Raw genomic sequence first — 52,691 nt, forward strand, 5'->3', positions numbered from 1 at the left:
AGACGTAGCGGCCGAAGCGCGTGGTGTTGAGCACCAGCGTGGCGATCGCCGCGAAGATGATGAAGACGATGGTCGCAACCGGCACGGTGTTGTCGAACAGGCGCTCGCCAAGCACCGCGAATACCGGCGGCGCCAGGCCTGGGCCGTCGCCATAGGAGATGTTGATGTACTGATTGCCGGAAACGACCAGCGCGAGCCCCCGCGCCGCCTGCAGGCCGGCGAGCGTGACGATGAAGGGCTCGAGCCGGAAGCGCGTGGAGATCGTGCCCTGGATGATGCCGAAGACGGTGCCCATGACGAGCACGGCCAGGATGGTGGCGATGAGGCCGAAGCCGCCGGAGATCATCATGGTGGCGGTGACGACGGCGGAGAGGCCAAGCACCGCGCCCACCGACAGGTCGATGCCGGCGGTGATGATGACGAAGGTCATGCCGATGGCGATGATGCCGGTCTCCGACACGGCGCGCACGATGTTGGCGATATTGTCGGGGTTGAGGAACAGTATCTCGCCGTGACGCCGCGGCGAGAAGATGACGCCGCCGATCGCCACCAGCACCAGGCCGATCAAGCTCTGGAAGCGCACGATGATCGCCAGCGGGTCGACGCGGTGCTTTTGCGCCCCGGGCGCCGCCGGGCTTGAAGCTGCCGGGTTGGCCGCCACCGAAATCTTCTGGTCCGACATCAGGCCTCCCTGCCATTTGCCGCGGCAAGCACGGTGTGCTCGTCGATGCCGCCGTTGAATTCCGCCACATTGCGACCCCGGCGCAGCACCACGATCCGGTCGCAAAGCCCGATCAGCTCCGGCATCTCGCTGGAGGCGACCAGTATGCCCAGCCCCTGCGCCGCAAGGGCTCTCAGCCGCGCGTAGATCTCGCCCTTGGCGCCGACATCGACGCCGCGCGTCGGCTCGTCGAGCAGCAGGAGCCGCGGGTTGCCGAGGATTTCCTTGGCCAGCACAACCTTCTGCTGGTTGCCGCCGGACAGCGCGCCGACGGCGATGTCCGGATTCTTCGGGCGGATGTCGAACTGGCCGAAGGACTGCCGCACGGCCTCAGCCTGGCGGCGTGGCGACATCAGGCCGGCCGGCGAGATGCGGCGGATCACCGACATCACCAGGTTGAGGCCGACCGCCATCCTCAGCATCAGGCCGCTGCCGCGCCGGTCGTCGGTGACGAAGGCGATGCCCGCCTTGCGCGCCGCATTGATGGATTCGAGTTTTACCGGCCGGCCGTCGACTGCGATCTCGCCCTGCCAGCGGCCGGCAAGGCCGGTGCCGTAGAGCGCGGACAGCAGCTCGGTGCGCCCCGCCCCCATGATGCCGGCCAGCCCGACGATCTCGCCTTCCCTGACCTCGAGCGAGATGCCGCTCGGCGGTTGCCAGCCGGCGCTTTCGCGGGCGAGCCTGAAGCTGGCGTTCTTCAAGCTGAGCAGCGTCTTGCCGGCGCTCTTCGCGCGTTCGGGATAAAGCTCGTCCAGCGGCCGCCCGACCAGGAGGCGGACCAGCTCGGCCTGCGGCGCGTGCGGCTCGGTGATACCGGCGACCCGGCCGTCGCGCATCACCGTCACCCTGTCGGCGATACCGGGCACTTCCTCCAGCCGGTGCGAGATATAGACGATGCCGACACCGGTCGCGGCGAGCTTCCTCATGATGTCGAACAGGCGTTCGACCTCGCCGACGGTGAGAGCGGCAGTCGGCTCGTCCATGATGAGCACGCGCGAGGCATAGGACAGCGCCTTGACGATCGCCACCACCTGGCGCTGGCCGATCGATAGGTCAGCGACGAGGCGCGCGGGGTCGATGGCGAGCTCGATCGCCTCCAGCCGCTGCTTGGCCTCGCGACGCATCGCCGGCACGTCGAGCATGCCGCCAGGCCGCATAAGCTCGCGGCCGAGGAAGAGGTTTGCCGCGACATCGAGCGACGGCACGAGGTCGAGTTCCTGGAAAATGGTCGCGATGCCGGCGGCCTGCGCCTCGCGCGGATTGTTGAAGGTGACCAGCTTGCCGTCGATGCGGATCTCGCCCTCGTCCGGCATGTAGACGCCGGACAAAAGGTTCATCAGCGTCGACTTGCCGGCGCCGTTCTCGCCGAGCAGCGCATGGATCTCGCCGGCCTTCAAATCGAAATCGACGCCGCGCAGCGCCTGGACGCCGCCAAAGCGTTTTACCGCACCGGTGACGGAAAGCAGCGGCGCGCTCATGCCGGCCTCGTGTGGGGCGGCCTCGCGCAGGATTGGCGCGCCTGCAGCGTTGCCTCGAGCCGCACCGCGCGCGGCGCCGCGTCGCTCGATGCGATGCGCTCGCTGAGCAACGCCGCCGCCTGCCTGCCGATCTCGGTGCAGGGCTGCTCGACCAGCGTCAGCCTGGGCTCGAAACAGTCGGCCCATTCGAAATCGTCGAAGCCGACCAGCGAGAGGTCGCGCGGGATCGAAAGACCCTTCTCGCGGATGGCACGGACTGCCCCGATCGTCGTCATGTTGTTGCCGGTGACCAATGCGGTGGGCGGCGCGGGCAGCGACAGGATCGCATGCGTCGATGCCGTGGCGCTCGCCGTGTCGACATTCTCCGGCGAGACATAGTGCGGCAGGCACTCAAGTCCATTGGCGGCGAGCGAGGCACGGAAGGCGTCGACACGCTCGCGCGTGGTGGCGAGCCCCGGCTGGCCGGCGATGTAGCCGATGCGCTTGTGGCCGAAGGAGGCGACATGATCGATCAGCGCCCGCATCGCCGTCTCGTTCTCGACGCCGATCTGGTCGAATCGGTCGTCGGCGAAGCGGTCGATGAGCACGCAGGGCAGCTTCTTTTCGGCGAGATAGGCGATCGCGCGTTCCGGCGAGCCGGACGGCGCCAGGATGACGCCGTCGACGCGGCGCTGGTGGAAGGCGCGTACCACCTGAAGCTCGCGGTCCGGGTCTTCCTGCGTGTCGGACAGGAACACCATCAGGCCGAGGCGCGCGCATTCGGCTTCGACCGCGCAGATGATGTCGGTGAAATAGGGGTTGGAGATCGCCGAGATGGCGAGACCGACGCTGTTGGTCGACGCGACCTTCAGCGAGCGCGCCAGTTCGTTGGGCTGGTAGCCCATGGCGGCGATGGCGTCGTTGATGAGTTGCGCTTTCTCGGGCGAGACGAAGCGCGTGCGGTTGACCACATGCGAGACGGTCGAAACCGAGACGCCGGCGCGGCGCGCGACCTCAGCCATTGTCGGCATTGCGGCTCGAACGGAGTGCCCGCAAGCGCCCCTCCCCTGGATTGCGTTTCCCGTCCGCTCTGCGGCGGATCTGACGGAACCATAGTGCCATCGAAACGTTTGCGCAATCGATTCGATAGCAGGTTGTGAAAATCTTTTGGAAGCAGCGAAGAGAGCCTGCTTCGGGCGCCGATGCTTCAATTGTCGAGGCCGGCACTATCTTTCGATCGCCTTCCGGCGGGGATAATACGAAAGGCCAGAGCAATCTCGTCCGCCGCGCCGATCCTCCCCTCTACGGCCGCGCATGCGCCTGTCTCAAGCGCGGTGCCGGGCAACGGCAGGCTCAGTTGCCGTCGGCGACTGTCTTTATCCAGTTCATATACGGAAAGACCCTGGCATAGACGCCGTATTTCTTGGCAAGGCCGCAGCCATCTCCCCAACTGGAAAGCCCGACCAGGTAGGGTCCCTGCGGGGTTTCAACCACTGCCGGCCCGCCGCTGTCTCCGAGACAGGCGTCGCTACCGCCATTTACGTTTCCAGCGCAAAACATCGACGCCTTCACCTGCCCGTTAAGAGCGTCGGGGGCGTTGCAGACATCCGTCGTCTGCGTCGGCACGGACGCCTCGCGCAGATCGTCGCTCTTGGACGTCCTCCTGTCCGGATCGGTCACGCCCCATCCGCTGATCGTCAGGAACGTCCGGTCGAGCAGCGCATCCGGCATGTCGGCGACCGGAAGCGATCCCGACAAGCCATTGTCATCGACCTTGAGGACCGCCAGGTCGTTCTCCTTGGTCGCCGCATCGTACAACGGGCTGACGACCGACTTCGAAACAGCGTGCCGCGTGCCGCCGGCGGACAGTTTTGCCGTCCCGCCGAGCACGAAGATCGGATGATCCTTCGCCTGCAAAATGCAATGGGCGGCGGTCAGGACAATCGATGGCGAGAGGGAGACGCCGCCGCAAAACTGGGCGGCGAAATTGTTTGGGATCTCCGCATAGCCGATCGCCACTTGCCAGGCGAAAAACCCGGTTCGGGTGACAACCTGGCCTTCGATAATCTTCTTGTCGTCGCCGAACTTGCCGCTGCGCCAGGCCGCCTCGCTTTCTTCGAAAGTCATCTGGGCCCGCGCATTGGAGGACGAGACGAGCGATGCGCACTGCACGATGAAAAAAACCGCGAAAAGGCAGCGCCATCCTCTCATCGTCGCCCCGCCGCGATTTCCTTAAGCTTCTTCATGACGTCGATGATGTTCTGGCCGTTCCTGTAACGGATCAGGTAGTCCAGAACGGTATCCCTGTCCGAACTGGTCGATATCGACGCCCAAAGATCGTCCGCCTCCTTCAGGATGGTTGGCGTGAGGGTGATGTAAATCACTCCGATCATACCATCCTCCTCCACGGGAATGTTCCCAATATGGTGCAGATCGTCGTCGTTACGCACCCCAAGGAAATCATTGAAGATGGGACGCCCCGGCCTGCCGAAATTCTTCAACAGCGCGGCTGTGTAGGGGCTGTTTCTGTCGGTCGGCCGAACCGATTGATCCACCGACTGACCGTTGCGATTGGCGTAGCCGGTCAGGTATTCGGCGCGCTCGGCATACATCGACAGCTCCGGTTGCGGAACGCCGACGGCGTCCGAAAGCGACTTCGAGGAGGAGATCGAGGCCGTCTCGGATCCACGCAGAAAATCCACGTTGGCCACGGGCAGCTCGCTGTCCTTCCACTGGAGCTCATTGCGGCAGGCGTCGACCAGTTGGACGATGATGGCGTCGCGCATCAGCGTTTCGATAACGGTTTCCACGGCATAGCTGTTCACCGCTGGGTCATGGCCGCCGAGGCCGGCATCGACGGCCGCCAGGAACTGCTTGCCGCCTTCCGTGAAACCATGCCCGGAGAAATAGACCACGACAATCGGCTTGGTCTGCCGACTTGCCTGCCAGATGCTACTCCTGGAGACCAGATTGGCCAATTCGGCATCCATGTCGTTCTTGTGCGCATCGAGCACGATCCGCACGTCGTCGAAACCCAGTTTCGACTGCAGAAAGGAGCCGAAATCCAGCGCGTCGTTCCGTGCCCTGGGCACGCCGCCAACGTACTCGTAGTTGGCGTTGCCTATGACGAGCGCGATGCGTGGAACGGTGGTGTTTGCCAGGCAAGCAGATTGAGAAGCCAGCAGCGACGCCGCCAAGGTCAACAGAGACAGAACAAGCTCCCATCCCCGTGCCATCGGCCTATTGCCTGACAGGATTGAAGACGGCACTCATCTGCTGCTCCGACAAGGTCGCAAAGCCGACCACGCCGTTCAGGCCAATACGCCCGGCCGGCCCGGCGCTCCCGCTTCTTCCCGGCGCGCCGTCGAGACCGTTTTGAGCCATGATGCCGCATCGGCCGAAGTCTCTACCGGCGAGCCCGCCCGCGCCGGGTGGACCGCCGTCGCCCGGCCGGCCGCTTTCGGCCCCGAGGCCGGCGTTGTTTTGCACTTCCAGCTTCTGGAGCTCATCGGCCGAAGACGTGAAGACTAGCACGTCGCCGCTGCTTCCACCATTGCCACCGCCGCCGCCGTTCCCGCCATTGCCTCCGTCGCCACCAGAACCGCCGGCGGTTGGAGGACGAATACAGGTCTGGCTGACGAAAAGGTTCTTGAGAATATCCTTGCCGATCGAATCCGCACCCGCGGCGCCAGTGCCACCCCTTCCCCCAGTCTGGCCTTCGCCACCGGGTTGGCCGTCCATACCGGAGACGTCTATGCGGATACTTCCCTCGCCTTCAATATGCCTGAACAGCAAAACAAGCCCGGGAGCGGAAGCGCCATCGACACCAGCATTGCCTGCCTCCCCGTCATAGCCACGGGCGCCGGGCTGGCCGGGGTCACGCGCAGCGATGCCGTCCGGTGCCCGTCCCCGTGGCGGCATCTTACCTTGGCCCACGGGCCTGCTCCATGTGATCTCGACGTCACCCGAAACCTTGATGGTATCGGCCACGATGAAAATGCTGTTGCCCAGACCGGTGGGCGACGACGCTGGGAAAATCAGCTTGGTGTTCGGCGAGAACGTCATCGTTCGCGCGACTAGGTTCATTTCCTTGGTCTGCAGACGGCCCTCGAGGAACAAGGTTTCCGCCATGAAGCCGGTAAGGCCGCTGATCTGCCGCAGCACCGAAACAAGCGCGGCGGATTGAAACTCGGTGAATTCCTTGCGGTTGGCCGGTATGGCGCCGCCCGCCGACGCGAGTCCCAGCGCCAAAGCCGCAGCGTAGACAAGGCTACGGCGCCAAGCCGTAACGTGCCCACCTCGCCCCCGCATCCAGCGCCCCCAGCGTGTGAATCCAGTTTCGGATAAGACCTTAGTTTCATGGCGACCGATCCGCAATGGCAAACTCAGCGGGAGATGTTTCGCAAGGAGGGCGGCTCAATAACTTTCGCCATCGGGTTGTGAAGTTGTTCAACCCTGCTCCTCCAGGTCTTTCGCCAGCTCGCGTGAGCCGCTTATCCTCCCTATGCTCTCGTGCTCAGCTTTTTGATTGAAACCAAAAAATAACTCTCTATGATTTTTGCACAGGCAGTATCTCCGGGGGGGAGGTCGGCGTGAGGGATGTCGATCTTTTTCGTAATTTCAGTCGTCTTTTTGTATCAATACTGTTCATTTTTATGGGCTGCTGGCCCGTTCGGGCGCAGACCACGCCCGCGCAGGTGGCCGAGCAGGTCACTGCGTTGCTCAATTTTTTGAAACCGGTCAACCTTGCGGCGCCAGGAGATCTCGATGACAAGAACTTCGATCCGCTCATCGAGCAGTTGCTAAGGCTTAGAGCTGCAAAGAAGCCAAGTATACTCGAAATAGAAAAGGTAAAAATATCATCCAGCCTTCTGGGAAGCAATTTCTCCACGGCCTTCCCGAGCGCCGCGTGGCCCCGTGACCTCATCGACGAAATAAAGAAGGCCGCGACCTATTTCGACGGGCTGGTCTTCCTTCGCGATCCTACCCAGGCGCTGCTCAGACGAATGGATGTGCTGACCGCCTCGGCACAGGCGATCGACATGGACGACGCCGCGGTGCAGGCTTCGGTCGAGGCCCTCGTCAAGAAGCTGACCGCCGGCAAGCCGACATCCGCGAGAAACCAGGCGAACCTTGCCAGGGACACGCTGAAGGGGTTGCTCGACGACGCCGCGATGAAAAGGGTGCTGATCGAGGACAAGGACGTCTCCAGCAAGCTGGCGCAGTTGCGAGAAGCGCTCCAGCCCTTTGCCGCCGATAAGCAGTTACGAGTCCACATTGTCAGCGCGCTTTACGGCGATATCGGCGCCATCAACGACATCCTTCGGCGCGGACATTCCGTGACGATGAAGGAACGGGATCGCTGGTGCTTGGCGGGTGCGGCGGTGGCGACGTCATGCGAGCGGCAGACGAACTGTCAGGCCAATGTGGATTTCAAGCAGGCGCTTTGCGGCTATGACCCAGCGCCTCTTATGGCGTCCGCCTACAAGGGGCTGGTCGTCGTCTATCAGTGCCGGAGCAATGACGACGCCCTTTGGAACGACGTCGATAAAATGGACTACACCAAGGCGCGCATCGATCGAAAATTCGTACCGCCGCCGCCGACAGCCACGACGCGCCTTACGCTGCTCTACAGCAAGGAACAGAGCTTCCGATGCGCGCCACCGCTGAACTGAAGCCTTTGCACCGGCGGCGCCCCCCGGGACGCCTTGGCCTGCGGCCGGCACAACTGGCGTTTGCGGCGCTATCGGCGATTTCGGTCCTGACTGCGGCGTGCTCGGTCGTCGAGACATACGGCGTTTCGGTTGCGCCCGGCGAACCTTCCCCCGATTTTCGTTGCAAGAGCGAAGCCGGTTCATACTCTCTGTCGGCTACAACCTGGTCCTTCGAAATCAACACCTATGACAACAGTCCCTTTGTGTTGGAAGCCATCCAGGAAAAGCACTATCCCGACGCTCGTCATACGTATTGCCTCGACTACCTGGCCTCGGGCCTAGCGAAGGATCAGCTCACCGTCGGCTACAGCTCGGCGGACACCAGCAAGGGTCTCGGGGGCGGACTCCTGGAGTATGTCGCCTCCTATGCCGTCGATAAGAGCCAGGTCGTCATCCGCAACCTGATCCGCGCCATTTTCATCGGCATCTCGGGAAGAGCGGACTTTACCTTCGCGCGCGAGTCGATACCGACCACGAACAAGAAAACCCAGGGTCGGTTCGAGGTCGATCCGCTCGACGAGCAGGAGATGGCGACGCTGAACAAGCGGCTGGCCGATTTCGGGTTCTGTCTCGTGCTTTCCGGATATTCCTTCGAGGAGGGACGCACTGGCACGTCTGCGGAAGCCTATTGCTCCGACCCGCTGGGCACGATCCGCAGGCATCCTTCGAAGGCTCTCGAACAAGCTCACCGACAAGCATGGCTCGTCGAGCAGCCGGAACGCACAGGTATCCTCTATCGCCCTCGCCTGCCCTATGCGCTGGAAATCTACACGCAGGACGATCCTCACCATAGCGCATGGCAATTGCGCAAGGTCACGCAGGTCGAGATCGAGAACATCTCCCCGATCGTTTCGCTGGGCATCAACCGGGCTCTTTTCGCCGAGGCGAAGGTCGGGCTTGAGTTCGATGCCGGCGTGCTGAAGAACTTCTGCCTCTCGAAATCGAGCGAGGTAGCCGGCTTCGTCGATATTCCGCTCGATATCGTCTACGGGATCACCGAACTGCCTGCGCAAACGATCAAGGCCGAGGTGGAGCGTGCGAACTCGACCGTCGCGCTGACCCAGGCACAAATGAACCTGCTCGACACCCAACGCCAATACGAACTGTTCCTGCGCGAGAAGAACACAAGCTCAAGCCTGGGCAGCCCTGGCGTCATTCAGAATTCAAACGGCTGCAACAACAACAACTGCACCGTCACCGCGCCCACCATGACGACCAACGAAGGGGTCAAGCAGGCCGGTCCGTTCCTGGAAGCGACTGGCCTCTGCCAGCAGCTCACCACCAAGCTCAGCGCGATCCGACCGGGGCAACCATGACAACGCCCTCGCCAAAGCGTTTCTCGAGGCCGTCCCTGGCGGCGATGCTGAGTCTTAACCTGCTGGTGTGCGGCTGCGGGCCGACGCTGGTCAGCGGACCGGTTGAGGAAGTGTCGGCTGGCCAAGGCGGCAGTGCAGGTTGCCGCTATCCGGCCGGCGCCTACGCGCTTCCGCTCGATCTTCTGCATGTCGAAATCCGCAAGACCGTGGGCGCGGATCGGGTTTTCTACGCCGCCCAGGACATTACGACACGGCGAACCGCCGATCCGAGCCGTCTCTACTGCTTGGATTTCCTCGGTTCGGCGCTTGCCAACGACAAGCTGGCCATCAGCCACGCAACCGATACCGGCAACGATGCCACATCCAGCCTGCTGCTGACCAAAATCGGCTCTGAGTTCGACGACAGGTCGCTCAAGATCGCCAACGCCGTGGTGGACGCCGCCGCGCAAGTGGCGGTTCGACCCCGAGGCGCTTTCGGGGTACCGGGGGACGGCAACAAGATCGAACTGGTCGTCGGGCAATTCGACTTCGATCCGTTCAACTACGAGCAGATTCAAAAGGTCAACCACGCGCTCAGATCGCTCGACCACTGCGTGTTTCTCGATCCGACCAATGATCCCTACGTGCCTGCTTGGCAGGCATCGCTCTGCTCTTCCGCCGCGTACATGCCGCCGAAGGATCCTTCCTATCACGGCCTGTCGGTGATCAAAGCCGATCCGCCACCGCTGTCCGACAAATTGCAAGGTGTGCTTTACCGCCCGCTTCTCACCCACAAGCTGGTCATCATGAAGCGAAACCACGACCCGGTAGGTGCTGAGTGGCAACTGTTCCAGACCAAGCGGGTGCAGATGACGAATGCGGCGCCGGCGTTTCTGCTCCAGATCAATCGCTCGCTCTTCGTCGACCGCACCATGGACATCGACTTCTCGAATGGTGTGCTGCAGGCCGTCAGGATCGACAAGCCGAGCGAAGCCGAAGCGCTTTCGGGATTCGTGCTGCGCACGATGCAGGTCATCGTTTCCATTCCGGTCAGAGCCCTGATCGTCGGCAAGACCGATGCGGACAATCGCAAGGCCCTCATCCAGGCGCAGGCCCAAATGATAGCGACGCTGGAGGCCTATGACCAAGCCGTCGAAAAGGAAAAGCAAAGGCGCCAGGCCAACTCCACAACTGCCAATTCGCCGGTGCGCAGCACGCTCGCCGTACCTGCGACAGCCGATCCATCAGCTCAAACGGATTTGTCGGCCTGCCTCAACGCAGCCGCCGCCACGGAGGATCCACTTGCCAAATGCACCGAGATTCTCCAGGGAGCCGGAGTGCAATGAACGGCGCCTGCCGGTTCCTCATGGCTGTCGCGGTGCTTTGCCTGTCCTTGGCTGCACGGGCGCAGGAAGTGAGGCACGACGTTATCTATCCGGCGTGTCCGCCTTCTCCCAATCCGTTTTGCATGGCGGCCGATTTCCGAAGCCTGTTGCGATTACAGACCAGCGGCGGAGACATAAGGCTGATTTCCGACGACAGCCTTCTGATCGAAGTTGATGCCACCGGACACGCAACGAGCGGTATCCACGACCGAATCTTCGAAGGTATCCGCATTCCGCCTATTCTGGACGAGGTGGTTCGCATCGAGTTCGATGTAGGGCTCAGCCGGCCGGCGCTGTGCACCGGCGTCGCGCTGAACAGGAATACGGTCCTAACAGCGGGCCATTGCGCGTGCGCCGTGCAGGCAGCCTATCGCGTCAGCTTTCCTCGATATTCCGGTAAGATGTTTCGAGCTCAGGAATCGGAGTTCCACGATCCGCGCAAGCTGTCCCGCCCGCCGCTGCCTTTTTTGGGCTACGATTGCCGGCGACTGATGTATCCCCAACCGGGAAAGGACCTGGGACTGCTCTTCCTGGAGCCGTCCGCCGCGCCATCGAGCGAATTCGACCCGGTGGCGCCTCCGGCGGCGCCATTTTTCCTCCTGCACGACATGCTCAACAAGGGTGAGCTGCGCAATCTGCTCATTTTTGGCTACGGGCGGCGCGAGGACCAGACAATGCCTCACGATCTGATCGGCGCTTCGACCCCTATCCGCGACCCGTTCTGCCTGCGCGACAGGTACGATGGAGCACAATGCGGCATTTTTCGCGAATTCACTCTTTCCAGCCTGGTGACGGAAGTCGATCCGGGCGCCGACACATGCGACGGCGACAGCGGCGGGCCGGTTTATTTCATCGGAACCAAATCGTTGCCGGAGGGGGTCGAACTGCACCGAATGCTGGTGGGAATAACCTCCAGAGGGCTGGGCGGCGTACCCCAGTTCGGCCAGGGTTATTGCGGTGGTGGCGGCGTCTACACCGCGGTTGCGCATCCCGACGTGTTGAAATGGTTGGCCGTCAATGGAGTGCCATTGGAGGTCGGCCTGACGGCGAAAAGATTTGCCGAGAAAGCCTTCGTCGAAAAATCCATCTTCGACCAATAGAGCCGAAGGCGCGGCAAGGTTATGCTGCGGTCGGCTGCAGCTTGGCTATAAGGCGAGCCACGCCGTGCCGGCGAGGAGCGTCAGCAAGGTCAGCGGCAGGCCGACCTTGAAGAAGGACATGAAGGAGAGTTCCTTGCCCGCCGCCTTCGCCTGTTCGGCGACGATGAGGTTGGCGACGGAGCCGAGCAGGGTGAAATTGCCGGCGAGCGTCGAGCTCATCGCCACGACCAGCCAGGCGCGCTCGGGGTTTTCGAGTCCCGGGATGAAGGGCCGCAGCGCCAGCACCGCGGGCACGTTGCTCATGATGTTGGAAAGCACGGCGGTGAAGCCGGATAGCCGCCAGACATCGTCGAGGCCGATGGTCTTTGCCCAGGCGATCATGTCGGGGGTGAGCAGCGTGCGCTCGGCGCCCGCCACCACCACGAACAGGCCGGCGAACATGAAGAGCAGCGGCCCGTCGATCTCGCGATAGATGCGGTGCGGCTTGATTGCGCGGGTGACGAGCAGGAAGGCGCCGGCGATCAGCGCCGCCTTGGCGACAGGCACGCCGGCGAAGAAGGCGACCGCCAGCGCCAGGCAGACGATGGTCGCCTTCAGCACCTGCCCCGGCAGCATGCGGCCGCGATAGACCTCGGGGCTGAGCTCCGCGGGTCGCGCAAATTCGGCACGGTAGACGATGCGGATGATCACGATGACGGCGACGAGGCCGAACAGCGCCACCGGCGCGAGCGCTGCCGTGAAGGCCGGATAGGAAATGCCGGACAGCGCGCCGATCACCATGTTCTGCGGGTTGCCGGTGATGGTGGCGACGCTGCCGCAATTGGAGGCCGTGCAGGTGGCGATGAGATAGGGAACCGGGTTGCGCCTGATGACGCGGGTGACATGGACGACGATCGGCGCCATCACCAGGCAGATCGCGTCATTGACCAGGAAAGCGGAGAGCACGCCGGTCAGAAGCGTCACCATGATCAAGAGCATGAACGGCGCGTGCGCGTGCTCGATGGCGAAACCGCCAAGCGCCCGGAAGGCGCCGGACACCTTCAGATGCGCCACCACGATCATCATGCCGAGCAAGAGCGTGATGGTGTCGAAATTGATGGCGCGGTAGGCGTCCTCGAGGCCGATCGCGCCGATGGCGATCATGGCGGCCCCGCCGAGCAGCGCGATGCCGGCACGGTCGAGCCTGAGGCCCGGAATGCGCCCGACGGCCACGCCGGCATAGGTGGCTGCCAGGATGAAAAGCGCGCCGGCGCCCGTCCATGTCATTGCCAGAGGTTCCCGCTCATCCTGCCCGGCGGAATCTGCCCGGGGCTCTTGTGGCCCCACCTTTAGCAAGGGTGGCGCAAAGGGGAAGCGGCGGCTGTTGAAACTTTCGTCATCCGCCCGGGAGCTTTTATATCTCCAATAGCTAATGTAATGTTTTCCGAAAATACCGGACCGATAATCCAAGGCGTTGGGGACTAAACGGATGAACACGGTCGTTGAAGGGGAGCATCATGTCTCGGCTAAGGAGAATCTGATGCCCTCGACGGAATGCTGGCGCTGCCACGGCGCCAGGAAGGTCTTCGTTTGCGCTCGCTGGGCCAGTTCCAACGGCCACTGCTGCCCGGACGGGACGCACCGGCTGAGCTGCCCGGGATACAGCGCCGTCTGCGTGGAATGCGCCGGAGGTGACGGCCGGAATACCTGACTGGTCTCGTTTCGGGGAGTTTGCAGGCGGGCCGGCCCGCAAGCGGCCGCCGCCATATGAGCGGGTCACCCCTGCCCTGTTCTTTGCCGTCGCCTAAATACGCGTCTTCGTCGATCTGGAACCATTCCAGCGTCCACAACGTTGGAACCAGCCCACCTGGTACAACTGGAGGCAGGCAAATGGGTGTATCGATTCTCATCGGCATCCTGATCACCTTCCTTGTGGTGATTCTGGTGCTTTATCTCATCCAGCGCCTGCCGCTCGACGGCCGCACAAGACAGATCGCCCAGGTCGTCGTCATCATCATCGGCATCATCTCGCTGCTCAGATACCTTGCGGTGTTCTAGCGGCGAACCATATCTGTCACCGCAAAGCCATGACTGGAAGCGGTGTCTGCATGAAAAGCCTGTCGATCGCCCTTGTTGCCGGCACGATGTTGTGGACCGCGGGCGCCGCCGATGCGCGGCCCGACACGCGCGCCATGACCTGTGCCGAGACGCAGGCGCTGGTCCGGAGCCGGCACGCCGCGGTGCTGACGACCGGGCCCAACACCTACGACCGCTTCGTGCGCCAATACGGCAACGAGTGCGACTGGCCGGAAATCCCGATGTCGGTCGCGGTTCCGACACGCGACGGTCCCTGCCGCGTCTACCGCTGCGAAGAGCCGGTCTTCAACTTTCCGAATTGAGAATCACTTCGCCTTGGCAGGCATGTCGGGAACCGTCGCGGCTTCGCGCGAATTGTAGCGGGAACGACCCGGGCGACGCCAAGACGTTGAACTGGAATTTGGTCTGCGTCGCGGAATGAGGAGGAAGCGCCATGTCCGACGATATCATGCGCAGCGGCAGTTGCCTGTGCGGCGGCGTCCAGTTCCGCGTGACCGGCGCGCCGTCGAGGGTCGGCATTTGCCATTGCAAGGACTGCCGCAAGACCAGCGGATCGGCCTACCAGACCTTTGCCGTGTGGCCGCGCCAGGCATTCGAAAGCACGGGAATCACCAGCACCTATGGCGGACGCAGCTTCTGTCCGACTTGCGGCAGCCGTCTGCCATCGGTCGGCGAAGACGAGGTCGAGGTGATGATCGGCAGCCTGGACGTCGCGCCGACCGAAGGCTTGGAGCCCAGCTACGAACTGTGGATCGGCCGACGCGAGCACTGGTTGCATCCACTGCCCGAGGCGCGGCAGTTCGAGCATGACAGGACCGCCGACGATTCGGCGGCCGATCACGGTGACCCGGAGCCAGGGCGCGAGCCGTATCGGAAGTCAGCCTAAGTTCTTGGCGACGGCAGGGCTTAAGTCCTAGACCGGAGAACGCTTCGGTCCCAGTGAGCCGGCGACATGCCTGCAAATGATTGGCCACGGCCGCGCTGCCCTGTCTTCTTCTTTGAGTTCGCGCATTTTCAACCACCGGTCGGTTGCCGGCGCGGCAATGGCCGTTAGCATCCACGGCGCGGCGAAACCTTTTGGAGGCCGCTTTGGCCGGCGCGGCTCAGGCAACACACCAGCATTGCCGCGCCGGCCTTGCAAGACCGATAGAATGTCCAACCTTGGCTAGGCATCCGGTCGAATACAACCTTAAGGTTGCATTCGAATTTTGACGATTTTGCTTGTCGCACAAAGTACCAAGCTTCCATTACGACAGCGGGGTGAAAATCGTTTCAACGAGAGAAAATTTTCATCATTTGTAATTCTGGCCATGGCAACTATGCCTTCAAGCTCTGCGAGCAAGCAGCAGCGCCCATGATCTCTGGCCCTGTACAAAAGGCCACCTTTGTTTCTTTGGAATTTTGCTACATACTGTCATCGATTCTTGAAACCGGACGGGGCGGTTTTCATGACCTGGGCGCCTGAACGCGGCCGCAACGTGCACATGCGGTATCCACCGATCGACGGGTTTTGGACCTGGGACATCAAGCGCGACCGCGTCTATGGTGATGCCAATCTGTCCGCCTATTTCGATCTCACGCTCGAGGAATTCTCGCACGGCGCGCCACTGGAACGGTGGATGCAAAGCATAGACCGGGAAGACCAGCCTAGGATTCGGCTGGCGATCCGCAAGGCCATAGAGCGAAGGTCAGGCTTCCGCGAGGTCTACAAGGTCCGCTCGGAGAAGATGGGGCTGCGCAAGATCCTGGCAGTTGGCCAATGCTATGTCGATGGCATGGGCGAGGCAGCTCTCTATCCCGGCTGGTTCGTCGACCTGACGCAGGATGCCGCGCGCGAGGAGTATTCGCTGCGCGAAATCCACAACCATGTCGAGCAGGCCAAGGAGATCGCGCAGTCGGCCGGGCACGACATGCTGTCTTACCTCCTGGACAACATCCAGGAAGAGATCCAGCAGAGACTTGGCGAGAAATCGAGGAGGCGCAAATCGTCCTGAAGCGGCTTTTCCCAGTCTCTGGGCTAGCTTCTGGGCGAGAGCCTGCTGCGCCTGTCGACCTCGGCCGTCACCATGCGCGCGAAATGCGACTGGGGCGAGCGGCGCTCGATGAGCCTGGCTCGCTCGAGGGCGGCATCGCCATAGAATTCGATCAGCACATCGGCCGCCTTGACGGCGTCGGCCTTCAGCCTACCGATATCGGCCTCTCCGCCGGAGGGTTCGCTCCTGGCAACCAAGTCAAGCATGGCTTGCAACTTGTCGGGAGTGCTGCCCTCGTCTTCGTGCATGGTCGCTATCCGATTGGATCCGGAAAAATATCGACATTTTCGCGATATGTCCAACAGCTTTGCCGATCGAGCGCAGGAGCAACCGGATATAGCTTCGCCGTTAATCAGACCACAATCTTCGTACAAGTATAGTGAGAGTATAGTGAGCCAAACTTCCCATGCAGAGATTGGGGCACCAATGAACCAGCCAAGCAAAATGGAAAACTTGCAGTTTGCGCAGGGGATCTTGCGAGAACTTCGCCAGAAGGCTGAAGCCGACGGCGAAAAGCTTCTGACCTACCTCATCGACATGGCCTATCTCGAAGTCAGCGACCGCATCCGCGCCCACTGGATCGGCAGCCACGAGAACGAGAATCGCCGGGCCAAGGGCTGAGGCCGCCAGTCGGCATCTTGCCGGCACGCTCCGGCTGACGCATGTCCCCAAAGGCTTAAAGTCGCATCGCCTGAATTCGTTTCGCCGCGACGCTTATGCATGTCGCCCAAAAGTGCGCAGCGGTTTTGGGAGAACGACATGCATCAAAACAAAGACTTAAAGCGCGTCGCCTGAATCTGTTTCGTCGCGACGCGCTTTTGAACAGCGCCCAGAACGCAAAAAAACCGCCATGCCTTTCGGCACGGCGGTGTGATCGTGGACAGGAGGCTACTTGCGTAGCCGCTATTTTCTATGATGCGGCGGCTTTTTCCCGGACGGGAAGCTTCCAGCCCGGCCGTACGAAATGGCAAGTGTAGCCGTTGGGGTAACGCTCCAGATAATCCTGATGCTCGGGCTCGGCCTCCCAGAAGGGCCCGGCCGGAGCGAGCTCGGTCACCGCCTCGCCCGGCCACAGACCCGAGGCGTCGACGTCGGCTATGGTGTCCTCGGCCACCCGCTTCTGCTCGTCGCTGGTGTAGAAGATCGCCGAGCGGTAGCTCATGCCGATATCGTTGCCCTGGCGGTTCCTGGTCGTCGGGTCGTGGATCTGGAAGAAGAACTCGAGCAGCGTGCGGAAGCTGGTCTTGGCTGGATCGAAAATGATCTCGATCGCCTCGGCATGGGTGCCGTGATTGCGGTAGGTTGCGTTCGGCACGTCGCCGCCGCTGTAGCCGACACGGGTGGAGATCACTCCGGGGAAGCGGCGGATCAGATCCTGCATGCCCCAGAAGCAGCCTCCGGCAAGGACCGCGCGTTCGGAAGAAGCCATGTCAAACCTCCTTTGGATTTCTCCATAGGTGGGGATTGTGGCCTGCTTCTTCCAGCCGCTCAAGCGATTGGAAAGGGCGGAGGAAACGAACTCAACCAAACGCAGCACAGGATTTTTGCCGATGCTCGCCGGTTGGGCAAACCAGCGAGCATCGGCAGCCTGAGGTCAGCCTCACTTGGGCCCCTTGTCGCCCCTGCCGTTGTTGCCGGGATTGCCCCGGTCATGCCCCTTGCTTTCGCCGCCGAGGCAGTTGGCGTCGCCGACGCCGCAGCAGCGGCCGGCCCAGAGCTTGTTGGTCGGCGTGTTGTCGCATTCGTATATCTGCTGGCCGGCCATCGCGGAGCCGGCCAAGGCCGAGACGGCCACGGCGGCCAGAAGTGCATTGCGCAGGATTGCAGTCATCGGAAAATCTCCATGGGTAGACGGTGTTCATTTGCACCCATGCGTCGCACCGCGAGGCGAATTGGTTCACGGAGTTTTCGGAGAAATTCCTACTGGCGGTTTCGCGATCGCCGACGGCCGACACGGATCGGCCGTGCCTGGCCGCCCTCATTCTTCCGGCGCGGACCTGAAGCGCCTCACCACCACCTCGAACACGATGTCCGAAAATTGACCGAGACTGTTCTGGTTGGCATCGAGACCCTGCGAGAATTCCTTGGGCAGCATCGTCAGCACGACCTTCAGATACTGCTCCGGCTTTTCCGCCCTGACCGCGGCGATGACGCCGGCACCATGGGCGCGAAAATCGGCGCGCAGTGCCGTGGCGAAATCGTCGCCTAGCGTCTTCCTGGAGCGCCTTTGGCGGGTGACCGGCGCGGCGGCCGGCTTCGCCCTTGCGGGTTTCGCCCTTGCGGTTCGGGCGCCGGCAACCTTGCGCCGCGCCTTGCCTGCTCCGTCAGCCATTGGCGGCCGCGTCGGCTGCCGACGCCCTGGCGGAACGAACCGCGCGCGCCTTGGCGGCTTTGCGCGCCGGCTTCTTGCGCGGCTTTGCGTGAACTCGCCTTGGCGACGCGGCCTGGTCAACCTGGTTGGATGCAGCCAGGCCAATTGGCAAGGCTGGCGGGACAGCGCCCCCCTCTGGCCTGCCCGTCCTCCGCAGCAGCTGCGCTGCAGCTGCGGAGGGTGGACCGGCCATCTCCCCCACTTGGGGGGAGATCGGCAGCTCCGGCGCTGCTGCCTTCAGCGTCGCCGCAGCGGCGGCGATCGCCGCATGGTCCAGGCCCTGGCGCGGAAAGCCGAAGCCGGCGACGGCGCCGACCGGGCCGCCGCGGACCATGCCGATGCGCACGCCCGGCGCGACTTCCTCGACGCGACCGGCACGGCGCGGCAGATGCGCGCCCTCGAACTCGCCGACGGCGCTGACGATCTCGGCGCCGTCGTCGCTGGTGATGATGGTGGCATAGCGTGGCATGGGGGCTCGGGTGTGCTGGTAATCGGAAGCGTCGCGTTCCTTCGCGCCAGCGTTTGCAGGCAGCTGCCGCAAGGCGCGACCAAAAAACAAAACCCGCCGGTCGGCGGGTCGTTGGCGCAAATCAGCACCATGAACAAAATCATAGCATGGCTGCCCTCACCGCGCAACGCACTCTAGGCAAATTTTCCTATCTCCTTCGAGCCCGCCACAACCCCGGCCGTCGAAAATGCCTGACCGGGACAGGTCGCCGCAGGTGGGCATTTTTGTCGGAACCATGGGCGGCCCGAGCGGTTGGGCCATGTCGCGACGCGACGACCTTTCGCCAAGAAAAGGAGAAAATCATGTTGAAAACCATCCTTGCGGCTTCGGCGCTAACGATCGGTCTTGCCACGGCCGCGATGGCCCAAAATGCCGGCCATATGGGCTCAGGCACGAGCTCAAGCACGGGCTCAGGCAACTCAAATGGCACGTATAGCAGTGGCCAGACGGTTGCCCCCGATACCGTCGATCCCGGCACGACCGGCAGCATCACCGGTGGCCCGACCTATGACGATGGCATGAACTCGAACGCAGACCGCAATTGCGCGGCGGGTCCGCAGGGCGCTCAGCCGGATGCCAGTAACCTGTCACCCGGTACCACCGCGCCGACCGTCAACGACAAGAACTGCGGTAAGTAAGGCCGCGATATCGTTGCAAGTTTCGTCGCAAGGGCCGTGGGGTTCGCTCCACGGCCCTTGCTTTTTGCGGCAGCGGCGCCTTTGCGGGAACCATGCCCCGTCGTGGCCGTTGCAAGAAGAAAAAGGAGAAAACCGATGGCAGACAACGACATAGGCACCGCCGGTCGGACAAGCGGCAATGGCAAGGGCACAACGAGCGCCGCGCGCAACAGAGGCGCTGCGCGCCGCAGCGCACGTGCTTCGGGCACTTCCGAGGCGGCGATGAAGAAGCAGATCGCGGAGCTGAAGCGCGAGGTGAGCCGGCTCAACCGGATGCTTTCCGATCAGGCCGAGGAGACGGCTCACGGCTGGTATCAAAGCGCTGCCGACCGCGCCTCGCACCTCTACAGCAACGCCTCCGGCCGCGCCTCGCGCGCGGCAAAGCAATTGCGCAGCCAGGCGCACAGCGTGTCCGAAACGGTGCAGCAAAACCCAGGCACCATTTCCACCGCGGTCGCGATCGGCGGGCTGTTCGGCGTGCTGATGGGGCTGGCCATCGCCAGAAGCTCGCAGCCCGAGCCTGACTGGTTCCATCGCTGGCATCGCTGAAACGCGAGGCGGGCTCGCCCGCCTCGTCGCTGTTCCACAGACCCTGGCAGGAAGGGCCAGGCGCGAGACGGGCTTGCCGTCTCGCGCCTGCCAAGAAGGCTCCGTCCGCAGCGGCCTTTGCACAGGCTGGTCATTAGCCGAACCTTATGGAATCATCCCGCATTGGAATCGCGGAGAGCGGGCATGGACAAACCTGCCATGGCATCCGTCTTTCGGATGCGGCATGTGCCAGCAAGCATTTCGGGCGTTCGCAGCCTGGGCCGGGGCCAGGCTGATCCGGTTTTCCATTCGAGGCCGCTCGGCGAAGCCATCCGCTTCATCGCCGAGGCCGACGGCCAGTACGATCTCAGCGCCGTCGCCATCTCCTACGGCGATCGCTCGACGCCGCCGCTCGGCTGCCGCGAGGCCAAGCAGCTCTGGAGCGAATATGGCGAGCGCCTGATGGAGGCCTAAAGCGTTTCAGCGTTTCACGGAAAGGCCGAACCGCTCGATCTCGTCATCTAGGCGAAATCAGCGCAAACGCCTGGGATTGGCTGAAGCCTCCCAACTTCGTCATCAACTCTGAAGGATCGAGGCGTCTCTAAGCCTAGCGTTTAGGGTGACGATGATCTTTCGCATGACGGCGGCGATGGCCACCATTGGCTTCTTGCCGTTGGCGCGAAGGCGTTTGTAGAAGGGTGCGAACTCGCCCCTTCCGGCAGCGGCGTGCAAGGCGGGCATGTAGAGCATGCTCCTGACCTCTGGTCGTCCGCCACGGATTTTGCGGTAGCCGTGTTTTTGGCCACTGTCGTTTGGATGAGGCGCGAGCCCTGCAAGGGCTGCAGCCTTGCGGCGTGTCATGGACCCCAGTTCGGGCAAGGTGGCCAAGAGCTTGGCCGCCACGATCGGGCCGAGACTGTCCATGGCCGTGCAGATGGCTGCCCGGTGCTTGAGGGTGGTGCTGTTGGCGACGAGCTCGCGGATGTCGGCCTCGATGGCCTTGATCTGATTGTCGATGGCTTTGATCAGCGCCTTGAAGGAGGCGGCGAGCTCGCGGCCGCCGGGAGCCTTGAGGCGGTTCTTCTCGGCGCCCCTGAGGGCTATGAGCTCCTGGCGGCGGCGGACCAAGGCGCGCAGGCGGATCTCCTCAGCGTCTGGAGCCTGCCACAGGCACAGCTTATCCCAGCGCTCACGGCCATAGGCCCAAAGCATGCCGGCATCGATGGCGTCGCTCTTGCCGTGCGTGCCGTAGGAGCGGATGAAGCTCTTGACCTTGAGCGTGTCGGCACGATGGCAGGCGATACCGGCGCGCAGGCACTCCTCGAGCAGCAGGCTTTCATGGCCGCCGGTCGGCTCGCACACGACAAGGTCGATGTGTTTGTAGCTCTTGAGCAAGGCACGGATCGTGCGCCGCTGATTGGCGATAGTGCGGGTGGTGGCGCCGTCACAGACGGTGATGGTGTCCTTGGCGATGTCGAAGCCGAGGCACAATTGCGGTTGTGATGCAGGAAGGCCATGCTGGTGGTATCCTTAAAGGGCTTCGGATTGTTTGCGGGCGTGGCGTGAGCCGGCGGCCAATCAACTCTCCAAGCGATGGCGGACAAAGACGGCAGGGACCTTGATGACGTCGGGTGCTACCCGGTCCCAGGGACGGTCGCCTGCCGCCGGGACTGCTGGCTGTGATGGGCCGCAGTCCCGGCCGCCAAACTACCCGATCCTTCTCAAACAATCCTAGGGCGGAGCAGGAGCGAAGCTCCGTCGCGGAGACCATGCCGTGACATCGGCCATAGAGTGCGGCAGTGCAGAATTCCGCACCGTTTTCAACACTTTAACGTCACGGCATGGATCCTCGGGTCAGCCCGAGGATGACGAAGCGATGGGGCGTCTCGGCCAATCTCCAAGGCATGCGGCCTGCCAAGGCAACATAGCCGACCGGCCAAAATCCCTGTCGAGGAACTAGACCTCGCCGGCGGCTCGTGGCGCCTTCGCCCACCGAGAAGTCGTAGAGTAGTGACCTCGCTATTTTACTTGGAACTCATCTGAGCCGCCTTGTTCGCGTCATGGAATTTTGCTCGGTTCGGGCGCGATTTGATTTCAGGAGGACGGATGCGTTTCGAAATGCGTTTTGGCGCGGTGCTGCTCGGCGCCTCAGTTCTGGCCGGCTGCACCAGCGCCAAAGAAAGCCGATGGAACAGTGCGCAAGCGGCGATGCAGGGCAGCCCTGCCTTCAAGCGAGGCATCATCGCCGACTGCAACAAGCAGGTGGGGTCAGAACAACTGAAGGACAGGCAGGCTGTGGCAAGGCTCATGAACGTCAGCGTCGCGCGCGCTCCAGCCGCGTTCTGCAGCCGGTTCTTCAATGCTTGGGCGAGCGGCCGCCTCAGCTATCGGGACGTTCAGGGCATCCATTCCCAGACGGCCGCCAACAGCCGCTTCGTGCGCATCCTGCAAGGCAGGCAATAGGGGCCGCCCGGTCCTCGCTGTCACGCCGAAACGGCCCAGCCAGCTGGTCGGGACCGATCCCGCGGCGGCACCAAGCATCGTACCGGATCGGAAACGCGGCTCGCGCGTTTTTGAGGCGAGGTCAATGGGAGGAAGCGCCATGAACGTCGCCAATCTGCAACTCGAGGGCCTGCTGATGGCCGTCGCGGCAATCAATCACGTGCTGGTGCGCAAGGGTGTGCTGACCGTCGAGGAGATCGACATCGCGCTGCGCAAGGCCGAGGCGGTCGAGACCGGCGAGGACCGGTCCGAGGGCATGTCGGCGTCGAGCCGCGACGCCGTCAACTTCCCGATCCGCCTGCTCGAGCTCGCCAACCAGTGCCAGCCCGAAGCGGACATGCCGTCCTTCTCCAAGCTGGCGCGCATGGTCGGCCAGATGAAGGAGCCCTACAACGACCAGATGTGAGGTCGAGGAAAGCGGTTTCCAGGCAAGGTCGGCGCTGCCCCTCATCCGCCCTTCGGGCACCTTCTTCCCGTGAACGGGGAGAAGGGAAAACCTACGCCTTGCCCGGCCAGCCTTGACGGAACGCCAGCACGCTGCCCGGGCCGTGCGCTGCGGCGAAGAGCAGGCCGGCGGCGAACGGGAAATGGGACATGAAGGCGCCGAACTCGGCCTGGTTGCCGGCCCAGTGCGACGGGCCGTGGAAGGCAAAGCCGAGGAAGAGCACGTAAATCGCGGCGATCAGCGCGGCCGGGGTGAAGAAGGCGCCGGTCAGGAAGGCGATCACCAGCAGCGTTTCGAGGATCGCGGCGCACCAGGCCAGGAACAGCGGGAACGGGAAGCCGGCAGCGGCGATGTAGCCGGCGGTGGCCCCCATATCCATGAACTTGAACGCCGCCCCCATCGCGAACATGGCGGCGAAGATCAGGCGGGCGATGAGAATGGCGGCTGTCTGCCAGGTCGATTGCGTTTCCACGTTTGTCCCTCCGGGTTGAAGCGGTCGATATGCTCCAAGGACGGACGACGGGCGATGGTTCCGACAAGGGGTGGAAATTTTCTCCCCTTCTCCCCTTGTGGGAGAAGGTGGATCGGCGCGAAGCGCCGAGACGGATGAGGGGTGTTCCAGCGGAGTGAGGCGTCGGCGTTCCCTGGAATACCCCCTCATCCGGCCGCTTCGCGGCCACCTTCTCCCACAAGGGGAGAAGGAGAACGGTGCGGCGGATGGCTGATCGAGTCCCGCACGGTGCCGTAGGCCGCGCCCCAGCGGTCGGTCATGTCGCAGCGTATGTCCCAGAGCTCGGGGAAGAAGCGGTGGCGGGCGCCGCCTTCGAGGATTTCCACCGGGCGGCCTTTCAGCGACTTGGCGCCGAGCCCGATCGAGCGGTGGATGAGATAAAGGTGGTTGGCGCGGAATTTCTGGAACAGCTCGTCGAACTCGATCAGCGCCTCGGCCACGACGTAGGCATCGCCATGGTCGTAATGGGCGTCATAGATGTCCTCAACCGAGAGCTCGTGGCTATCGAGATAGGCGTGCTTGAAGGCCCGCCAGAGATCCGGCGGCAGGCGCAGGATGAGCTTGAAGCCCGGCGACTCCTGGCCGCTGCCGTTGCCGAGCTCGAGGCGGATCTGCTGGTACTCCTTGGGCGACATCGTCTCCAGGAGGTCGAGCTGCGCCGTCATCATGCGCACCAGCCGGTGCACGCGGCCCATGAGGGTGACGATGCGGTGGGTATTCTGCTTCTCCAGATAGTCGAGGACGTCGACCAGCGTGTAGGCGATGAGCTTCATCCACAGCTCCTCGACCTGGTGCACGATCTGGAACTGCAGCTCGTCGGCGTTGACCATGTCGGCGAGCGGCTTCTGGGAGGCGAGCAGTTGGTCGCATTTGAGATAGACGCCGTAGTCGCGCATTTCGGGCGCCTCGATGCGGGCGTGATAGTCCGACTTGTCCATGGCTGATCTCCTCGCACGGCATGGTCCGGCAGATAGCCAAGGATAGCGCTTTCGGCTTGAACATTGTTCCTTTCTGTTATCCAAATGATGAAAATCGGAGGACGATCGCCGTCAATTTTCGCGATATTGGAGAACGATATATGTTGGATGCGCTTGACCGCAGGATCGTGGCAGCCCTCGAGCGCGACGCGCGCATCTCCTTCGGCGAACTGGCCGAGGAGGTGGGCTTGAGCAAGACGCCGTGCTGGAAACGGGTGAAGGCGCTGGAGGATGCCGGCGTCATCCGCGGCTATTCCACCCGCATCGATCCGGCGGCGATCGGCTTCGGCATCGAGGCCTTCATCCAGGTGTCGATCGACTTCGAGGTCTCGGACGCCTTCGAGGCGGCGGTGAAGAGACACCCGCTGATCCGCCGCTGCTACGCCACGACCGGCGAGGCCGATTATCTGTTGCAGATCGTCACCGTCGACATGAGGGCGCTGGACAGGATGCTGCGCGAGGAGCTCAGCCGGTTGCCCGGCGTGCGCCGCACCGTCACCTCGATGGCGATGCGCGAGATCAAGTGCGACATCTCGTTCGCCGACGCGGCGGGGCATGCGCTGAGGTAGGCGCAGTGCCGAATAATCGAGACGACGGCGGGACAACGCCCCCCTCCGTCCTGCCGGACATCTCCCCCACTTCGTCTAGGGGATGCATACATTTCCAAGCGGCTGGTCTTTGGCGATAGCGTGCATGGCAGCTTGGCGCATGCATTGTCTAATGTAGCGCTGGTCGACCCCCACTCCGTCTCGGCTTCGCCGAGCCACCTCTCCCCCGATCGACGGGGTAGAGGAAAGGCGCCAAGTTTTTGCCGTCAATGCTTGTCCAGCAACGCTCCCTTCCTTTCCCTCCGGAGGGGGGAAAGGTGGCGCTGCGAAGCAGCGACGGATTGGGGGAACCACGCGGCAATCAAGCCTCAGGTCGATCAATAGTCACAGAAGATGTGTGCATAGCGTAGCCCACTTGGGGAAGATCGGACGTCACGCCGGCTTTCGCCAATCACCAACATTGCAGGAAGAGCGCCGACCGAGAAACTGCCAATCTCCCCCCTTGTGGGGGAGATGTCCGGCAGGACAGAGGGGGGCGCGAAGGAATGCTACGGTAGTGTTTCGGAGGTCACGTCAACAGAGGTTGGTCCGTCCCGGTCTCGCGCCGCCTCTTCCTTCTCCGCGTCGGCCTTGCGCTTCGGGCACTCTTCGAAATCATGGTCGCGGCCACCGCAATAGGAGCAGCATTTGGCGGGACTGTCGGGGTGGAGCATCGGAGCCATTCCCAAGAATGCACGAAAAAATTTCCGATTGCAGCAATTGCGTGAGGTCGCAAATCGCCGTTCAGCCCCGATGCCCCGATATGTTTCTCAGGCAACTCCGGACGGAAAACCGCGGCACACTTTTCCTGGAATTGCTCTTTTGCTTTTGCGCAATTCCGGACGGAAAACCGCGGCACACTTTTCCTGGAATTGCTCTTTTGCTTTCGCGCAATTCCGGACGGAAAACCGCGGCACACTTTTCCTGGAATTGCTTTTAAAGGAGCTCGCCGCTTGCGCGGCGGGCTCCCTTTCAATCACCGCTCACGCATGGGCGTGTGGATGACGGACGTCCCAGACGGCCCAGGCCGATGCCGCGACCACGAGCACGCCGAGGACGACATGCGTGATCATTACGTTCCTGTCGGCCGCGAAGCCCAGGAACCAGGGCGACACGATCAGCCAAAGCCCGAGGACCATATTTACCCATTCCTCCCATTCAGCGAACACCGAAAGCGTTGCCAGGGCAAGCGCACCGAGCAGGACGCCGACAATCCAGGCGTTCCACGCGGGCATCATTGCCGCGGTGAATCCGATGACCCAGGGTGAGATGAACAGGCAGATAGCGAGGACCAAGGTTACCCAGTCCTTGCTCTTCCTTTCTTCCATCAGTTTGCTTGCCATGACAACCTCCATCGATGAAGCTTGACAAAAGCAACTGCATCGCGTGCGACGCGCACGCTCTGTTAATTGATGTAATACACTTTTACGAACCTGCAAGGGAGGGACTTGCGCAGCCATGGGTTGCGTAGCCCCGATGCCAGACGGCAAATACCCCCTCTCAAACGCTGAAGTCGCCTTCGTTCTCGACGCCGAGCTGCGGCACGACGATGGCCTCCAGCGGCGCCGTCAGCGTCCATTTCATCTGGCCTGGCGAGCGTTCGAGGCTGGACGAGCCGCCGAGCGCTTGCGGCGCCACACGCTGCAGCACCACCGTGCCAAAACCCTTGCGCGTCTCCTCATTTGGCTCGCCATTGCCGGCATCGGCATTCGACGTCTCCTGCCAGACAAGGTGAAACCGGCGCCGCGCCTCCGGATCGGTCTCGACCGTCCAAGTGATCTCGACGCGACCGCCCTCGCCTGCCAGCGCACCATATTTCGACGAGTTGGTGCCAAGCTCGTGGAAGGCCATGCCGAGATTCTGCACGGCGTTCGACTGCAGCGTCAGCAAGGGACCGGAAAGCGAGATGCGCTCCTCATGGCCGAACGGTTTCAGATGTTCCTGGATGAGGTCGAACAGGCTCGCTCCCGCCCATTCCGAAGTCACAAGAAGATCGTGCGAGCGCGACAGCGCCATGATGCGGGCGCGGATCATCTCCTCGAACTCGCCGGGGCTGGCGGAGCGCTTGTTGGTTTCCCGCACCATCGACAGGATCACCGCGAACTGGTTCTTCACGCGGTGGTTGACCTCGCGCATCAAGAGCCGAATGCGGCGCTCGCTTTCCTTGGCGGCGGTGATGTCGCGGGCGATCGTGGAGGCGCCGACAATATTGCCGGAAAGGCTCCTGATCGGCGACACCGTTATCGAAACGGCAAGCAGTGAGCCGTCCTTACGCCTCCGCATCGTGTCGAAGCTCGCCACGCCCTCGCCGTTGCGGATGCGGCCGATGATGTCGGCTTCTTCGTCATGCAGATGCTCCGGGATGAGGAGCAGCATCGATCGGCCGATGGCTTCTTGCGCGCTGTAGCCGAACATGCGTTCGGCCGCGCGGTTCCAGTCGGTGATGACGCTGTTCAGGTCTTTGCCGATAATGGCGTCGAACGAGGAGTCGACGATGGCCGCCAACCGCGCATTTGCGCTGGCATCTTGTGATTCCCTGCCCCCGGATTTCGCCATGGGCGTTAGCTAGCGCGACTGGGGGTCAAGGCAAGCGCCTAGGCCTTGGAACGGTCGGGAATATCGCCGTTGGCTTTTTCAGGAGCCAGCACGCCGAAATCCTGTGACTTCACCCCAGCCTCGGCAGTCAGGAAGCCGTCCGACGCAAGACCTCGGCGCAGCAATTCACGCACCGCGGCAGAACGGCTCGGCATGCGCTTTTCGAAACGCCAGTTTTCCAGCGCCGCCAACTCCTCGTCGGTCAGCATGATCTGCAGCCGCTGCGGCCGCTCAAGCTCAGCCACTTTTGCCTCCACCACAGACGTTCAACACCACAAAATGAGTAAGTGCCTCACTTTGAGTAGAACTAGGGTTGGCCGCATAAGACGTCAAGGAGGGCCGATGCGTGAAGGGAGACTGGCACCAACGATACCAACGATGCTGCGAGACTGCCTTTGACACCTTATACTAACTTACTGATTTATTTAATGATTTTAAGATTTGTGTATTGCCATCCGCTCGCTTCGGGCACATTGTACCCAAAGAGGGACGCCCGCCGTGAAAAGGAGGGTTCCAATGTTACGCGGATTTTCCGACCGGTTGCGCAACGACGTCCATTGCAAGGTCCAGCAGGCCCTGTGGGCGGACGGGATTGTCAACATCATCAGGTTGTCGGAAGAAGTCAGGCTCGATAACGTCGAGGAGAACATCGCCCGCGAGGACATCGAGAGTTTGGTGCTGCAGGTGGCACAACTCTATGGCGCGGCCATTGAGTTCGACGATGAGGCGCGGACGGCGCTCGACCTGCCCGACCCCTGTCCAGCCGATAACCGCAACGATCTGGAAAAGGCGTTGAAAGAACGGTCGCCGCTTTCGGACGGCCCAACGAATCTGCTGCACGTGACGACAAGTGCTGACGGGCGGGGCTAGCGGTTGGAACCGACGCCCGGCCATCAGCCGTTGGCCTGCTCATCCAACAGGCGCAGTCCGGTTTCATATTTCCTCGGCTCGATGCCCATCTGGTGCGCCTGCCACAAATTGTCCCTGAGGTCTGCTTGCTTGACCGGCCTCGCCAGCGGGTTCGCCGCGGCGCGAGAGATGAAAGCCCGTTCGCCTTCGTCCAGCCGCCTCGTCAGCGCGTCGACCGCTGCGACCACTGGAAAGCCGAAGCCTGCCGTCTCGAGCCGCTCGAGCGTCCAGCCCTCGCCTTTCTCAACCACGTCGTGCAGGTAGGCGACGGTCTTTTCGTCGAGCGTTTCGACGGCGTCAGCAACGCGCCTCACATGTTCGATGTAGGGACGGCCGGTCTTGTCCTTCTGGCCGCGGTGGACGTCTTCAGCGATCTTCGCTGCCTGGTAAAGCATGATCTCCTCTCTCTATTTGGAAGCCCGCCCCGGAGGGGACGACCGGAGCGGGCTGGGCCGGGCTCTGGATACCCGATCCGGCAGCGCGCCTTTCGCGGGGATGTGGGGAATGCGCGCCGTACTGCAAACAGGAACATCAGCAGCGTCTAAATGTTCCTTCGCTGCCGGCCGAAAAACAGGAACCTGCGGCCGGCGCCGCCGTTAGCTCATTGTGCGAGTAAAGGAGGTCCGCGCCATGGATTGGAACCGCGTCGAAGGAAACTGGAAGCAGGTCAAGGGCAAGGTGAAGGAACAGTGGGGCAAGCTTACCGACGACGACCTCGACCGCATCGCGGGCAAGCGCGACCAGCTCGAAGGCAAGATCCAGGAACGCTACGGCATCGCGAAGGACCGTGTCCGCCGCGACGTCGACGACTGGGCGAGCCGCCAAGGCTGGTAGCGCCCGCGGTCCGGATGAATCAGTCCGCAGCCCCTCACCGGGCTGCGGTATCGAAAGTCAGGAATTTTGATTTCCGAACAATGGTGCCATATTAGCCGACTAAGTGATTCATGGCACGCTGAACCGATGGCCAAGAAGAAGAACGCACCCAGCCCAACCGTCGTCACGGCGACATCCGCCGCCGAGGCCTATGAGGCGGCCTACTTCGCCCGCAAATGCGGCCTGACCCCAGAAGAGGCGCTGCGGCTGATGCGCGAGGCGGCGGCACCAGCACTCAAGACATCCGACAGCAGAAAGCGCAAGGGCTAGCCAAAACGAAAGCATCTGTGCGGTATAGTCGTTCAGGTCGGCAGGCGATTGTTATGGTCCTTCGCGAGTTTCCTTATTGCCCTGAGAAAGATCGGGGCAGCGAGATCGCATCTGTGCCGCGACGGGCCATTGGTATGGATGACGATTTCGGCCTGCTTCAAAGTCATGCCGTGCTTCTGAGCAAACTCGAGGGGTTCATAGGCTTGCTCCCACCCCGGCCCTGTCTTCAGCATCATAACGTTCCTCCCGCTTGATAAGTCAGGCAACGCGTTCGGCTCGACAAGGTTTCAATGGCGTACTGAGGGCAGCCATTGCGGGCCTCGGCCACCCCGAGCACCGAAACAGGCAGTCAATAACAAAAGATCGTTTCCGGGATTCTCCTGGCCAAAATTCTTTCTGGAACAAGTCGTTTCGGATCGAGTTGAGGCTGACCAACCCCACCAGGAGATCTGAGACATGGCGAGCACGAAAACAGCCTCGAAGAAAGGCCTGAACGAACTTTTCCACGACACGCTGAAGGACATTTACTTCGCCGAGAAGAAGATCCTCACGACGCTGCCCAAGATGGCCAAGGCAGCGCAGGACGACGCCCTGAAGACGGCCTTCGAAAAACATCGCGTCCAAACCGAGGAACATGTGGCTCGGCTCGAGGAAGTGTTCGATGTGATCGACAAGAAACCCGTCGGCAAGACTTGCGCCGCGATCATGGGCATCACCGAGGAAGGCGCTGAGATCATGGAAGAGTATAAGGGTTCCCCTTCCCTCGACGCCGGCCTGCTGGCGGCGGCGCAGGCGGTCGAGCATTACGAAATCTCGCGCTACGGCACGCTTCGGACCTGGGCATCCGAACTCGGCCTGGCCGAAGCTGTCAACCTTCTCGACAAGACGCTCGCAGAGGAAAAGGAGACTGACGCGGCACTTACCGAGCTTGCCGAATCGGCCGTCAACGTAGCGGCCGAAGCGGCTTAGGGTGGAGGGAGGAATCTTCCCTCAATCCTGCCCCTTTCCCGAGGCCTGGGATTCACGTCCCAGGCGGGCGCGATTTGAGACCGTCACATGGAAAAGGCATTCAACCGGATGGCGGAGGCCGTTGCCCGCGCTACCGGCAGGCAGTGGGCCTTTGCTCTCTGCCTGGCATCAGTTCTGATCTGGGGAGGAACCGGGCCGGTGTTCCACTACTCGGAGACCTGGCAGCTCGTCGTCAACACCGGCACCACGATCATCACCTTCCTGATGGTATTCCTGATCCAGAACACACAGAACCGCGACGGAGCCGCCGTGCAGGCCAAGCTCGACGAATTGATCCGCTCCGGCCACGCCAAGAATGATTTCATCGGCATAGAACATCTCACGGAAGCCGAGGTCGAAGAGCTCCGCGCCCGCTGCGCCGAGGCAAGGAGAAGGCAGATGGCCGACGCCTAGAGAAAGTTCAAAGGTTGACGGCAGCGCGATCGGTCGGTTGTTCACCGGGACGCGGGCCTGGAAGCGCTCACGCCAGCCGCGGCAGCATGGGTTTCGATATTCTCCAGTTCCTCGTTTATGCGCTCCGGCGATTTATGCTCTAGGCCGACAACCTCGTTGCGGGCGGCCTCCAGCGCAACGATGATCTCGTTGAGCTTGGCCTGCATGGCGGCCGTATCGCGCGCGTTCTGGATCAGCACGACGCCGGTGAGTCCTAATGCCGAGATCGAGACGATATAGGTGCCGAGAGGGGCGCTGGCGACAGCGACACAAATCAGCGCGGCTGTCAGCAACACATAAAGTCCCCATGGTCGGGAAAGGAACTCGGCAAGGACGTAAAGCGGTCGATGCATGGAAGCCCTGTCACTTCGCGGCGAAGGCCTGCACCTTTTTGCAAAGCGCAGGCTCGACCGGACGTATCGGCCGGCCGGCAGCTACCTTGGAGGGACACTGCGAAGATGGAACTTCAGTAGAGGGTGTTTGTTCCTCATGGCGAAAGGGCGGCTTCTCCAAATGACCAGACCGTCGCTGCATCTGCTCAAGGGCATAGGCTATATTGTCTCGACGATCAGCGTGGCCTTGCTGGCGATCGTCAGTTGGGAGAGCGCGTCGAAAAGTCCGCTGCTGACCGGCTGCCTGCTCGGCGGCGCCGCCACGTCGATCGCCGGCATGTTCTGCCGCTGGCTTTCCTACGAAATCGAAAAGCGTCAGGAGGAGCGGCAGGACCGAAAAAAGCCAAGCCTCGGGTCACCGGCGAGCAGCGTCACCCCTGCCTCCACCGCCGGAACCCCGAGACCAGCACCGTGATCAGACTGCTGAGAAGGATCCATAGGACAACCTCGCCCTCCGATATACCCAGCTTGGATGGACTGTCCGACCGTGGCGTTTTACCGCTCGCCGCCACCACCGGCGCGAGATCCCGCTGGCTGCCGCTCCGCACCGAATAGGCGCGGGTGATCTCGGCGCCGAAGAGGAATATCTGGGCCGAGTAATAGACCCACAGCAGCACAACCATCAGCGCGCCGGCAGCGCCATAGGAGGTGGCGATGGCGCTGGTGCCGATGTACCAGCCGATCAGCGACTTGCCGATGGTGAACAAAAGCGCGGTGACGATTGAGCCGACGCCGACGTCGCGCCATTTGAGCGTGCGGTCCGGCAGGACCTTATAGATCGCCGCAAAGAGCAGCGCGATCAGCACAAAGGAGACGACGGTGTTGATCGAGCTCACGATCAGTTCGCCGAACGGCAGACGCCGGTTGATGTATTCGCCCAGCGCCGAGATCGCCGTGCTTGCGGCAAGCGACACCAGAAGCATGAAACCAAGAGCCGCCACGAGGCCGAGGCTCGCCGCCCTCGCCCGCACCAGGCGCGAAAGCGAAACACCATTGGGCTTGACCTTCCATATCTGATTCAGCGACTGCTGCATCTCGCCGAAGACGCCGGAGGCGGTGACAAGCAGCACCACCAGCCCGATGACGGTGGCCAGCGTGCTGGAACCGCGATGCGAGGCAGTCTCGATCGCTGCCTTGAGGAGGTCGGCGCTTTGCGGACCCATCACGCCCGCGAACTCGGCCGTAAGGGCGAGCTGAGCGGCGTCGTTGCCGATGACGATACCCGCGATCGCCACGACGATCAGAAGGATCGGCGCCAGCGAGGTCGCGGCGTAGAAGGCCATCGCCGCGCCATGACTCAGCGCATTGTCGTCGAGATAACCGGTGATGCTCTCTTTCAGCAGAACCCGGGCTTCCTGGAACCAGCGCGGCATGTTCCTCACCGCCTATCTCGGACGGGAGATGCAGGTTCGAATGCCGGACGTCTTGCCATGCACGCTCGCCCGAATTGGAGCGGGCCGGGTGGGACAAGAGCTCGACTGCCTTTTCGTTGGCCAGGGTATGAAGCCGGAAAAACCACCCTGTTCTCTTTGCCACCAGGTCCGGCTGACGCGGCCCGCAAAGGTCAATCCGGCGCGAGCCGGATGGTTCCGCGCCGGTGCCGCCGACACAGTGCAATGAGGCAAAGTTTGTCGGGTCCGTGTCCGGTGGTAAAAAACCGCCCCGGATGGGAGAGCCGGGGCGGCAATTGTGGGAAGCAGTTCGGGTATTCGGGAACTACGCAGGCAACAACTCGCCTGCGCGGGAAAAGTTTCACGCCAGGCCGATGCGGCGTTCTATTTTGACGGCTGCGGCGGGATCTCGCCCGGCTTGATCACAGGCATTTCACTGCCGGTGGGAGGCGGGATGGTTGCGTTCTTGTCGCCGGTGGGCGGCGGCTTCAGCACGCCGCCGCAGGGTGCCAGGCTGCCGGAAAGGTTGTTGGACTGACTATCGGCCTGGGCTTTCGGCTGCTGGCCGTTCTGCTTCGGCATTGCGTTGTCATCCGGCTTGACCTGGCAGTCCTCGATCTGCGGATTCTTCGGCTGGGTCTGTGCCACGGCAGTCATTCCCGACATCAGGACGATGGCGAGGCCAAGAAGTGCTTTCTTCATTGGATCCTCCTCAGGTTCAGTAACCCCCGATGATCGGCAGGATCTCGCCGGTGATGTGACTGGGCGGGCTGGCGTTCCGGCGCCAAACCGCGACGTCGCGCCATCTTCGCGGTCTCGGTTTTTCGATCGGATGCTGGTCGGCATCGTCATCTCCTGAGACACAACGCACGCCGGTGGAAAAGGTTGGCCTTCGTTCGGCCTGGCGGTCGCCCCCCGTCTGGCACAGCCCATCCGCCAGCGAGCAATATGTTGCCTGCCCCTGGGTCTGCCCGGACCAATGGGATGCAACCGGCCGCGGCATCTTCGTTTATGGCGATCCAAATCTTTGTGGTGGCAACATGAAACCCGTTCGCACGAACAATCCGCTATTCATCCTGGCTGCCGCGGTACTGACCGCAGCGCCGTTCGTCGGCCTCGCCTGGCGCGCGCATGAATGGTTCGGATGGTGACTGGCAATGAGCCGCTTCCTGCCGCTCACCATCCGCTTCGCCAACGATCGCCGACGCGCAGAAGGCGCTGAACGGGGCATGGAAAGACAAAGAGGCGCCGGACTATCTCGCCGCGACACGGCTGGTGGACGACGCCGTGGCAGGCATCTGCCGGCCGGCGGTTGCCTTCGCCGCCTTCAAGAAGGCCGCCGCGCAACAGGGCCTGCTGAAGCCGGCCGACCCAAGCGCGGCGCTCTCGATGCTCGATGCGCTATCGTCGCGCGCCGGCAAGGGTCCGCCGGGTTGAAGCACGCCCAGCGGCCTCGGCAACCATCCGTGACCTTGGCCGTTCCGTTGCCGGAAAGGCAGAACATGTTCGAAGGGTTTGAAGTCGCCGAAGTCGACACGGGCGAAGCGCGCATTTTCATTCGCCGGGCCGGCAGCGGACCGGGGCTGCTTCTGCTGCATGGCTTTCCGGAAACGCATCTGATGTGGCGCGACGTGGCGCCGAAGCTCGCCGACCGCTTCAGCGTCGTCTGCGCCGACCTGCGCGGCTATGGAAGAAGCTCCTGCCCGCCGTCCAGTCCGGATCATGCTCCCTACGCCAAGCGCGCCATGGCTGCCGACCTTGCGGCGCTGATGACGAAGCTCGGCTTTTCGCGGTTCATGGTTGCCGGGCACGATCGTGGCGGGCGGGTCGCCTATCGGCTGGCGCTCGACCATCCCGACCGCGTCGAGAAACTCGCCGTACTCGACATCATCCCCACCGCCGATGCCTGGGACCGGGCCGACGCCCGGCTGGCGCTCGGCTATTGGCCATGGTCGCTGCTGGCGCAGCCTGAGCCGCTGCCGGAGAAGATCATGGCGGCGGCCGCCGATGCGATCGTCGACAACGCCCTGGGAGGCTGGGGCTCCTCGCCCGACGTGTTCCCGACCGCGGTGAGGCGGGCTTACGTCGGGGCCTTGTGCGACGCGGTCCATATCCATGCCATCTGCGAGGAATACCGGGCCGCGGCGACGCTCGACCGCGAGCATGACCTTGCCGATCGATCAGCCGACCGGCGCATCGCCTGCCCGGTGCTGGCGCTCTGGAGCGGGCACGGCGCGCTCTCCGAATGGTATGCGGCCGAAGGCGGCCCGCTGGCGCTGTGGCGAGAGTGGGCGGACGATGTGCGGGGCGGCGCGGTACCCGGCGGTCATTTCTTTCCAGAGGAATTGCCCGACGAGACAGCCGCCATGCTCGGCGATTTTCTGCTGCCGGCCAGATCAGCATGACGTTTGGTTGAACCGCCGTCCTGATCTAGCAGTCAGAGTCTGACGCTTGGTGCCGGGTCGTAGGCCCGATCAGGATGGAACTCCCCGTCGCCTGTTGCCGATAGGAACGAGCAAGGTGCGCGAGAAGCGGCCAGCGCAACGACTATCATCGAACGACCGAAAACGGGCCGAGGCCGGTCTGGCAGCTTCCGGCTAGGTGGAGCGGAAAAGCAGCCATTTCCATAGGGAACTAATGCTACGTCGCGAAAACACGGCGAACTCTGGGCTGAACCGTAAATGCCTTGCCCCAAAGTCGGCTAAAGCGAGTGCCTGGCCGCTGCCCGAAAGCAGACCTCGTTGTATGCGACGTTGGAGCTGCAGTCCGCGCCTACCGCACCAGAATAGCCTGAGTGCAGCCTCGACTTTGCCTTCAAAAGATTTGCGCGACTTGCATTCGACAGCAGGATAAATTCCATTCGACCGAACTTCGGAGAGGGCAGGTGGAACGCAGACTAACCGCCATTCTCGCCGCGGATGTGGTGGGTTACAGTCGCCTCATGGGCTTGGACGAGGCCGGCACGCTCGCCGATTTGAACCATCATCGGACAGAATTATTCAACACCAGCGTTGCGAGGCACCATGGACGCATCGTCAAGCTGACAGGCGACGGCCTGCTCATCGAGTTTTCAAGCGTGGTGAATGCAGTTGCCTGCGCGGTGGATATCCAGCGCGGCATGCGCGACCGAAACCGCGACGTGCCGCCCGGTCGCCGCATCGAGTTCCGCATCGGTGTCAATCTGGGCGATGTGATTGTTGAAAATGACGATATTTTCGGCGACGGCGTCAACCTGGCGGCTCGACTGGAGGCATTCGCAGAGCCGGGTGGCATCTCTATTTCCGGCTCCGTTCGCGACCATGTTGGCAGCCGGCTTGATCTCGTATTCGAAGACATGGGCGAACGGTCTTTGAAGAATATTGACCGGCCGGTTCGCGTCTATAACATTTTGCTCGGCGCTGCCGCCGGCGCCGATGACCGCGCTCCCTCTTCCAAGGATCGATGGGATAGTGCAAGGCCGCGCATTGCAGTACTGCCATTCAATAATATGAGTGGTGACCCTGAGCAGGAGTACTTCTCCGACGGAATAACCGAGGACATCATCACCGATCTGTCGAAAGTATCCGGCCTTTACGTCGTCGCCCGCAATACGGTCTTTACCTACAAAGGCAAGCCAATCAGGGTGCAGCAGGCGGCACTGGAACTCGACGTCAAATTTGTGCTCGAGGGCAGCGTTCGGAAGGCGGGGCAGCGCGTGCGGGTCACCGGGCAGCTCATCGATGCGGCGGATGGTGGGCATATCTGGGCTGACCGCTACGATCGGGACTTGATCGACATCTTCGCGATCCAAGACGAGATCACCCGCACCATTGTCGAACAACTTAAGGTCAGGCTTCTCCCCGAGGAGAAGAAAGCGATAGAGAAAGCATCAACCGCAAATGTGGAGGCCTATACTTATTATCTCAAAGGGCGAGAACTCTTCCGGGAATGGACCAAATCGCACCTGCTTTCGGCGCGCCGAATGTTTGCGATGGCCGCGACATTGGACCCGGACTACGGGCGCGCATATGCCGGCATAGCCGCATGCGACGCGACCCTTTTTGTATGGCACTCCGAGAAGGTATCGCCGGAGGCAATCATGAAAACGAGCGCCAAGGCTATTGCGCTCGATCCAGGTCTTGCGGAGGCTCATGCTTCGCTTGGCCTGGCACTTCAGCATGACGGCCGCACCGATGAGGCTACTGCAGCCTTTGAACAGGCGCTTTCCGTGGATCCCAACTCGTTTGAGGCGAATTTCTTCTATGCGCGGCTTTGCTATCTCAAGGGCGACTTTGCCGCGTCGGCGGTATACAGCGAACGCGCCGCCGAGATTCATCCCGATGACTACATGCCTTCGTATTTCCTGGCATCAGTGTATCGCGGGCTCGGGCGCTTCGCGGAAGCCGAGCGATGCGCACGCAAATCGCTCCAACTCGCGGAAGAGATGCTGGCGCTACATCCTGAAAATGGCGGGCCTGCCCACCGGGCAGCGCTTTTGCTTGCGTATCTGGGTGAAGCCGGGAGGGTGAGGAATTTGATCGCTCGCGCCCTTGTCATCGATCCTGACGATCTCGCCGGCCGCTACAACATCGCGGCCGCTCTTTCTGTCATAGGCGATCATGACGAAGCGTTGGACCATCTCGAAAAATTTGCGCTGCATACCAACCCGCTCCAGCTATCTCTGATCAGCAACGAGCCCGACTTCGACCCGATCCGCAATCACCCACGCTTTCGGAAAATATTTGCCGGCCTTGACGAGAAACGAGCAGTGAACGCCACGTCCCTCATTCCTGGAGTGTCCGAGGCTGGGTCTAAAGGGTAACTGCCCGAACGATATCAATCGAGTTGCTCTGCCAGAGCAGGCCGGCCGGTTAGCGATGACAGCTTATGGACGTAAGGCAGACGAACGCTCCTAAACGCCAAGCGACCGCAAGGGTCATGGGGGTGAATTCGGCTGCGGCGAGCGAGCGTCCGCCTCGGGGACAGAAGAGGTATTCCCCGTCGGGTACCAAGCGTCAGATTTCTACCACTAGCTCTTTGTCGGAGCATGATCGTGTCCGGAAGCCAGCTCCCACTTTTGCGTTCGCTGACCTTCGGTTCGGGATCACGCCCTAAAGCGCGTAGGCCAGGGTGAGATAGATCGCCGGCGCGACGATCAGGCAGAGCGCCATCACGATCACCACGGCATTGCCCAGACGCTCGGCGCGCCTGGCTATGTCGGCAACGTCGTCATCATCATTGATGAGTTGGAGGATCGAGATGTCGGCGAGAGCGGAGAGATGATTGTCGTTTGCGGGGTGGCTTTCAGGCTCTCGGAGTTGGGGCTTGGCAGAAATGAAAGTCAAACGTCGTCTCGCTTTCGAAACCGGCAAAGCGGCTTCCTTGTCCGATGATTTTTGGGTTCCGACGGTATTGGGCGCCCGCCTTTGCGCGGAAATGGCGGGCACCCAAAATGCCGACGACGGAGGAGAATCCATCGACGACCGCTCACCAACTCAAAGCTTTTGCTTTGGTTGCCGTCAACGGCCCAATGCGCGGGCCACTCGGACTTCAGTCGTAGGGGCCGTTCGGACCGTCGCCCCCGCGCACACGCCCATGCCGATCGGCCAGCGCATACGAGACTTCGCGCCAGCGTCCTGGGGTGCAGGATTCACGAAATATTTCGCGGGGGAACATCGATCGCGGGCATCGGTTCTCCTTACTCAAGGATGTCAGACCTCCTTGAATTCACCCCGAAGACCAATCCCCAACCAATGGAGCAGTAGATATGCCTAATCAAGGCGGAACTCACGAACAGCATGTCAGGGCCGGCCAGCAGAGCCACAAGAACCGCGACGACCAGCATCGCCGCAGCGGCCAACAGCAGGCCGAGGACCGCAACATGCGCCAGCAGAGCGCTGGTCAGCACAGGGGCGGCAGCGGCAATTTCGCCGAAGACCGCCGGCGTGCCTCGGAAGCCGGCCGCAAGGGCGGCCAGTCCTGACCCGGCCGCAAGGGCGGCCAGCCGATAGTGAAGCTGCGTTCCCGCGATCCCTTCGCGGGTGCGCCGCCTCTTCAGCAATTCCAGGAAGGCGCGCAGCGGTTTTCGTTCGCAGCTGCGCTGCCGCGCCAAGCCTCCCGCCCCAAGCGATTGGAACTTCTTCCTTTCCCCCCGGTTCCTAAAACACCCGGCGGCCGCCGCTGCCAAGAGGATGTTTCAACGGAGGCACTCATGTCCATGCGCACACTTCATCCCGAGCGCGTCGACGAGACACGTATGCATGCCTATTCGATCTTCGCTCCGCTGCTGATCAATGCACTGGCGCAGACGCTGGAGCGCCGCCAGGGCATGAAGGAGCTGGACAAGCTCGAGGCATCGCTTCTGCGCCTCATCGAGGAAACCGTCGTCGCCGCGCCGGATGGCGACGCGCTGAAGGAGTTCGCGGTCGAGCTCGTCACCTCGACGCTGCGCAATGTGCGCGAACATCCTGATGCCAAGCATGATCTGGAGGAGATCGACAACCGCCGCACGCAAGGGCGGTCGGAGATTCCGGCGACGCTGGAGGAACAGCTTCAGTCCGGCCTGGAGGATAGTTTCCCGGCCAGCGATCCGCCTGCGGTCGTGTCCACCGCCATCACCGGGGGCTCGAAGACTATCGTCGGAACCGACGAGGTGCTGCGCCGCAAGAAGGCGGCCTCGAAGCGCGAGCGGCATCCCAAGTAAGCGGAGCTGGTCCGGCGAACGGAACAACTCCCCGGCCCGAGGGTTGGTCCAATAGCGGAAGGAGAAAAATGATGCACAGGAAAGAACTTCCGAACCGACCGGGCGCCGGTCACTCGCCATCGTCGAGCAGGTTGTCCAGTCATTCGCCGTCGTCCAATCAATTGCCGACCAAGGGCGGCGAGGATCCGGACGTGCGCTTCCTGGCCGAGAACAGCGACCTCTCGCCGAGGCAGGCGCGCGAGCTGATCCGTGAGCACGGGCACGACCGTGACGAGCTTTTGAGGATCGCGCGCACCATGAAGGCCGAGGGCTGATCGCGCTGCGGAAAGAGAGGCAAAAATGAGCAATTCACCGAAGAAGGGATCACCGGGAACGTCCGACCAGTGGCCGCGCTGGGAAGGCCCGGAAGAGAACCGCCCGCCCGGCTACCTGCCGGCCAAGGATGATCCAGACGAGGATCGAGACGCAGCCGGCGAGAACAACAAGGATCCCGAGCGATCCGACTTGGGCGACGTCGCCAAGAAGAAAGGCTCCTAGGATTTTGGCCTTCACCCTTGAACGTCACTCAGCGCAACAGGAGAAGAAGAATGCCACGCGGAGACAAATCGAAATACACCGACAAACAGGAACGCAAGGCGGACCACATCGCCGAAGGCTACGAGAGCCGCGGCGTGTCCGAGAAGGAAGCCGAACGGCGCGCCTGGGCGACCGTCAACAGGGACGACGCCGGCGGCAAGAAGGAAGGCGGCTCCGGCCGCGGCAAGCACACCGGCAATCCTGCGGCGCACAAGGGCGGCAGAATGGGCGGCAATGCGTCGGGTGAGAGGTCGGCGGCGGCGCGGTCGGCGTCGGCCAAGAAGGCCGCGGCAACCCGCAAGCGCAACGCGGAACGCCACGCGCATCATTGATGCGGACGCCGGAGCTGCTGATCTTCCCCCTTGTGGAGGAGATCAGCTATCAGCCGCCATACAGCCCGATTTCGTCCGGCTGCAGCGAGGCGGTACTCGCCTCATCCTTGCCATGATCACCCAGGTGTTTTGCCAGCGCGGCGTCCAGCCTGTCGCTGTCGCCGCCTTGCGGATCGACGATCGCGTTGACCAGCATATCGAGCGAAATGCCAAGCTGGTCCAGGCCGAGCTGCCTTTCGATTTCGGCGACCGCGGAGGGAGACTGCCGTTTCATGGCTTCGACCGCGTTCTTGACGGCCGAAGCATAGGACGTCACGGATTCGTAGTCGGCCTGGTCGATGCCGAACTCCTTGCCTGCCCGCTCCATCAGCCGGACCTTTATCGCCGTGACGTTGAGGCTGTTCACGCTGAACATGGATCGGGAGATTTTGGCCTGCGCCTGGATTAGCGGCGAGCCGGCGCCGTCGGGTTCGGCAGCGCGATTGATGCTCGATATGAGACGATCCGCGGCCGATCTGGGCGCCGGCGCCGGATGTTGCTGCTGCAGGACCAGAAGGGCGGCGCTGTTCAGCGTGGGAGGTGCAGACATTGCTGGCCTCGAGGGCGCCCATCCGTCATGGAATGGACGCCGGATAGTCGAGCCAAGACGTCATGCCTTGAGCAAAGCAAAAAGCCGGTTCGGCACGCCAGTAGCACAATTGTCCTAAGAATTTCCTAGAGCGGTTTACCGTTTCATGGAAACGGCAAACCGCTCTATCTCTCTGTTTTGCCGCAATTCCAGACCGACGGCTACGGCGAAGTCGCCGAGCCCGACCGTTTCCACTTTTCCTGGAATTGCTTTAGTGGCGATGGTCTCTCCGTCGGGGAGATTGACGCTCAATCAGTCGTCGCCGCCGCTGTCGCCGCCGTCATGACCGCCGCTATCACCGCCACCATCATGGCCGCCGCTGTCGCCGCCATCGTGGTCGCCGTCATGATCGCCGCCCTGGTGATCGCCGTCCTCATCGTCGCCCTGGTCGCCTTCATGCGAGCCCGACTCGACGCCGTCGGCCTGATGGTCGGTCTCGTCATTCTCGGTGGCTTCGTGGTCGCCGTCGACGCTGGTGGTGGTGATCTGGTCGTCGTCATCCTCGGTCGCAGCCGCCGACACCTGGCCGCCATGGTCGGAGCCTGCGTATGACGGCTGCGCCGCACAGATGCCGAGCAGGCCGATCGCGGTCGCCGCCAGCAAGGGAAGGTTCTTCATCAGTCGCTCCGATCTGTTTTCAGGTGCGGATCATTGCCCCGGCGGATTACGGCGCGCTTAAGCAAGTGATCGCAATTTTAGCAGTCGCTTATTTTATGCCGCCCATCCTGGCACGCGGCCTTTCGAGCGCGGCCCGCGCCACGATCGCCTCCAGAGGCTCGGGCCGGTGCAGGAGATAGCCCTGGCCATAGGCGACGCCCATGCCGATGAGGATCTCCAGCGCGTTCCCTTCCTCGATCTTTTCGGCCACGACCGCGCAGTCCATCGAGCGGGCGATGCCGGTGATCGCCGAGACGATCTCGCGGTCGAAGCGGCTGTCGGCGATGTGCTCGACGAAGGAGCCGTCGATCTTGATGGCGTCGATGGGGAAGCGCCGCAGATATTCGAAGGAGCTCATGCCGGCGCCGAAATCGTCGAGGCTGACGCGGCAACGGCGCTGCCTGGCCTTGCGCACGAATTCTTCCGCCGCGTCGAAATTGGTGACGGCGGCTGTCTCGGTGATCTCGAAGCCGATGGCCGATGGCGGCGCGCCGCTTTCGGCCATCGCCTGATCGACGAAATCCCAAAGCTGCGGATCGGAGAGCGTCTGCGCGGAGAGGTTGAAGTCGAGCGAGATGGCGCCGGAGAGCATCGCCTTGCCATGGCGCGACAGCGCCGTGCGAATGATCCAGCGGTCGAGCCGGGCGGCAAGGCCGAAGCGCTCGGCCACCGGTATGAACTCGCCCGGCGGGATCAGCTTGCCGTTGCGGCCTTCGAGCCGCGCCAGCACCTCGACATGGCGGCTCTCTTCCCAGGGCCTGCCCAGGCGATGGATCTCCTGGCCGAACAGCTTCAGCCTGCCGTCCTCCATCGCGTCGACCAGCTTGGCGGCAAGCCGCGCGGCGTTGAGACCGCCGGAACCCGAGGCCGTTTCGGGAGCGAACACCGCGAAACGGTCGCGCCCACCGGCCTTGGCGACGTAGCAGGCGTCGTCGGCGCAGGCCAGCGCGTCGGCCACCGTCATCCTGGGATCGCGCACGAAGGCGATGCCGATGCTGGCCGCCAACCTGCGGGACGTCGCGGCGGAGCCAAGGTCGGCGTCGCGCACCGCGGCGAGCACGGCGCGGGCGAGCCGCTCGGCGCAGGCGTCGTCGCAGTTCGGCACCAGCAGCGCGAACTCGTCGCCGCCGAGGCGCGCGGCATGCGCCGTGGGCGGCAGGCTGGCGCGGATGCCCGCGGCGACGCTCTTCAGCGCGATATCGCCCGCGGCATGGCCGGCATAGTCGTTGAGCGCCTTGAAGTAGTCGAGGTCGACGTAGAACACGGCGAGCGGCAGCCGGTTCGCGGCGCCGATGTTTTCGGCCAGCAGCCGGTCGAAGGCGGCGCGGTTCCACAGCCCGGTCAGCGCGTCGTGGTGGGCGGCGTAGGCGAGCTCCTCGGCGCGCTTCTTCTCGTCGGTGATGTCGCGCACGGTGCCGAGGATCTGCCCGGCGGAACCGGCGGCGGCGATGAAGCGCACCAGCGACTCGACATGGCGGACCACGCCGTCGCGCCGCACGATGCGGTACTGCGTGGCGGTAACGCTTTCCGAACCGGGCGGCGGCAGGTGGGCGCGCTCGGTCGCCTCCTTGTCGTCCGGGTGGAGATAGGTGTGCCAGAGATCGGCCGTCACCTCGTCGGTGTCGCTGACCAGGCCGAAGATCTCCCTGGTGCGCGCGTCCCAATAGCTCTTGTTGGTGCCGATGTCGTAGTGCCAGATGCCGGTGCCGCTGGCGGCGAGCGCGAGACGAAAGCGGACATTGACCTGCTCCAGCGCGGCCTCGGCCTCCTTCTGCTTCGTAATGTCGGTCTGCACGCCCATCAGCCGCAGCGGCTTGCCCTCGGCGTCGCGCTCGACGATGCCGCCGCGGTCGAGCACCCAGACCCAATGGCCGTCCTTATGCTTCAGGCGCAGTTCCGTCTCGATGGAATCGACGAGGCCGGCAATGTGACGGTCGCCGCTCGCCAGCGCCCGCTCGCGGTCGTCGGGATGGGTGAGCTTCAGCCAGAGATCGGACGTGTTGGCGAGCTCGCCCTCGGCATAGCCCAGCATCCGCGACCAGGTCGGCGAATAATAGCAGTCGCCGGTCGCGAGGTTCCAGTCCCAAAGGCCAAGCTGGGCGCGGTCGAGCGCCAGCGCCCAGAATTCGCCCTTGCGTTTCTCGTCGTCCGCCATGCCCTGGTTTTCTTCCGTCCCCCGTCTGACCATTGTGCACGGAACGAAAGAAGAAAGGGTTACCGGGTCGGAGCCGACGGATGGCGCCGCCTATCGGCTTCGTCATCCTAGGGCGAAGCAAGGAGCGAAGCGACGCGGCGAAGACCCTAGGATCCATGCCGTGACGCTGAGGCGTTGCAACGGTTGCAGAATTCTGCACCGCAGCACTTTACGTCGATCGTCACGGCATGGATCCTCGGGTCAAGCCCTGGGTCAAGCCCCATAGGCGCTAACTTAGGCTTGACGGTGATCGTGGTGAGTGATTCACCGTGGTCATGAGCGATTCGCTGCAAGCCTTGGATTGGGACGAGCTGGTCGGACGATTGGGCTCGGCGGAAGAGTTGGAGACCAGCGCGCGGGAGGCTGGGGCGCTGCTGCGCAAACGGCAGGTGGCTAGCGCTGCTGACCTGCTGCGGCTGTGTTTTGCCTATGTGCTGGGTCGCTTCTCGCTTCGGATGCTGGCTGGTTGGGCCGAGCAGCGGGGAGTGGCGTCGATGTCCGACGTGGCGATGCTGAAGCGTCTGAAGGCCAGTGCTGATTGGGTGGGCGGCCTGGTTTCGGAATTGCTTGCCGAGCGCTGCCCCGAAGCCTTCGCCGGCTTGTACGGAGGCCTGCGGATGATGGCGGTGGACGCCACGGTAGTTGCGCCGCCTGGTCCCAAGCGGGTCTATTGGATGGTGCACACGGTGTTTGATCTTGCAACGCTGAAGCTCTGTTCGGTGGAGGTCACGGATCGCCATGAAGCCGAGCGGCTGTCGCGCGGCGCCAGGGCCGGAGAGCTTCGGATCGCCGACCGTGCCCACGCCAAGGCCGACGATCTGGCTCGGGTAATCGAGGCAGGGGCTGATTTTCTGGTTCGTGCCCCTTCAAACTATCCACGCCTGCTGGATGGCCAAGGCCGGCTATTGGATCGCTTGGCGCTGTGCCGTGAAGCGGGCAAGAAGGGCGTGCTCGATCTTTCGGTGGGCGTCCAGGACGGCAAGTCCAGGGTCGCGATACCCGCTCGGGTGGTGATCCTGCCCATGCCGCCCGAGGCGGCTGAGAAGGCCAGACGAGCGGCGCGCCGTTTGGCGGCCAAGGCGAGATACAAACCCAGCCAGGCCGGCATCGAGATGGCCGGCTATCTGGTGCTGTTGACATCGCTGCCGCCGGATGACTGGCCGCCTGAGCGGCTCGCCTCGACCTATCGTCTGCGATGGCAGATCGAGCTGGCGTTCAAACGCATGAAGTCGCTGGTGGGTCTGGAAGATCTCCGCGCAAAGGATCCCGACCTGGCTCGCCTGTGGATCAACACCGCTCTGCTGGCCGCCCTGCTGGCCGAAGATGACCTGCCGGCCCTCGATCCCGAGGCGCCGGACTCTCTCCCCCTGGCCGCCTGAACCGATCCGCCCTGCCGATCTGGCGTCTCGTGGCCTTGGCAATCTCCAACATCTCGATGGCTGTATTACTGGGGCCTACCAGGTTGATCTCCCTCGACATGCTGCTCCACCGCTTGCGCGAACCACCCCGACGACGACGCGCCATCGCACATCGATTGCTAAGTTAGCGCCTATGGGGTCAAGCCCGAGGATGACGAAGCGATGGGGCGCCTCAGAACCAAATGCCGAAACGCTGGCGGGACAGCGCCCCCCTCCGCCCTGCCCGTCCTCCGCAGCAGCTGAGGAGGGTGGACCGGGCATCTCCCCCACAAGGGGGGAGATCGCTAACCGCCCACCGCCAGCCGTCTCCTCACCACCGCGGCATGAAACGTGCTCCGTGCAGCAGGCCTTCGTCGTTGAAGTCGTAGGCCGGGTTGTGCAGCGGCGCCGAGTTGCCGTTGCCGAGGAAGACGAAGCAGCCGGGATGTCGCGGTCGCTTTCGCCAACTTCACCCCTCGCCCCTTTGCCGCCCCAGCCATCGCGCATAGACCTCCCCGACAATCCCGCGCCGGAAGATCAGTACGCAGACCATGAAGATCAGGCCGGTGGCGATGGTCACCGGGAAGCCGGAGGTGGCAAGCGTGTTTTCGAGCCCGACGACCAGGCCGGCGCCGACCACCGGGCCGACCATGGTGCCGATGCCGCCGAGCAGCGTCATCAGGATCACCTCGCCCGACATCTGCCAGGTCACGTCCGTCAGCGTGGCGAACTGGAAGACGATCGCCTTCACCGCGCCGGCAAGGCCGGCAAGGGTGGCCGACATGACGAAGGCGGCGAGCTTGTAGCGGCCGACCGAATAGCCCAGCGAAATGGCGCGGTTCTCGTTCTCCCGGATCGAGCGCAGGATCATGCCGAAGGGCGAGTGGACGATGCGCCAGATGGCGAAGACGCCGATCAGGAAGACGGCGAGCACGAAGAAATACATGTTCATCGGCACGTTGAGATCGAGGATGCCGAAGAGATGGCCGCGCGCAATGCCCTGGATGCCGTCCTCGCCCTCGGTGAACGGCGCCTGAACGCAGAAGAAATAGAACATCTGCGCCATCGCCAGCGTGATCATCGCGAAATAGATGCCCTGCCGGCGGATGGCGAGGAAGCCGACGACGAGACCCATTGCCGCCGCACCCGCGGTGCCGAGCAGGATGCCGGCCTCGGGCGGCCAGCCCCAGGCCTTCACCGCATAGGCGCAGAAATAGGCCGCGCCGCCGAAGAAGGCGGCGTGGCCGAAGGAGAGCAGGCCGGTGTAGCCGAGCAGCAGGTTGAAGGCGCAGGCGAACAGCGCGAAGCACAGCATCTTCATCACGAAGATCGGGTAGATGACGAAAGGCGCCGCGAGGAGCGCCGCTATGCCCAGGGCCACCAGAGCCCTTTCCAGCCGCATGGAGGCGGCGGCGCGCGCTTCGTGAAGGGTCGCCTCGCTCATGTCAGGCGTCCCTTCCGAACAGGCCAGCCGGCCGAAGCAGCAGCACGACCGCCATGATGACGAAGACGACGAGGTTGGAGGCTTCGGGGTAAAAAACCTTGGTCAGGCCCTCGGCGAGGCCGAGCATGTAGCCGGTGACGATGGCCCCTAAGATCGAGCCCATGCCGCCGACCACGACGACGGCGAAGACGACGATGATCAGGTCCGAGCCCATCAGCGGGCTGACCTGGTAGACGGGCGCGGCGAGGATGCCGGCAAGGCCCGCCAGCGCCGCACCCAGCCCGTAGGTGAGCGTGAGCAAGAGCGGCACGTTGACGCCGAATGCCTGCACCAGTTCGGGGTTCTCGGTGGCGGCGCGCAAGTAGGAGCCGAGCCTGGTCTTCTCGATCAGCAGCCAGGTGCCGATGCAGACGATGAGCGAGGCCACCACCACCCAGCCGCGATAGTTGGGCAGGAACATGAAGCCGAGATTGGTGCCGCCGGCAAGCAGCGTCGGCACCGCATAGGGGTTGCCGGAGACGCCGTAGTAGTAGCGGAACACGCCTTCGATGACGAGCGCCAGGCCAAAGGTGAAGAGCAGGCCGTAGAGGGGATCGAGGCGGTAGAGGCGCGACAGCGCCAGGCGCTCGACGACGATGCCGAACAGGCCGACGGCCAAAGGCACGATGATCAGCGCCGGCCAGTAGCCGATGCCCAAATGGACGAGCAGCAGATAGCCGATGAAGGCGCCGAGCATATAGAGCGCGCCGTGAGCGAAATTGATGATGCGCAGCAGGCCGAAGATGACGGCGAGGCCAAGGCTGAGCATGGCATAGAAGGAGCCGTTGATGAGGCCGACAAGGAGCTGGCCGAGAAGCGCCTGGATGGGGATGCCGAAGATCATGGTCATGGCGCGATCACCGAGAGGCCAGTGGACATCGGCACCTCCAATTGTCCACGTTGCCGCCGCCCCTCACCTGCCTGCCGGCATCCTCTCCCCGTATAGTGACGGGGAGAGGGGCGCTCTCGTCGCCGTTTTCGCCAATCGCCAACGTCGCAGAAAGGAGGCCGGCAGTGCGGGCAGCTCCTTCTCCCCGTCACTATACGGGGAGAAGTGCCCGGCAGGGCGATGAGGGGCAGCGCCGACGCTCGGCAGGTACACGGCAAGACGCGATCTGCGCCCGACCGGCGGCGTCCCGAAGGCGGTGTCTGTTGGCCCATCGTCCCGATCATACCCCCAGCACCTCGTGCAGCTTGTCGGTATGCGCGGAAAGCTGCTCGACCGGAAAGCCCTCCACCACCTTGCCGTGGTCCATCAGATAGAAGCGGTCGGCGATGTGGGCGGCGAAGCGGAAATTCTGCTCGACCAGAAGAGTCGTCATGCCGCGCTTCTTCAGCGTCGCCAGCAATTCGCCGATGCGCTGGACGATGACGGGCGCCAGTCCCTCGGTCGGCTCGTCGAGCAAAAGCATCTCGACGCCGGTGCGAAGAATGCGGGCGATTGCCAGCATCTGCTGCTCGCCGCCGGACAACTTCGTGCCCTGGCTTTTGCGGCGCTCCTTGAGATTGGGGAAGAGCTCGAAGATCTCCTCCACGCTCATGCCGCCCTTGGCCACCACCGGCGGCAGGATCAGGTTCTCGTCGACGGTAAGCGTGGCGAAGATGCCGCGTTCCTCCGGCACGAAGCCGATGCCCTGATGCGCGACGCGGTGGAGCGGCAGACGGATCAGGTCCTTGCCGTTGAAGGTGACGGAGCCGGTACGCTTGCGGATCAGCCCCATGATGGCGCGCAACGTGGTGGTCTTGCCGACGCCGTTGCGGCCGAGCAGCGTCACCGTCTCGCCGCGCTGGACTTCGAGGTTGACGCCGTGCAGCGCGTGGCCCTCGCCATACCAGGCGTGCAGATCGCGCAGGGCAAGCAGCGGCTCACTCATGCTCATGCTCGGTCCCCATGTAAGCGACGCGCACGCGCTCGTCCTGGCTGACCGTCGCATAGTCGCCGGCGGCGAGCACCTGGCCGCGCTGCATGACGGTGATCCAGTCGCAAAGATCGGCGACGACGGTGAGGTTGTGCTCGACCATCAGCACGGCGCGGTCTTTTGCCAGCGAGCGGATGATGCCGGAGATCATCCCGACATCCTCGTGCCCCATGCCCGCCATCGGCTCGTCGAGCAAAAGCACCTTCGGATCGAGCGCCAGCGTGGTGGCGATCTCCAGAACGCGCTTCCGGCCATAGGAGAGGTCGCCGGCCAAACGATGCGCGGCATCGTCCAACCCGACGATGGCGAGCAGCTCGCGCGCCCTCGGCGTGAGCCGGTCCAGCGCCGAGACCGGGCGCCAGAACTGGTAGCCCAGCCCGCCAGGGCGCTGCAGCGCCACGCGCACATTGTCGAGGACGGTCAGGTGCGGAAAGATCGCCGAGATCTGGAAAGAGCGGACCAGCCCCATGCGCGCCACCCTGGCCGGCGGCGTGCGGGTGATGTCGGTGCCGAGCAGCTCGATCCTGCCGCTGGTCGGCTGCAGGAATTTGGTCAACAGGTTGAAGATGGTGGTCTTGCCGGCGCCGTTCGGGCCGATGAGCGCGTGAATCTTGGCGTGATGAACGTCGAGGTCGACATCCTTAACCGCGACGAAACCGGCGAAGTCGCGCCGCAGGCCGCGGGCGGAAAGCACCACCCGCGGCATCTCTTCGCCGCCGTCCGGCCGGACAGCCGTTGCGGTTTCGAGCGTCACTTGGTGACGAGCGGACAGCCGCTTTCCTCGGCCTTCATGAACGCCTTGTCGCCGGGAATGGTCGCCAGATAGGTGTAGTAGTCCCAGTCCTTCTTCGACTCTTCCGGCTTCTTGACCTGGTAGAGATACATGTCGTGCACCATCGAACCGTCGGCCTGCACCTTGCCGTTGGCGGTGAAGACGTCGTTGACCGGCATCTCGTGCAGTTGCTTGGCCACCGCCTCGGTCTCGTCGGTGCCGGCCTTGTCGATGGCCTTGAGGTACTGCGTCACCGCCGAATAGGTGCCGGCCTGGATCATGTTCGGCATGCGGTTGGTGCGCTTGAAGAAGCGGTCCGCGAAATCGCGGCTCTTGTCGTCGCGGTCCCAGTAATAGCCTTCGGTGAGCACGACGCCCTGCGCCGCCTGCAGGCCAAGGCCATGCACCTCGGCCAGCGTGAAGAGAAGAGCTGCCAGCCGCTGGCCGCCGGCGACGATGCCGAACTCGGCCGCCTGCTTGATCGAATTGGAGGTATCGAGGCCGGCATTGGCAAGGCCGATGATCTTGGCGCCGGAGGACTGCGCCTGCAGCAGGAAGGAGGAATAGTCGGTGGAGCCCAGCGGATAACGCACCTCGCCCAGCACCTTGCCGCCGCTGGATTCGACGAGCTTGGCGGTCTGCTCCTTCAGCGAGTAGCCGAAGGCGTAGTCGACGGTGATGAAATACCAGCTGTCGCCGCCCTGCTGCACCAGCGCGCCGCCGGTGCCGACCGCCTGGGAGTGCGTGTCATAGGCCCAGTGGAAGCCATAAGGCGAGCACTGCTTGCCGGTAAGGTCGGTCGAAGCCGCGCCGGTGACGATGTCGATCTTCTTCTTTTCCTTGGAAAGCCCCTGCACGGCGAGCGCGACGGAAGACGTCGTAAGCTCCATGATCGCGTCGACCTGCTCGGTATCGTACCACTGGCGCGCGATGTTGGAGGCAATGTCCGGCTTGTTCTGGTGGTCGGCGCTGACGATCTCGATCGGCGCGCCCTGCACCTTGCCGCCGAAATCCTCGACCGCCATCTTGGCGGCCTCGACCGACCATTTGCCGCCGAAATCGGCATAGACGCCCGACTGGTCGTTGAGGATGCCGATCTTGACCTTGCCGTCGGAAATTTCGCCAGCCGCCGCCGGCATTGCGGACGCCGCAATGAGCGCGGCCGAGACGAGATAGGATGCTTTCACTGGTGGTTCCTCCCTTGTGGCCAACCACGGGAAACGCGGCGGGCCTCGCAATGGTTCAACAGTTCGGTCCGGATTTTGGATTGATCCCGCCTGCCACTCCTCGCCTTGCGAGACCACGCCACCCGTGTGCCTGGGGTGCGCGGGCGCGAGCCTAGCATCACCGTTCGCGGGTCGAGAATGCTATTTTCGTAGCATGGATTGCCAGGTGGCCGGGCGGCTACCAATCAGGCTCGATTGCAGAATCCTCGGAAAGCCCAGGCGACTTTACCGGCAGGAGCGTCCGGATCGCAGCTTCTCGAAGAGGAGCGGGAAAGGCCTTGAGATAGTCGCCGTCCAGTGGAAGCTTCAGGTAGGTGTGAGCAATCGCCGCAGCCGCCTCAGCCTGCTCGCGATCACGGGTCGCCTTGACCGCGGACCGGTCGGGCCGCCTCGCGAGCCATGCCTTGTGAAGCGCAAATATCCTGGGGTCGACCGTAGGTATCCTTACGGGGTAGCCGCGCTCGTCGATAGCGATTGCCTCGGTCTTGGGCGCATTGATGAGCCATTGCAATCCGTCCATTGGAGCGCCGTCGAGATCATCGGCAAGCGGCGTTATCGACGTCGGGGCATTGTCCTTAAGGACATTTCTGGCCTGCGGCCGGATGAGATCGACCAGATAGCCATCCCGGTTTGTCGCCCTGAAGGCCCTGGGCTGGAGCGGCTTGAAGGACCGGTCCACTTTGCGCAACACGCCGATCAGTCCGGACTGCGTTATCTTCGCGCCAGTCACGAAGCTGATCCGGCGGCGCGAGTCGAGGAGCAGGTCGATGTCGCCGGTTGCCGTGAGGCCGCTCGCGATCTGCACACCCGCCAACGCCTCATAGGCGAACAGCGCATTCGTGCCGACGACCAGCAACTGCTTGCCGAGCAGATTCGTTTCGGCGCAGCGCCGCAGTATCCGGGCCGCGATAACGGGCACCCTGCCCAAGCCCATTGCTACATTGACCTTGGCAAGGCCGTTCAGGCGATCGGACAGGCCGGCCAGCAAATCCCTGTTTCGTTCCCTGCCCTCGGAGAAAGCCGAGAACGATTTTTCCGCCTCCTCGCTTCTGGGGCCAAGTGATTTCTCGGTCTGCCCGACCTTACGCAGCAGGTATTCGGCGCCGTTGCGCTCAACCCAGCGCATGCTGCCCGTGAAGCGCCTTTGATGCTCTTCGTCGGCGCTGAGCCAGCTCTCATAAACCTGTTGGGTATCTATGAGTTGGCGGCGCTGTTCGCTTGTCAGCTCTCTAAGCATCCGTTTTCCACTCTGCCGATCCTTTTTGAAAACATAGTGGAAAACTATTAAATAACAATGTCTTGCCTGTCATTTTCCACCATCGATCTTGAATTCTAGCACGGTAGTGGAAAAACGCTTGAAAACAATGGTTTAAATCATAGTTTCGACGGAAACGGCCCCGCAATTCGCCTTTCACCACGGCAGCTTTCTGCCATCGCGGAAGAAGCCGCCCGTCGGGCCGTCATCCGGCAGGGTCGCGGCCCAGACGATGCCGGCCGCGCCTTGCGCGACGGGACGTCCGCCGGGACCGCCCATGTCGGTCGCGACCCAGCCGGGGCAGACCGAATTGACCAAGACGCCCGAGCCGCGCAGCTCGGCCGAAAGGATGCGGGTCAGCGCGTTGAGCGTCGCCTTGCTGGTCGAATAGGCCGGCGCGCCGGCGCCCATCGAGGCGAGCGAGCCGCCTTCGGACGAGACATTGACCAGCCGGCCGTGGCCTGAGGCGCCGAGCAGCGGCGCGAAAGCGACCGCGACGCGCCAGGCGCCGAAGACGTTGGTCTCGAAAGCCTCGCGGATCACGCTCCAGTCGGGCCGCAACGCCCGCGCGGACGGGTCGTAATGGACGGCGGCGTTGTTGACCAGAACGTCGAGCCGGCCGAAGCGACGCTCGACTTCGGCCGCGGCACGGGCGGCAGCGTCGGGCGCCGCGACATCCAGCGCGATCGCCTCGACCTTGCCGCCGAGCTTGCTTGCCGCCGCCTCGCCCTTGGCGAGGTCGCGCACGCCGATGAGCACGGTGAAGCCGAGCCCGGCGAGCTGGCGGGCCGT

At 63.0% G+C, this 52,691-nt stretch carries 65 protein-coding genes and 1 pseudogene (2 of these 66 only partly in view); 30 read left to right on the forward strand and 36 right to left on the reverse strand.

Going from position 1 to position 52,691, the window contains the following annotated elements; genetic code table 11:
• From QAZ22_RS23915 to QAZ22_RS23940, 6 genes are all read right to left on the reverse strand, one after another.
• Positions 1-682, reverse strand: the 5' portion of a protein-coding gene (locus QAZ22_RS23915; protein ID WP_278203202.1) for an ABC transporter permease. 389 nt of this gene lie to the left of the window's left edge; only the first 682 of its 1,071 coding nucleotides appear in the window; the start codon lies at positions 680-682; its stop codon lies beyond the left edge, outside the window.
• Complete coding sequence (locus tag QAZ22_RS23920) at positions 682-2,199, reverse strand: sugar ABC transporter ATP-binding protein (RefSeq protein ID WP_278203203.1); 1,518 nt, start codon at positions 2,197-2,199, stop codon at positions 682-684. The genes QAZ22_RS23915 and QAZ22_RS23920 overlap by 1 nt, the downstream gene beginning before the upstream one ends.
• Positions 2,196-3,209, reverse strand: a complete 1,014-nt coding sequence (locus QAZ22_RS23925) for a LacI family DNA-binding transcriptional regulator (protein WP_278203204.1) — start codon at positions 3,207-3,209, stop codon at positions 2,196-2,198. The genes QAZ22_RS23920 and QAZ22_RS23925 overlap by 4 nt, the downstream gene beginning before the upstream one ends.
• A 322-nt stretch (positions 3,210-3,531) precedes the next feature.
• Complete coding sequence (locus QAZ22_RS23930) at positions 3,532-4,305, reverse strand: serine protease (RefSeq protein ID WP_278203205.1); 774 nt, start codon at positions 4,303-4,305, stop codon at positions 3,532-3,534.
• An 80-nt stretch (positions 4,306-4,385) separates the two neighbouring features.
• Positions 4,386-5,381: a caspase family protein gene (locus QAZ22_RS23935; RefSeq protein ID WP_278203206.1), complete on the reverse strand. Its 996-nt coding sequence runs from the start codon at positions 5,379-5,381 to the stop codon at positions 4,386-4,388.
• A gap of 37 nt (positions 5,382-5,418) precedes the next feature.
• Positions 5,419-6,429, reverse strand: coding sequence for a hypothetical protein (locus QAZ22_RS23940; RefSeq protein WP_278203207.1), 1,011 nt, complete (start codon positions 6,427-6,429; stop codon positions 5,419-5,421).
• Between the two features lie 341 nt (positions 6,430-6,770).
• On the opposite strand from QAZ22_RS23940, the gene QAZ22_RS23945 reads away from it, so the two are divergent.
• The 4 genes from QAZ22_RS23945 to QAZ22_RS23960 are packed head-to-tail and all read left to right on the forward strand — an operon-like array spanning position 6,771 to position 11,672.
• On the forward strand, positions 6,771-7,853 hold the full coding sequence (locus QAZ22_RS23945; RefSeq protein ID WP_278203208.1) for a hypothetical protein: 1,083 nt from the start codon (positions 6,771-6,773) through the stop codon (positions 7,851-7,853).
• Positions 7,832-9,208 carry a hypothetical protein gene (locus QAZ22_RS23950; RefSeq protein ID WP_278203209.1) on the forward strand — a complete coding sequence of 459 codons (1,377 nt, stop codon included), beginning with the start codon at positions 7,832-7,834 and terminating at the stop codon, positions 9,206-9,208. The genes QAZ22_RS23945 and QAZ22_RS23950 overlap by 22 nt, the downstream gene beginning before the upstream one ends.
• The gene (locus QAZ22_RS23955; protein ID WP_278203210.1) at positions 9,205-10,533 is read left to right on the forward strand and encodes a hypothetical protein; all 1,329 of its coding nucleotides are present in this window, start codon (positions 9,205-9,207) and stop codon (positions 10,531-10,533) included. The genes QAZ22_RS23950 and QAZ22_RS23955 overlap by 4 nt, the downstream gene beginning before the upstream one ends.
• Positions 10,530-11,672: a trypsin-like serine protease gene (locus QAZ22_RS23960; protein ID WP_278203211.1), complete on the forward strand. Its 1,143-nt coding sequence runs from the start codon at positions 10,530-10,532 to the stop codon at positions 11,670-11,672. The genes QAZ22_RS23955 and QAZ22_RS23960 overlap by 4 nt, the downstream gene beginning before the upstream one ends.
• A 45-nt stretch (positions 11,673-11,717) precedes the next feature.
• On the opposite strand, the gene QAZ22_RS23965 is transcribed toward QAZ22_RS23960, so the two are convergent.
• On the reverse strand, positions 11,718-12,938 hold the full coding sequence (locus tag QAZ22_RS23965) for an anion transporter (RefSeq protein WP_278203212.1): 1,221 nt from the start codon (positions 12,936-12,938) through the stop codon (positions 11,718-11,720).
• Between the two features lie 603 nt (positions 12,939-13,541).
• On the opposite strand from QAZ22_RS23965, the gene QAZ22_RS23970 reads away from it, so the two are divergent.
• The 4 genes from QAZ22_RS23970 (at position 13,542) to QAZ22_RS23985 (ending at position 15,742) form a co-directional block, all read left to right on the forward strand.
• Positions 13,542-13,709: a Thivi_2564 family membrane protein gene (locus QAZ22_RS23970; RefSeq protein ID WP_278075780.1), complete on the forward strand. Its 168-nt coding sequence runs from the start codon at positions 13,542-13,544 to the stop codon at positions 13,707-13,709.
• 50 nt (positions 13,710-13,759) lie between these two features.
• Positions 13,760-14,050: a hypothetical protein gene (locus tag QAZ22_RS23975; RefSeq protein WP_278203213.1), complete on the forward strand. Its 291-nt coding sequence runs from the start codon at positions 13,760-13,762 to the stop codon at positions 14,048-14,050.
• Between the two features lie 131 nt (positions 14,051-14,181).
• The gene (locus QAZ22_RS23980; protein WP_278203214.1) at positions 14,182-14,634 is read left to right on the forward strand and encodes a GFA family protein; all 453 of its coding nucleotides are present in this window, start codon (positions 14,182-14,184) and stop codon (positions 14,632-14,634) included.
• A gap of 562 nt (positions 14,635-15,196) precedes the next feature.
• Positions 15,197-15,742, forward strand: coding sequence for a hypothetical protein (locus QAZ22_RS23985; protein WP_278203215.1), 546 nt, complete (start codon positions 15,197-15,199; stop codon positions 15,740-15,742).
• A gap of 23 nt (positions 15,743-15,765) precedes the next feature.
• On the opposite strand, the gene QAZ22_RS23990 is transcribed toward QAZ22_RS23985, so the two are convergent.
• On the reverse strand, positions 15,766-16,029 hold the full coding sequence (locus QAZ22_RS23990; protein ID WP_278203216.1) for a hypothetical protein: 264 nt from the start codon (positions 16,027-16,029) through the stop codon (positions 15,766-15,768).
• A gap of 178 nt (positions 16,030-16,207) precedes the next feature.
• Here QAZ22_RS23990 and QAZ22_RS23995 point away from each other — a divergent pair, with 178 nt between their 5' ends.
• Positions 16,208-16,402, forward strand: coding sequence for a hypothetical protein (locus tag QAZ22_RS23995; RefSeq protein ID WP_278203217.1), 195 nt, complete (start codon positions 16,208-16,210; stop codon positions 16,400-16,402).
• A gap of 289 nt (positions 16,403-16,691) precedes the next feature.
• Here QAZ22_RS23995 and msrA read toward each other — a convergent pair whose 3' ends face one another.
• From msrA to QAZ22_RS24015, 4 genes are all read right to left on the reverse strand, one after another.
• A complete protein-coding gene (gene msrA, locus QAZ22_RS24000) occupies positions 16,692-17,210 on the reverse strand; it encodes a peptide-methionine (S)-S-oxide reductase MsrA (RefSeq protein ID WP_278203218.1) in 519 nt (172 codons plus the stop codon).
• Between the two features lie 171 nt (positions 17,211-17,381).
• Positions 17,382-17,612 (reverse strand): hypothetical protein, encoded by a 231-nt coding sequence (locus QAZ22_RS24005; protein ID WP_278075771.1) that lies wholly within the window; start codon positions 17,610-17,612, stop codon positions 17,382-17,384.
• 147 nt (positions 17,613-17,759) lie between these two features.
• Positions 17,760-18,113, reverse strand: coding sequence for a hypothetical protein (locus tag QAZ22_RS24010; protein WP_278203219.1), 354 nt, complete (start codon positions 18,111-18,113; stop codon positions 17,760-17,762).
• Positions 18,106-18,621 carry a hypothetical protein gene (locus QAZ22_RS24015; RefSeq protein ID WP_278203220.1) on the reverse strand — a complete coding sequence of 172 codons (516 nt, stop codon included), beginning with the start codon at positions 18,619-18,621 and terminating at the stop codon, positions 18,106-18,108. Before QAZ22_RS24015 ends, QAZ22_RS24010 begins: the two co-directional genes overlap by 8 nt.
• 341 nt (positions 18,622-18,962) lie before the next feature.
• Here QAZ22_RS24015 and QAZ22_RS24020 point away from each other — a divergent pair, with 341 nt between their 5' ends.
• The 3 genes from QAZ22_RS24020 to QAZ22_RS24030 all read left to right on the forward strand — a co-directional run bounded on the left by QAZ22_RS24020 (position 18,963) and on the right by QAZ22_RS24030 (position 20,339).
• On the forward strand, positions 18,963-19,298 hold the full coding sequence (locus QAZ22_RS24020) for a hypothetical protein (RefSeq protein WP_278203221.1): 336 nt from the start codon (positions 18,963-18,965) through the stop codon (positions 19,296-19,298).
• Between the two features lie 135 nt (positions 19,299-19,433).
• Complete coding sequence (locus QAZ22_RS24025; protein ID WP_278203222.1) at positions 19,434-19,886, forward strand: hypothetical protein; 453 nt, start codon at positions 19,434-19,436, stop codon at positions 19,884-19,886.
• A gap of 183 nt (positions 19,887-20,069) precedes the next feature.
• Positions 20,070-20,339: a hypothetical protein gene (locus tag QAZ22_RS24030; protein WP_278203223.1), complete on the forward strand. Its 270-nt coding sequence runs from the start codon at positions 20,070-20,072 to the stop codon at positions 20,337-20,339.
• Positions 20,340-20,441: 102 nt separating this feature from the next.
• Here the strand turns inward: QAZ22_RS24030 and QAZ22_RS24035 are convergent, their stop codons facing one another.
• Positions 20,442-21,356: an IS110 family transposase gene (locus QAZ22_RS24035; RefSeq protein WP_278203224.1), complete on the reverse strand. Its 915-nt coding sequence runs from the start codon at positions 21,354-21,356 to the stop codon at positions 20,442-20,444.
• Between the two features lie 615 nt (positions 21,357-21,971).
• On the opposite strand from QAZ22_RS24035, the gene QAZ22_RS24040 reads away from it, so the two are divergent.
• Entirely contained in the window at positions 21,972-22,328 is a 357-nt protein-coding gene (locus tag QAZ22_RS24040) for a hypothetical protein (protein ID WP_278203225.1), read from the forward strand.
• 139 nt (positions 22,329-22,467) lie between these two features.
• Positions 22,468-22,773, forward strand: coding sequence for a hypothetical protein (locus QAZ22_RS24045; RefSeq protein ID WP_040975155.1), 306 nt, complete (start codon positions 22,468-22,470; stop codon positions 22,771-22,773).
• A gap of 91 nt (positions 22,774-22,864) precedes the next feature.
• Here QAZ22_RS24045 and QAZ22_RS24050 read toward each other — a convergent pair whose 3' ends face one another.
• Both QAZ22_RS24050 and QAZ22_RS24055 read right to left on the reverse strand, forming a co-directional pair.
• The gene (locus tag QAZ22_RS24050) at positions 22,865-23,221 is read right to left on the reverse strand and encodes a DoxX family protein (protein ID WP_278207926.1); all 357 of its coding nucleotides are present in this window, start codon (positions 23,219-23,221) and stop codon (positions 22,865-22,867) included.
• Between the two features lie 248 nt (positions 23,222-23,469).
• Positions 23,470-24,261: a tryptophan 2,3-dioxygenase family protein gene (locus tag QAZ22_RS24055; RefSeq protein ID WP_278203226.1), complete on the reverse strand. Its 792-nt coding sequence runs from the start codon at positions 24,259-24,261 to the stop codon at positions 23,470-23,472.
• 140 nt (positions 24,262-24,401) lie between these two features.
• Between QAZ22_RS24055 and QAZ22_RS24060 the strand changes: the two genes are divergently transcribed.
• Entirely contained in the window at positions 24,402-24,869 is a 468-nt protein-coding gene (locus tag QAZ22_RS24060) for an Lrp/AsnC family transcriptional regulator (RefSeq protein WP_278203227.1), read from the forward strand.
• Between the two features lie 1,001 nt (positions 24,870-25,870).
• Here QAZ22_RS24060 and QAZ22_RS24065 read toward each other — a convergent pair.
• The 3 genes from QAZ22_RS24065 to QAZ22_RS24075 form a co-directional block, all read right to left on the reverse strand.
• Positions 25,871-26,230 carry an SPW repeat protein gene (locus QAZ22_RS24065; RefSeq protein WP_278203228.1) on the reverse strand — a complete coding sequence of 120 codons (360 nt, stop codon included), beginning with the start codon at positions 26,228-26,230 and terminating at the stop codon, positions 25,871-25,873.
• Between the two features lie 157 nt (positions 26,231-26,387).
• Positions 26,388-27,392 carry a PAS domain S-box protein gene (locus tag QAZ22_RS24070; protein ID WP_278203229.1) on the reverse strand — a complete coding sequence of 335 codons (1,005 nt, stop codon included), beginning with the start codon at positions 27,390-27,392 and terminating at the stop codon, positions 26,388-26,390.
• 89 nt (positions 27,393-27,481) lie between these two features.
• Positions 27,482-27,727 carry a hypothetical protein gene (locus QAZ22_RS24075; protein WP_278207927.1) on the reverse strand — a complete coding sequence of 82 codons (246 nt, stop codon included), beginning with the start codon at positions 27,725-27,727 and terminating at the stop codon, positions 27,482-27,484.
• Between the two features lie 271 nt (positions 27,728-27,998).
• Between QAZ22_RS24075 and QAZ22_RS24080 the strand changes: the two genes are divergently transcribed.
• On the forward strand, positions 27,999-28,352 hold the full coding sequence (locus QAZ22_RS24080) for a hypothetical protein (RefSeq protein ID WP_278203230.1): 354 nt from the start codon (positions 27,999-28,001) through the stop codon (positions 28,350-28,352).
• A 23-nt stretch (positions 28,353-28,375) separates the two neighbouring features.
• Here QAZ22_RS24080 and QAZ22_RS24085 read toward each other — a convergent pair whose 3' ends face one another.
• Positions 28,376-28,786: an HD domain-containing protein gene (locus QAZ22_RS24085; RefSeq protein ID WP_278203231.1), complete on the reverse strand. Its 411-nt coding sequence runs from the start codon at positions 28,784-28,786 to the stop codon at positions 28,376-28,378.
• A gap of 235 nt (positions 28,787-29,021) precedes the next feature.
• Here QAZ22_RS24085 and QAZ22_RS24090 point away from each other — a divergent pair, with 235 nt between their 5' ends.
• Positions 29,022-29,225, forward strand: coding sequence for a CsbD family protein (locus tag QAZ22_RS24090; RefSeq protein ID WP_278075741.1), 204 nt, complete (start codon positions 29,022-29,024; stop codon positions 29,223-29,225).
• A gap of 126 nt (positions 29,226-29,351) precedes the next feature.
• On the forward strand, positions 29,352-29,534 hold the full coding sequence (locus QAZ22_RS24095; RefSeq protein ID WP_278203232.1) for a hypothetical protein: 183 nt from the start codon (positions 29,352-29,354) through the stop codon (positions 29,532-29,534).
• 32 nt (positions 29,535-29,566) lie between these two features.
• On the opposite strand, the gene QAZ22_RS24100 is transcribed toward QAZ22_RS24095, so the two are convergent.
• Positions 29,567-29,770, reverse strand: coding sequence for a hypothetical protein (locus QAZ22_RS24100; protein ID WP_278203233.1), 204 nt, complete (start codon positions 29,768-29,770; stop codon positions 29,567-29,569).
• 220 nt (positions 29,771-29,990) lie between these two features.
• Here QAZ22_RS24100 and QAZ22_RS24105 point away from each other — a divergent pair, with 220 nt between their 5' ends.
• Entirely contained in the window at positions 29,991-30,503 is a 513-nt protein-coding gene (locus QAZ22_RS24105) for a ferritin-like domain-containing protein (RefSeq protein WP_278203234.1), read from the forward strand.
• Positions 30,504-30,590: 87 nt separating this feature from the next.
• Entirely contained in the window at positions 30,591-30,956 is a 366-nt protein-coding gene (locus QAZ22_RS24110) for a low affinity iron permease family protein (RefSeq protein WP_278203235.1), read from the forward strand.
• A gap of 41 nt (positions 30,957-30,997) precedes the next feature.
• Here the strand turns inward: QAZ22_RS24110 and QAZ22_RS24115 are convergent, their stop codons facing one another.
• Positions 30,998-31,291: a low affinity iron permease family protein gene (locus tag QAZ22_RS24115; RefSeq protein ID WP_347566921.1), complete on the reverse strand. Its 294-nt coding sequence runs from the start codon at positions 31,289-31,291 to the stop codon at positions 30,998-31,000.
• Positions 31,292-31,346: 55 nt separating this feature from the next.
• Here QAZ22_RS24115 and QAZ22_RS24120 point away from each other — a divergent pair, with 55 nt between their 5' ends.
• Positions 31,347-31,802 (forward strand): hypothetical protein, encoded by a 456-nt coding sequence (locus QAZ22_RS24120; protein ID WP_278203237.1) that lies wholly within the window; start codon positions 31,347-31,349, stop codon positions 31,800-31,802.
• Here QAZ22_RS24120 and QAZ22_RS24125 read toward each other — a convergent pair.
• Complete coding sequence (locus tag QAZ22_RS24125; protein ID WP_278203238.1) at positions 31,759-32,760, reverse strand: YihY/virulence factor BrkB family protein; 1,002 nt, start codon at positions 32,758-32,760, stop codon at positions 31,759-31,761. The genes QAZ22_RS24120 and QAZ22_RS24125 overlap by 44 nt on opposite strands.
• A gap of 402 nt (positions 32,761-33,162) precedes the next feature.
• Positions 33,163-33,480 (reverse strand): hypothetical protein, encoded by a 318-nt coding sequence (locus QAZ22_RS24130; protein ID WP_278203239.1) that lies wholly within the window; start codon positions 33,478-33,480, stop codon positions 33,163-33,165.
• Positions 33,481-33,996: 516 nt separating this feature from the next.
• Between QAZ22_RS24130 and QAZ22_RS24135 the strand changes: the two genes are divergently transcribed.
• The 3 genes from QAZ22_RS24135 to QAZ22_RS24145 all read left to right on the forward strand — a co-directional run bounded on the left by QAZ22_RS24135 (position 33,997) and on the right by QAZ22_RS24145 (position 37,579).
• On the forward strand, positions 33,997-34,215 hold the full coding sequence (locus tag QAZ22_RS24135; RefSeq protein WP_278207928.1) for a DUF982 domain-containing protein: 219 nt from the start codon (positions 33,997-33,999) through the stop codon (positions 34,213-34,215).
• Positions 34,216-34,280: 65 nt separating this feature from the next.
• Positions 34,281-35,183 carry an alpha/beta hydrolase gene (locus QAZ22_RS24140; protein ID WP_278203240.1) on the forward strand — a complete coding sequence of 301 codons (903 nt, stop codon included), beginning with the start codon at positions 34,281-34,283 and terminating at the stop codon, positions 35,181-35,183.
• 479 nt (positions 35,184-35,662) lie between these two features.
• The gene (locus tag QAZ22_RS24145; protein ID WP_278203241.1) at positions 35,663-37,579 is read left to right on the forward strand and encodes a tetratricopeptide repeat protein; all 1,917 of its coding nucleotides are present in this window, start codon (positions 35,663-35,665) and stop codon (positions 37,577-37,579) included.
• Positions 37,580-37,868: 289 nt separating this feature from the next.
• Here QAZ22_RS24145 and QAZ22_RS24150 read toward each other — a convergent pair whose 3' ends face one another.
• Positions 37,869-38,102, reverse strand: a complete 234-nt coding sequence (locus QAZ22_RS24150; RefSeq protein WP_278203242.1) for a hypothetical protein — start codon at positions 38,100-38,102, stop codon at positions 37,869-37,871.
• A 536-nt stretch (positions 38,103-38,638) separates the two neighbouring features.
• Between QAZ22_RS24150 and QAZ22_RS24155 the strand changes: the two genes are divergently transcribed.
• The 5 genes from QAZ22_RS24155 to QAZ22_RS24175 all read left to right on the forward strand — a co-directional run bounded on the left by QAZ22_RS24155 (position 38,639) and on the right by QAZ22_RS24175 (position 40,368).
• Positions 38,639-38,740 carry a KGG domain-containing protein gene (locus QAZ22_RS24155; protein WP_347566955.1) on the forward strand — a complete coding sequence of 34 codons (102 nt, stop codon included), beginning with the start codon at positions 38,639-38,641 and terminating at the stop codon, positions 38,738-38,740.
• 228 nt (positions 38,741-38,968) lie between these two features.
• Entirely contained in the window at positions 38,969-39,460 is a 492-nt protein-coding gene (locus QAZ22_RS24160; RefSeq protein WP_278203243.1) for a hypothetical protein, read from the forward strand.
• A 68-nt stretch (positions 39,461-39,528) separates the two neighbouring features.
• Positions 39,529-39,774: a hypothetical protein gene (locus tag QAZ22_RS24165; protein WP_278208015.1), complete on the forward strand. Its 246-nt coding sequence runs from the start codon at positions 39,529-39,531 to the stop codon at positions 39,772-39,774.
• A gap of 25 nt (positions 39,775-39,799) precedes the next feature.
• Positions 39,800-39,997, forward strand: a complete 198-nt coding sequence (locus QAZ22_RS24170) for a hypothetical protein (protein ID WP_278203244.1) — start codon at positions 39,800-39,802, stop codon at positions 39,995-39,997.
• A 50-nt stretch (positions 39,998-40,047) separates the two neighbouring features.
• Positions 40,048-40,368: a plasmid stabilization protein gene (locus tag QAZ22_RS24175; protein ID WP_278203245.1), complete on the forward strand. Its 321-nt coding sequence runs from the start codon at positions 40,048-40,050 to the stop codon at positions 40,366-40,368.
• 49 nt (positions 40,369-40,417) lie between these two features.
• Here the strand turns inward: QAZ22_RS24175 and QAZ22_RS24180 are convergent, their stop codons facing one another.
• From QAZ22_RS24180 to QAZ22_RS24195, 4 genes are all read right to left on the reverse strand, one after another.
• Positions 40,418-40,957, reverse strand: a complete 540-nt coding sequence (locus QAZ22_RS24180) for a hypothetical protein (protein WP_278203246.1) — start codon at positions 40,955-40,957, stop codon at positions 40,418-40,420.
• Between the two features lie 135 nt (positions 40,958-41,092).
• On the reverse strand, positions 41,093-41,248 hold the full coding sequence (locus tag QAZ22_RS24185; protein WP_278203247.1) for a hypothetical protein: 156 nt from the start codon (positions 41,246-41,248) through the stop codon (positions 41,093-41,095).
• Positions 41,249-41,614 (reverse strand): hypothetical protein, encoded by a 366-nt coding sequence (locus tag QAZ22_RS24190; protein ID WP_278203248.1) that lies wholly within the window; start codon positions 41,612-41,614, stop codon positions 41,249-41,251.
• Between the two features lie 88 nt (positions 41,615-41,702).
• A complete protein-coding gene (locus tag QAZ22_RS24195) occupies positions 41,703-43,808 on the reverse strand; it encodes an EAL domain-containing protein (RefSeq protein ID WP_278203249.1) in 2,106 nt (701 codons plus the stop codon).
• 314 nt (positions 43,809-44,122) lie between these two features.
• On the opposite strand from QAZ22_RS24195, the gene QAZ22_RS24200 reads away from it, so the two are divergent.
• The gene (locus QAZ22_RS24200; protein ID WP_278203250.1) at positions 44,123-45,226 is read left to right on the forward strand and encodes an IS4 family transposase; all 1,104 of its coding nucleotides are present in this window, start codon (positions 44,123-44,125) and stop codon (positions 45,224-45,226) included.
• A gap of 323 nt (positions 45,227-45,549) precedes the next feature.
• Here QAZ22_RS24200 and QAZ22_RS24205 read toward each other — a convergent pair.
• From QAZ22_RS24205 to QAZ22_RS24240, 8 genes and pseudogenes are all read right to left on the reverse strand, one after another.
• Positions 45,550-45,689: pseudogene (locus QAZ22_RS24205) on the reverse strand (amidohydrolase); the annotation flags it as partial.
• A 24-nt stretch (positions 45,690-45,713) separates the two neighbouring features.
• A complete protein-coding gene (locus QAZ22_RS24210; protein ID WP_278203251.1) occupies positions 45,714-46,688 on the reverse strand; it encodes a branched-chain amino acid ABC transporter permease in 975 nt (324 codons plus the stop codon).
• Position 46,689: 1 nt separating this feature from the next.
• Positions 46,690-47,577, reverse strand: coding sequence for a branched-chain amino acid ABC transporter permease (locus QAZ22_RS24215; RefSeq protein ID WP_278203252.1), 888 nt, complete (start codon positions 47,575-47,577; stop codon positions 46,690-46,692).
• Positions 47,578-47,896: 319 nt separating this feature from the next.
• The gene (locus QAZ22_RS24220; protein WP_278203253.1) at positions 47,897-48,607 is read right to left on the reverse strand and encodes an ABC transporter ATP-binding protein; all 711 of its coding nucleotides are present in this window, start codon (positions 48,605-48,607) and stop codon (positions 47,897-47,899) included.
• On the reverse strand, positions 48,594-49,352 hold the full coding sequence (locus tag QAZ22_RS24225) for an ABC transporter ATP-binding protein (protein WP_278207929.1): 759 nt from the start codon (positions 49,350-49,352) through the stop codon (positions 48,594-48,596). The genes QAZ22_RS24220 and QAZ22_RS24225 overlap by 14 nt, the downstream gene beginning before the upstream one ends.
• A 44-nt stretch (positions 49,353-49,396) precedes the next feature.
• Complete coding sequence (locus tag QAZ22_RS24230; protein WP_278203254.1) at positions 49,397-50,605, reverse strand: ABC transporter substrate-binding protein; 1,209 nt, start codon at positions 50,603-50,605, stop codon at positions 49,397-49,399.
• A 217-nt stretch (positions 50,606-50,822) separates the two neighbouring features.
• The gene (locus QAZ22_RS24235; RefSeq protein ID WP_278203255.1) at positions 50,823-51,881 is read right to left on the reverse strand and encodes a nucleotidyltransferase domain-containing protein; all 1,059 of its coding nucleotides are present in this window, start codon (positions 51,879-51,881) and stop codon (positions 50,823-50,825) included.
• A gap of 174 nt (positions 51,882-52,055) precedes the next feature.
• A protein-coding gene (locus tag QAZ22_RS24240; protein ID WP_278203256.1) for an SDR family NAD(P)-dependent oxidoreductase crosses the window boundary here: on the reverse strand, positions 52,056-52,691 show its 3' portion. Its footprint extends 72 nt past the window's final position; the window shows 636 of its 708 coding nt (coding positions 73-708); its start codon lies beyond the right edge, outside the window; its stop codon occupies positions 52,056-52,058.

This window comes from Mesorhizobium sp. WSM4906 (assembly GCF_029674625.1).
Classification (GTDB): Bacteria; Pseudomonadota; Alphaproteobacteria; order Rhizobiales; family Rhizobiaceae; genus Mesorhizobium.

Coding starts and splice junctions, on each gene's coding strand:
- QAZ22_RS23985 (WP_278203215.1), top strand. CDS start 15,197: ATGACCTGGGCGCCTGAACGCGGCCGCAACGTGCACATGCGGTATCCA.
- QAZ22_RS24235 (WP_278203255.1), bottom strand. CDS start 51,881: ATGCTTAGAGAGCTGACAAGCGAACAGCGCCGCCAACTCATAGATACC.
- QAZ22_RS23950 (WP_278203209.1), top strand. CDS start 7,832: ATGCGCGCCACCGCTGAACTGAAGCCTTTGCACCGGCGGCGCCCCCCG.
- QAZ22_RS23980 (WP_278203214.1), top strand. CDS start 14,182: ATGTCCGACGATATCATGCGCAGCGGCAGTTGCCTGTGCGGCGGCGTC.
- QAZ22_RS24130 (WP_278203239.1), bottom strand. CDS start 33,480: ATGAAGAAAGCACTTCTTGGCCTCGCCATCGTCCTGATGTCGGGAATG.
- QAZ22_RS24125 (WP_278203238.1), bottom strand. CDS start 32,760: ATGCCGCGCTGGTTCCAGGAAGCCCGGGTTCTGCTGAAAGAGAGCATC.
- QAZ22_RS24140 (WP_278203240.1), top strand. CDS start 34,281: ATGTTCGAAGGGTTTGAAGTCGCCGAAGTCGACACGGGCGAAGCGCGC.
- QAZ22_RS24040 (WP_278203225.1), top strand. CDS start 21,972: ATGCGTTTCGAAATGCGTTTTGGCGCGGTGCTGCTCGGCGCCTCAGTT.
- QAZ22_RS24165 (WP_278208015.1), top strand. CDS start 39,529: ATGATGCACAGGAAAGAACTTCCGAACCGACCGGGCGCCGGTCACTCG.
- QAZ22_RS23995 (WP_278203217.1), top strand. CDS start 16,208: ATGAACCAGCCAAGCAAAATGGAAAACTTGCAGTTTGCGCAGGGGATC.
- QAZ22_RS24200 (WP_278203250.1), top strand. CDS start 44,123: ATGAGCGATTCGCTGCAAGCCTTGGATTGGGACGAGCTGGTCGGACGA.
- QAZ22_RS24210 (WP_278203251.1), bottom strand. CDS start 46,688: ATGAGCGAGGCGACCCTTCACGAAGCGCGCGCCGCCGCCTCCATGCGG.
- QAZ22_RS23920 (WP_278203203.1), bottom strand. CDS start 2,199: ATGAGCGCGCCGCTGCTTTCCGTCACCGGTGCGGTAAAACGCTTTGGC.
- msrA (WP_278203218.1), bottom strand. CDS start 17,210: ATGGCTTCTTCCGAACGCGCGGTCCTTGCCGGAGGCTGCTTCTGGGGC.
- QAZ22_RS23975 (WP_278203213.1), top strand. CDS start 13,760: ATGAAAAGCCTGTCGATCGCCCTTGTTGCCGGCACGATGTTGTGGACC.
- QAZ22_RS23930 (WP_278203205.1), bottom strand. CDS start 4,305: ATGACTTTCGAAGAAAGCGAGGCGGCCTGGCGCAGCGGCAAGTTCGGC.
- QAZ22_RS24095 (WP_278203232.1), top strand. CDS start 29,352: ATGGCCAAGAAGAAGAACGCACCCAGCCCAACCGTCGTCACGGCGACA.
- QAZ22_RS24050 (WP_278207926.1), bottom strand. CDS start 23,221: ATGTTCGCGATGGGGGCGGCGTTCAAGTTCATGGATATGGGGGCCACC.
- QAZ22_RS24010 (WP_278203219.1), bottom strand. CDS start 18,113: ATGGCTGACGGAGCAGGCAAGGCGCGGCGCAAGGTTGCCGGCGCCCGA.
- QAZ22_RS24220 (WP_278203253.1), bottom strand. CDS start 48,607: ATGAGCATGAGTGAGCCGCTGCTTGCCCTGCGCGATCTGCACGCCTGG.
- QAZ22_RS24105 (WP_278203234.1), top strand. CDS start 29,991: ATGGCGAGCACGAAAACAGCCTCGAAGAAAGGCCTGAACGAACTTTTC.
- QAZ22_RS23925 (WP_278203204.1), bottom strand. CDS start 3,209: ATGCCGACAATGGCTGAGGTCGCGCGCCGCGCCGGCGTCTCGGTTTCG.
- QAZ22_RS24195 (WP_278203249.1), bottom strand. CDS start 43,808: ATGGCGGACGACGAGAAACGCAAGGGCGAATTCTGGGCGCTGGCGCTC.
- QAZ22_RS23960 (WP_278203211.1), top strand. CDS start 10,530: ATGAACGGCGCCTGCCGGTTCCTCATGGCTGTCGCGGTGCTTTGCCTG.
- QAZ22_RS23970 (WP_278075780.1), top strand. CDS start 13,542: ATGGGTGTATCGATTCTCATCGGCATCCTGATCACCTTCCTTGTGGTG.
- QAZ22_RS23965 (WP_278203212.1), bottom strand. CDS start 12,938: ATGACATGGACGGGCGCCGGCGCGCTTTTCATCCTGGCAGCCACCTAT.
- QAZ22_RS24055 (WP_278203226.1), bottom strand. CDS start 24,261: ATGGACAAGTCGGACTATCACGCCCGCATCGAGGCGCCCGAAATGCGC.
- QAZ22_RS24025 (WP_278203222.1), top strand. CDS start 19,434: ATGGCAGACAACGACATAGGCACCGCCGGTCGGACAAGCGGCAATGGC.
- QAZ22_RS23955 (WP_278203210.1), top strand. CDS start 9,205: ATGACAACGCCCTCGCCAAAGCGTTTCTCGAGGCCGTCCCTGGCGGCG.
- QAZ22_RS24030 (WP_278203223.1), top strand. CDS start 20,070: ATGGACAAACCTGCCATGGCATCCGTCTTTCGGATGCGGCATGTGCCA.
- QAZ22_RS24060 (WP_278203227.1), top strand. CDS start 24,402: ATGTTGGATGCGCTTGACCGCAGGATCGTGGCAGCCCTCGAGCGCGAC.
- QAZ22_RS24045 (WP_040975155.1), top strand. CDS start 22,468: ATGAACGTCGCCAATCTGCAACTCGAGGGCCTGCTGATGGCCGTCGCG.
- QAZ22_RS24085 (WP_278203231.1), bottom strand. CDS start 28,786: ATGCTTTACCAGGCAGCGAAGATCGCTGAAGACGTCCACCGCGGCCAG.
- QAZ22_RS24175 (WP_278203245.1), top strand. CDS start 40,048: ATGCCACGCGGAGACAAATCGAAATACACCGACAAACAGGAACGCAAG.
- QAZ22_RS24100 (WP_278203233.1), bottom strand. CDS start 29,770: ATGATGCTGAAGACAGGGCCGGGGTGGGAGCAAGCCTATGAACCCCTC.
- QAZ22_RS24090 (WP_278075741.1), top strand. CDS start 29,022: ATGGATTGGAACCGCGTCGAAGGAAACTGGAAGCAGGTCAAGGGCAAG.
- QAZ22_RS23990 (WP_278203216.1), bottom strand. CDS start 16,029: ATGCACGAAGACGAGGGCAGCACTCCCGACAAGTTGCAAGCCATGCTT.
- QAZ22_RS24120 (WP_278203237.1), top strand. CDS start 31,347: ATGGAAGCCCTGTCACTTCGCGGCGAAGGCCTGCACCTTTTTGCAAAG.
- QAZ22_RS24110 (WP_278203235.1), top strand. CDS start 30,591: ATGGAAAAGGCATTCAACCGGATGGCGGAGGCCGTTGCCCGCGCTACC.
- QAZ22_RS24190 (WP_278203248.1), bottom strand. CDS start 41,614: ATGAAGAACCTTCCCTTGCTGGCGGCGACCGCGATCGGCCTGCTCGGC.
- QAZ22_RS24065 (WP_278203228.1), bottom strand. CDS start 26,230: ATGGCAAGCAAACTGATGGAAGAAAGGAAGAGCAAGGACTGGGTAACC.
- QAZ22_RS24170 (WP_278203244.1), top strand. CDS start 39,800: ATGAGCAATTCACCGAAGAAGGGATCACCGGGAACGTCCGACCAGTGG.
- QAZ22_RS24160 (WP_278203243.1), top strand. CDS start 38,969: ATGTCCATGCGCACACTTCATCCCGAGCGCGTCGACGAGACACGTATG.
- QAZ22_RS24080 (WP_278203230.1), top strand. CDS start 27,999: ATGTTACGCGGATTTTCCGACCGGTTGCGCAACGACGTCCATTGCAAG.
- QAZ22_RS24015 (WP_278203220.1), bottom strand. CDS start 18,621: ATGCCACGCTATGCCACCATCATCACCAGCGACGACGGCGCCGAGATC.
- QAZ22_RS24155 (WP_347566955.1), top strand. CDS start 38,639: ATGCGCCAGCAGAGCGCTGGTCAGCACAGGGGCGGCAGCGGCAATTTC.
- QAZ22_RS24020 (WP_278203221.1), top strand. CDS start 18,963: ATGTTGAAAACCATCCTTGCGGCTTCGGCGCTAACGATCGGTCTTGCC.
- QAZ22_RS24180 (WP_278203246.1), bottom strand. CDS start 40,957: ATGTCTGCACCTCCCACGCTGAACAGCGCCGCCCTTCTGGTCCTGCAG.
- QAZ22_RS24225 (WP_278207929.1), bottom strand. CDS start 49,352: ATGCCGCGGGTGGTGCTTTCCGCCCGCGGCCTGCGGCGCGACTTCGCC.
- QAZ22_RS24215 (WP_278203252.1), bottom strand. CDS start 47,577: ATGACCATGATCTTCGGCATCCCCATCCAGGCGCTTCTCGGCCAGCTC.
- QAZ22_RS24005 (WP_278075771.1), bottom strand. CDS start 17,612: ATGACTGCAATCCTGCGCAATGCACTTCTGGCCGCCGTGGCCGTCTCG.